Origin of the sequence: Desulfosarcina sp., from assembly GCF_046496365.1 — a bacterium.
Lineage (GTDB): Bacteria > Desulfobacterota > Desulfobacteria > Desulfobacterales > Desulfosarcinaceae > Desulfosarcina.
This window is the reverse complement of sequence record NZ_JAWOHB010000116.1, coordinates 1-57,349: the sequence shown is the minus strand read 5'-3', so window position 1 is coordinate 57,349 and position 57,349 is coordinate 1. Positions and strand designations below refer to the sequence as shown.

Below are 57,349 nucleotides of genomic sequence, written 5' to 3'. Positions count from 1 at the left end.
CATCACTTTTTTGACGTAGGCTTCCGTTTCCGGAATGGGGGGGATGCCCCGATGGCTGTCCACCGCCCGTGGACCGGCGTTGTATGCGGCCAGGGCCAGGGGCACCTGACCGTCAAACCGTTGAATCAAGGCCTTGAGATATCGGGCACCACCCATGATGTTCTGCCATGGATCGAATGGATCGTATACCCGGAACGCCTTGAGGTTCTCCGGCATGATCTGCATCAGCCCCAAGGCTCCTTTTTTGGACACGGCCTGGGGATCAAAGGCCGATTCGGCGCGAATCACGGCTTTCAGCAGGGGAAAATCCACACCGTGGAGGCTGGCGGCCTCGTCGATGTAGCGGTCGAAGCGGTTGGCGTCCATCCCTGCCCCCTGACGCCTGGGACGCTCCTTGATATATACCTGATAGTCGCTGGTCGTGGGAACATTGGTAAAGTGCATGACACCCTGGCTGTCGATATACATGTAGATGTCGGCGTCAGCCGGCAGGGTCAGCAATAGAATCAAGCCGGCGGCAAGCCACATGCCGCGCTGCCAGATCAGATATCTACGAACCGATGGGTGCATGATTGTTTGGCCATTATGGTAAGACAGCTTTTTCACCACTTTCACCTTCAGGTGATGTCGGCACAACCGGTGGATTTGTAAAGTTTTTTCTTTTTATTGGCAAGAAAAAACGCAGGATCGGCCCGTCGGCGCAAGAACTCCGTCAAAATCAGAGCAGAACAGCTGACGGCGTCATCGCAAACGAAAGCCCGTTGGCAGTGTCACCGCAAAGGCATCGATGCGACCCACTCGCAAAGTGCGTGCTTGGGCCTTGATGTGTCCCTGCCATGGGCCCCCCGGTGCTTGACACCTTTCGGGTTTGCGCATATAGACCCGGTTCAACTCACTCATCTACCCCAAGGTTTCCCAAATTCTCAAAGGAGGTGTTATGTCAGCGCAGAAGTCTGCCACCGATTACGTGTTCAGCCCCAAAGACAGTCTGGTGGGCGCCCAGATGCTGTTCGTCGCTTTCGGCGCCCTGGTCCTGGTCCCCCTGCTCACCGGGTTAAACCCTAATGTCGCCCTGTTCACCGCCGGTGCAGGCACCCTGATTTTCCAGTTCATCACCAAGCGTATGGTCCCCATTTTCCTGGCATCTTCCTTCGCGTTCATTGCACCGATTATCTATGGGGTGAGTACTTGGGGTATCCCCGGCACCATGTGCGGACTTGTGGCCGCCGGTCTGCTTTACGTGGTGTTGAGCCTGTGCATCAAAACGTTTGGTGCCGGTTTTTTAAAGAAGCTGCTGCCCCCGGTGGTGGTCGGTCCGGTGATCATGGTCATCGGGTTGGTGCTGGCCCCGGTGGCCGTTCACATGGCCCTGGGCCGCACCGGCGACGGATCCGCATGGCTGGTGCCCCAGAGCATGGCCATGAGCGTGGCGGGGATCGCCTTGATCGTCACCATCCTCACCTCCCTGCTGGGCAGCGGGTGGATGCGCCTGATCCCCATTCTCATCGGCGTGGGCGCCGGTTATCTGGCAGCCCTGATTCTCGATCTGGCCGGCGTATCCAGCTCCATCCAGGCAGGCTTCGATCCCGGCACATTGAAAAACTTTACCGGGCCCGCCCTGGTGAACTTTAAACCGCTTTTCGACGCGCCCTGGTTCGCCGTGCCCGATTTTGTATTCCCCGAGTGGAACCTTCAGGCCATCTTTTTCATCGTTCCCGTCGCCATTGCGCCGGCTATCGAACATTTTGGCGACATCCTGGCCATCGGCAATGTCACCGGCAAGGATTTCGTCAAGTCCCCGGGTATTCACCGAACCATGATGGGCGACGGAATTGCCACCTCCTTCGCATCCTTTCTGGGAGGCCCCCCCAACACCACCTACAGTGAGGTGACCGGCGCGGTCACCCTCACACGTATGTTCAATCCCGGCATCATGACCTGGGCCGCCATTTTTGCCATTGCCCTGGCCTTTATCGGCAAGATGGGCGCACTGCTGCAGACCATCCCGGTACCGGTGATGGGCGGAATCATGCTGCTCCTGTTCGGTGCCATTACCGTTGTGGGCCTCAACACGCTGGTGAAGGCCGGGGATGATCTCACCGAACCGCGCAATCTGGCCATTGTGGCCCTTATCCTGGTCTGTGGTATCGGCGGAATGGTGCTTCCTTTTGGTAAATTCACCCTGGGCGGCATCGGTCTTTCCGGAATTCTCGGCGTCATTCTCAACCTGATCCTTCCGAACAACCAGAAAGGCTGATCCGCAGGCAAGTCCGGTGATGACTGCCACCGCCCTTTTCCAACTGACCCGGAAGGGGCGGTGGCATCTGTTGGCGAGGCCTCGACAGGCGACCGGTATCCGTCGGATACCCATTCGATGGATGTCCCTAAAACCACCTCGGCGGAACGGCGCCAGACGAATCGGGCCGACCCCCAGGGTCTGGTCGATTGCCTGGATTCCGAAGATCCTGAAAAGACGGGTGGAAGGTTGCCCTGCGCACTTTTCTCTCATGTTTCATACGGAGCGTTCCGATAACCTTGCATGACAGCCAAACCATCCAAGGGATTCGATGTTTTTGTTAGCCGCTGCAACGAGCTGCGGGAAGCCGCCAGCACCAGAAAAGGAGAACGCATCGCATGGGTGATCGATACACCGTCATCTTCGAAGGCAGAATCATGCCCGGGAAAAACGCGGGAAGGGTCAAGGAACGCTTAAAATCGGACCTGAAAACCGACGATCAGGGGCTCGCCAAATTATTCACCGGAAATCCCGTAGCCATCCGCAAGAACACAGACCTGGCCACAGCCGAAAAATACAAGCAGCTGTTCGCCGCTGCCGGTGCATTCTGCGAAATTCGCAAGGATGGTGAACCCCAAGCCCAGTCACCGCCGCCCCCATCCGGCACGGCGGCAGATGTCGCCGACGATTGCGGCGCAGCGCTATCGTCCGCCGCACCGCCTCAACCACCTGTTTTGCCAGTTAAGCACCACCGCATCACGACGCCGGATGGAGGAAAAATGATCGTCACGAACATCGAAACGGTTCCGGGGAAAAACGTCCTGGAGCATTTCGGCCTGGTTTCCGGCAGCACCATCCGGGCCAAGCATATCGGCCGCGACATAATGGCCAGCCTCAAGAACCTGGTGGGTGGTGAACTCAAAGGCTACACCCAGCTGCTCCAGGAATCCCGGCAGCAGGCCATGTCAAGAATGATAGAAGAGGCCCGCCTGATGGGTGCCAATGCCATTGTCAACGTTCGATTTTCGACATCTTCCGTAGCTCAGGGCGCGGCGGAGTTATACGCATACGGAACAGCTGTACGGGTGGAACAGGAGGTTGTCGATGATTGACCTGATCGTCTTTTTGTCACTGCTGGCGCTGGGATACGGTGCAGGAACCTGGGCCGAAAAACGACACTATCGGTCTATCCTTGAAAGGGAGCAGCAAACGATCAATCTGCCAGCCGTCACCTTGAAATCAGTCGGGGTGCCGGAACACAAAATCCGGTCGGTTCAGCTGGTTTACGGCAGCGCGGTGATTTCCGTGGACTATTTTAAAAGGATGTTGGCCGGTCTGCGAAATATTTTCGGCGGAAAGATAAAATCCTACGAAAGCCTCCTGGACCGTGCACGACGGGAGGCGCTGCTGCGCATGAAAGATATGGCCGGGGACGCCACGGTCATTGTCAACGTGCGCATCGAGACGTCAGCCATCGGCAAGCAGTCCAACCGCAGCAACATCGGCTGTCTGGAAGCCATGGCCTACGGTACGGCGCTGACCCTGGAGAAATAGTGAAATTTACGGCCAACCATCCCGGAATCAATGTCAATGTCACCCCCACGCATCCCCTGAAAGAGTTCGCCCTGCTTGCCGTCGGCCTCCTGGCCATCGTGGCCGCTGTTTACCTGGCCCTTGGCTTGGCGGTCGACCTGATCGTTCCCCGGCTCTCCATGAACCTGGAAAAAAAGCTGGCCGGCGCATTCACCGGAAGGCTGGCCCAAACGGATGCAACGACCGACAGCTCACGGTCGCTTCAGGCCCTGGTGGATCGCCTCCAGGATCGCTGCGCCCCGCTGCCCTATTCAATCACCATTCACATCCACCAGTCCGATGCCGTCAATGCGGCGGCACTGCCCGGTGGGCACGTGGTTGTGTTTTCCGGCCTGCTGGCGGAAATGACCTCGGAAAACGAGCTGGCCTTTGTCCTGGCCCACGAGTTGGGTCACTATGCGCATCGGGACCATCTTCGGGGATTGGGGCGGGCACTGGTGCTGATGGCCGCATCCACGCTGTTGTTCGGAGCGGACAACAGCATCAGCAGCATGATCGGCCAGGGGATGACGCTCTCGGAACTGAGCTTTTCGCGCAAACAGGAAAGCCAGGCCGATGCGTTTGCCCTGGAAACACTTGCCTGCCACTACGGACACGTCGCCGGAGCAACCGCCTTTTTCAAAAAAATTCACAGGGCCGGTGACCCGGGCCGGTTCGGCCACTATTTTTCCTCCCACCCGGAAAACCAACGCCGAATCGACCACCTGGAGAAACTGGCCGGTAGACGCGGATACCCCAGCAAAAACCTGCTGCCCCTGCCGGATGATCTGATCGTCCTTAAGAATCCGTCCTGACCGCTTAAAAAAAGTACCCCCATAAACACCATATCACTGGCGCCGGTCGTCTTGAGGCAACACGGCAACGGCATGAGCTCTTGATTGCGGTTTTAAATTGCCTTGTGAGTGGCGGTTGAACATGATAACGGGTCCAGCCGATTGGTCAACTGATTATAAAGGCGCCACTCCCATTGATTCAAGAGGATCCGAGATGACAACAATTGTATTGATGTACACCCTGGTAGGGGCGGTTGCCGGAGTTCTGGCCGGTCTGCTGGGCATCGGCGGCGGGTTGGTCATCGTTCCCATGCTGGTATTCTGTTTTGTCCGCCAGGGAATACCCGATGCTGTGATCATGCACCTGGCGCTGGGCACGTCCCTGGCCAGTATCATGTTTACCGCTGTATCCAGCTTCCGGGCACATCACAAACGCGGCGCCGTGCATTGGCGTGTCGTACGTAAAATTCTCATCGGTATTTTTACCGGTACGTTTCTCGGCAGTTGCATCGCCGCCCAGCTCTCCACCCGCTTTCTCAAGGGTTTTTTTGTCATTTTTCTTTACTACGTGGCCATTCAGATGTTGACCAACAAGAAACCCGAACCCTCCCGCCAGATACCCGGGCGTGCGGCCATGTTCGGCGTCGGCAACGTGATCGGCATCGTCTCCAGTCTGGTGGGCATCGGTGGCGGAACACTATCCGTACCCTTCATGATCTGGTGTAACATGTCCGTTCACCACGCCATCGGAACCTCTGCAGCCATCGGTTTCCCCATCGCCATTGCCGGCACCATCGGCTACCTTGTCAACGGGCTCAGCGTTCAAAATTTACCCGATTTTTCAATTGGGTACATCTATCTTCCAGCCCTTTTAGGCATCGTGGTCACCAGTGTCCTGACGGCTCCGCTGGGGGTGCGCCTGGCGCACAGCCTGCCGGTAGACCGGCTCAAACGCATCTTTGCCGTCCTGCTGCTGGTGGTGGCCACCCGTATGCTGATCGGAATTTTGTGAATGGCCTGGGCATATGCCCGACATCAGGATAACCGGTCATTTATCTTCAATGATCGGACGCAAGGTCCCGAAATATTCTTGACAAAAAAACCGTTCCCGAATAATTAGTACAACTTGGTATTTTAAGTCCCTCCAGGCTATACATCTGTGTATACAGATTGCGAAAATCACATCATCGAAAGGAGAAGGAACACATGTCCAATCTTATTCCCCCCCATGGCGGCAAAGGCCTCACTGTCTGTCTGCTTGAAGGCGCTGAGAAGGAAGCCGAGCTGAAGAAAGCCGCAGGACTCAAGCAGATCGAAATTTCCCCCCGCGTCAAAGGCGACCTGATCATGATCGGTATCGGCGGGTTCAGCCCCCTGACCGGATTCATGACCAAAGCGGACTGGAAAGGTGTTTGTGAAAACTTTCTGACCGCGGACGGCACTTTCTGGCCCGTGCCGGTGTGCCTGGACGTTGCCAAGGCCGAAGCCGATGCCATCTCCATCGGCAGCGAAGTGGCGCTGTATGATCCCGAGGGAAAAGAGATCATGGCCACCATGAAGGTCACCGAAAAGTACGAACTGACCGAGGCTGACAAGAAATGGGAGTGCGAGAAGGTTTTCATGGGTGAAGGCACCCCGACGGCCGCGGACTTCTGGAAGATTGCCAAAGAGGACCATCCCGGCGTCCAGATGGTTATGAATCAGAAGGCCTTCAACCTGGCCGGCCCGGTCAAGGTGCTCAGCGAAGCTGAATATCCCAAGAAATACGCCGGCGTCTATCACCGCCCGGCCGAATCCCGCAAAATCTTCGACGAACGCGGCTGGAGCGATGTGGCTGCCCTGCAGCTCAGAAACCCCATGCACCGCTCCCACGAATACCTGTGCAAGATCGCCGTGGAAGTGTGCGACGGCGTCTACATCCACTCCTTGGTGGGCAACCTGAAACCGGGCGACATCCCCGCCAACGTGCGTGTGAAATGCATCGACGCCCTGGTGAAGAACTACTTCGTGGAAAAGAACGTGGTCCAGGGTGGCTACCCGCTGGACATGCGCTACGCCGGTCCCCGTGAAGGCCTCCTGCACGCCGCTTTCCGCCAGAACTATGGCTGCTCCAAGATGATCATCGGCCGCGACCACGCCGGCGTGGGCGACTTTTACGGCATGTTCGAAGCCCAGACCATCTTCGACAAGATCCCCACCCCCGCGGGAGGCAAAGGCCTGCTCTGCCAGCCGTTGAAAATCGACTGGACCTTCTACTGCCACAAGTGCGACGGTATGGCCTCCCTGAGAACCTGCCCCCACGGCAAGGAAGACCGCGTGCTGCTCTCCGGCACCATGCTGCGCAAGATGCTCTCCGAAGGCGGCACGCTGCCCGATCACTTCGGTCGTGAGGAAGTTGTCGTTATCCTGCGCGAATATTACCAGGGCCTCACCGAAAAGGTAGAGATCAAGACGCACAAGGCAGCCACCGGCAACTAACCGACAGGATCTGCCTGTAATAAGGATTAAAAAACGGGACACAGCATGTGCAAGCTGCGTCCCGTTTTTTTTATTCTGCATGCAGGCCCTGAATTCACCAACAGGCAGGCATACGGCATCAACCCAAGAGGCTGTGCCGTGATAAACATTCTATCCGTCCATTTTAGCGCTGCCAGCTGTTTGATGATTTTCAGGAAACCCTAATTAACCTCAAAATAGAGTCGTCGCAGTATGTCTCCGTTGGAAGTGGCTATGTCGACGCGCCATTCGCCCCGATCAAGGCGGTTGGCAATCGTCTTGGAACTCCAGGTCCGCCAGTGGGCGGACCGGACATCCAGGGACACGTCTCTGATTTTTTTCCCGCCAAAGTAATAGATATGGTGGATCGTCGCTGGAACCTGCTTTGCCTCAATCTGGGTCCACACATAAATCTTTCCATCCGAGGTGGTAAAAGATCGATCGACACCGGCAGGCATTCGATTTTCAATGGCGCGGCAGATGGTTGCTTGTAAAATCGTCAGGGATGCATCGACGATGCTCGGCTTGGGCGATGGATCGCTTTTACTCGGTTGTCGGTCGGTCGGACCCATGCTTTCCACGTCGGCGTTATTGCCAAGCAAGGCGACGGGTTGTGTCGTTGAAGCGCTGTCGGAAGACGGCGCGCCGATCTGTGTGGCAGGTCCGGACATCCCTGCCGAAATATCGGCTTCTGGTTTAGGACCAGAGAATGCTGCGTTGGATTTGGCAGGCTCGGAAAGAAACAAATGATCAAACCCAACTCCCGCAAGGAACAAGATGAAGGCGCCGCATAGTGCAATACAAGCATACATCCAGATCCCTCGATCGGTCGACCAGCGACGTATGGTCACGCTGAAACCGGACTGCTGGACAAGCCCAAAACGGTGCCGGAAGGGCTTTCTATTATTGGCTTTGACTGCATCGCTGATGGCGATCTTTTTTTCGGCCGCTTTGTTTAAAACGCTTTTGGCCGCCACTAAGGATTCAAGGGTATGGCACCATGACCTGAGATTGCCCAACCGGAGACCGCTCGGTTGGTTGCGTCCTTTCGTCTGGGACTGGTCGGCCGAATGTTTCCCGCCATCAATCGAAGCGGTTACGGGCTGAATGGCTTCAGCCTGGATCCGCTTGCTGTTTGCTGACTCGTACAAATTGATGATTGTATCGACATCACATCCGATGGCCCTGGAGTAAGAGGAAAGATATCCCTTTATATAAGGTCCTTGTGGAATTTTATCGAATTCGTTTTTTTCGATATTCTCCAGATAAGTCGCCGTAATCTTTGTTATTTGAGCGACTTCCCGCAAACTGATATTATTGGCTTCTCTTTCCTTTTTAAGGTAAATTCCAACCGTTTCCATCGTTCAGTCCGAAATGTAGGCTATTGTTTGAAAAACAATACGTATTATGGCTCAGAGATGGCCCAGACAAGGTGAGTTTGAAATGGTATCAATCGTTGGAGGATATCTGAATATGTCGATCTGTTCAAGGCATTTTGTGATTAACGTTGTCAAATGTAGCCAACGCATTGGCCCGCCCATTCGTGAAAATTCATGTGGCACAATGAAAAAAGGGCCTACGGTGAAGACCGTAAACCCTTGAATTTGCTGGTAGGCACGATTGGATTTGAACCAACGACCTCTTCCGTGTCAGGGAAGCGCTCTCCCCCTGAGCTACGTGCCTACATGAGGTGAACCTGATACCACCTGATCATGAAGCTGTCAAGGGAAATGCAGCGCATTTTGGCATCGGGATCACTGCTGCAACAGGCGGATGCTTACCGCCGTTGATGTTACTTCATAGATATCGATACCGAAGCCAGTGAAGGTTTTCAGCAGCAGCGCATCAGCCAGGGAACGGGAACTGCCCTGGTAATTGACGGCCATGGCTGCCCGGTCTGACGACATCTCTTTCATCTTCAGTTCCTTGACACCCGACAGGGAAGAGATGGCCGTGCGCAGGCGGACGAAGCTGGCAATACGGCCGCCGGTGCCTTCTACCACCACATCGATAAAAGTGCTGCGCTCCTGTTCCTGCCGCCATGCAGCCATTACCTGGCGGGCCAATTCGTCACCGGCCAGTGCTCCCGCTCCGGACAGGGCTTCGCGCCCCCCCTTGACCACATCCTTGCTTGATGCCGCAGCTTTCTGACGTGTTCGGCCGATCAGCTTGCCGCTCCGAACATCAAAGGCCTGGACCTCGACAACCGCTTCATAATCATTCACCTCCCCCACCGTGGTATGGGTATTGGGTACGGCCGCAACAGTGCCATATCCGAAAACCAGCACATCGGCGCCCACTCGTCCCCCCAATGCCATCATATCCGCCTCTGGTGCATTCACGGGCAATCCCAAGGGGATACTCAAGTCCGGCGGTGCAATGATCTCGAATCCGGTGGCCTGAAGGGTGGCAGCCATTGCGCCTTCACAGATGGTCTGCTGGGGCAGTGGACGCTCCCCCCACCAGTAGGTAAAACCCGCATCCGTCAGATTTCTTTCGGCCACCATGAAAAGAATTCTCGGATACACCGCGCCGGTCAGGGCCAAACCCAGTCGGGAAAGATCGCGACTGACCCGGTCCGCCGCAACGTCCACCTGTACCATCACTCTGACGGAGTTGCCGGACACGGATTCGGTGAGCACCCGGTAGTTTTGAACATAATTGTCCCGTTCAGCCAGGATGCTGTCGTTGATCTGCTGGAACCGCCGGACCACCGTCTCTACGGTAAGCATCTGCATGACCACCCGGCCCACTGCGGCAACCAAGGCGTCGTTGACCGCATTCTGCCTGCCATCGGCCAGGTTGTTGTCGTGAATAACGGCTGTCCCCAGAACTTTCAGCTGTTTGACCGCGCGAGTCTCGTCTGCTTGACTGCTGGTGCCGGCAAGCACCAGGCAAACAAGCAGGCAGATTGGCCGGATCCATTTTTTAATCGTGTCAGATTCTGACATGGGTTCCTCCCGCCCGGGCCATTGGGATACCGAGGCAATAAGGCCGGCCAGGTAAATGTGAACGACGTTTTCTGGACGGGTGTGCATCTTTTTTCTCCTATGCTTTCCGGACCAGCGCATAATCGGCAATATCCATTAAAATGTCCCGCGTCGGACTGTCGCTGAACACTTGCAGCTTCTGCTTGGCCATTCGGATATGAACCGCCGCCTGGGCTTGGGTATAGGCGATGCCGCCATGGCGCACCAGCATCTCAGTCAAGGCGACGAATTCGGCGCAAGTAAAGTCCGGTTTTCCAAGCAAGGCGGACATACGGCTTCGATCGGTTGGGGTTGCCCGGGACAAGGCATGAATCATCGGCAGCGTCAGCTTTCCCTCCCTCAGGTCGGCACCGGCGTGTTTGCCCAGCGACGCGAGGTCCTGGGTGTAATCCAACAAGTCGTCGGCCATTTGAAACGCCAACCCCAGGTGGTTTCCGTAGTCGGTCAGGGACTGAACCTTGGCGATGCCGGCACCGGCCAGGAGGGCGCCGGTTCGGCAGGCCCCTTGGAACAGTATGGCTGTTTTGCAGCGGATCAGGTCTAAATACTCATCCTCGGTGAGCGTGGTATCCCCTCTTTTCTCCAACTGACGGATTTCACCCTGGGACATATTTTCGGTAATCTGGGCGATGGTCTGGATCACCGCGCACAAACCCGTGTCCGCAGCGATGGAAAGCCCCCGGGCCAGCAGGAAATCGCCGGTAAGCACCGCCGTGGAATTGTCCCATACCCGGTTGGCCACCTGCCGGCCCCGCCGCATGACAGCACCGTCCACCAGATCGTCGTGCAGCAGGGTGGCGGCGTGCAGGTATTCGAAGATGGTGGAGAAACGGGCCGCATGATTGCCGGCATAGCCGCAGAGCCGGGCACCCAGAACCATCAGCAGCGGCCGCAACCGTTTTCCTCCGGCAAAGAGGATATGTCCAGCCACTTGAGCAACCAGATCGAAATAGGGATTCAGGTTCTCGGCCAGTGCTTTTTCGATGGCCTTGAGGTCGTCATCCACGGCAGCCAGGATTTTCTGTTTCAGGTCGATCATATGGCGTTCCCGATGAGATCGTATTCCAGGGCCTCGGTAATCCTGACCGACGCAAACTGTCCAATGGCTGCCAAAGGGCCCTCAGGCAGCGTTTTTACAAAAGTCATGCCGTCCACCTCGGGCGCTTGAAGGATCGATCGACCCTCATAGAGATGGGGCTCGGGTGAAGCTTCAATCAGAACGGACATCGTCTTGCCGATCATGGATGCCAGGTTGGTCGAAGAGATTCCCATCTGCCGCACCATGAGGGCGTCGCGTCGTCCTTGGGCCACGCTTTTGGATACATGGCCGGGCAATCCATGCGCGGGCAGATCCTCTGCATCGGAATAGGTGAACACACCAAGATGATCGAAACGGACCTGCTCAACAAAATCAACCAGCTGTTGAAAGTCAGCATCGGTTTCTCCGGGGAAGCCGACAATCAGGGTGGTTCTGATGGCAGCCCCGGGAACCGTTGATCGAATCCGCCCGAACAGGTCCAACAAATGCTCGCGATCATATTGACGTCCCATTTTTTTTAAAATGTCTGGGGCAACGTGCTGAACCGGCAGATCGAAATAGGGGCACAGGTTGCGGTGGGCGGCAATGGTCGTGATCACACCCGTGGTGATGCTCTCCGGGTGACCGTATAAAAATCGAACCCAGACGTCACCGGCCAGTTCGGTTAGATGCGCCAGCAAGGTGTCGAATCCAACCGGTTCAGGAAGGTCGTGCCCATAAAAGGTGGTATCCTGGGATACCAGGTTCAACTCTTTGACCCCACCGGTAATCAGCCGGCGGGCTTCATCCAGGATTTGATCCATGGGCCGGCTTTTTTGGCGGCCCCGCAATTGAGGGATGATGCAATATGTACAGTGGCGGCTGCACCCCTCGGCGATTTTCAGATAGGCGCTGTGGGCAAGCGTCCGCTCCCGGGCAGCGCTGGAGTCGATGGGAATCAGGTCAGGATCCGGCAGCAGACAGGTCCCTCCGGCCAGCTCGCCGGCGACGGCATCGACGATGCGTGCAAAGGCACCGGTTCCCAGAAACTGGTCCACCTCGGGCAGGGCATCGGCAATGGCTTCGCGGAACCGTTCCGGCAGACACCCGGCCACCACCAGCCGCTTGCAGCTGCCCTCCTTTTTAAAGCGGGCCAGCTCGAGTATGGTGTCGATGGATTCGTTGACGGCCGATTCCACGAAGCTGCATGTATTGACCACGATAACGGTCGCTTTAGATGGATCCCGGGTCAGCGACCACCCGGCCAGGCGCAGCTGCCCGGCCATGGTTTCACTGTCCACCTGATTGCGGGCACAGCCCAGGCTTTCAAGGTAAAGATGCATGGGTATCGGCATGATTTGTGGTGAACGTGTCGGGTTGAAACACCATCAGGGTCCTTTTTCCTCGATGCGCGCAAGGCACCGGATTTCTCTACCAGCAACCATATGAAAAGTCAAAAGGCCGACCGGAAATTAACCGGTGGCCTTTTGACATAGTGGGACAAATCCGACTAAACATTCGGCAGTCGGCGTTTCAGCCTTTCAGTTTTTCAATTTCAGCAGTAACTGCAGGGACGATGTCGAATAGATCGCCCACGATGCCGAAATCGCATTTGGAGAAAATCGGCGCTTCAGGATCCTTGTTGATGGCCACAACAATGCGCGAAGAAGCCATTCCGGCCAGATGCTGAATGGCCCCGGAAACACCACAGGCAATGTACAGATTAGGCGCCACGACTTTGCCGGTCTGGCCGACCTGGTCTGAGACCGGACGCCAACCCTCGTCCACAGCACTGCGGGAGGCGCCCACAGCACCGTCCAGTGCTTTGGCCAGGGCTTCCACAAGGCTGAAATCCTCCCCACCCATACCCCGGCCGCCGGAGACCACCACATCGGCTTCAGTCAGTTCGATTTTGCCGGTTTCCATGTGCTTTTCAACGAGGTTCAGGTTGGTACCTTCCAAATTGATGTCTACCATTTCAATCTCACCGGCCCCTGGAGCCGCCGCCGGTTCCATGGCCCGGGGACGGATCGCGACGATGGCGGGTGAGCCGGAGAGGCTCACGTCCGCAAGGACCTTTCCACCATACATGGGACGCGTAGCCACCACATGGTCGCCCTCAAGACGAACGCCGACACAATCCATGGCCAAAGGGGCGTTCAGGCGTGCAGAAAGCCGGGCCGCGATGTCCTTGCCCAGTGATGTCGCACCGATCACCACCACGGCAGGATCGGTTTTGGCCACCAATTGGGCTGCGGCCTGGATATAGGCATCGGCAAGACCGTCCTTCAAACCCGCGTGGTCGGCAACCAGGATCCGGTCCGCACCATATGCAGCAGCCTGTCGGGCAATGCCTTCGATATCAGTTCCCATGACCGCCGCTATAAGCAGTTGGCCCGATTTTTCGCCAAGCATTCTTCCGGCTGAAATGGCTTCAAATGAAACATTTTTAAAAGAACCGTCGAGTTGTTCGGTGATGACCAGTATTGGCTGTGACATGATTGTTCTCCCTGTATGGTGACGCCCGATCGTGCGTCGGCATCTGCGACGGGCGGTGTCTGCATTAAAATCGCCAGCCGGTGTTGTCCAATCAGAGCACTTTGGCCTCTTCCCGAAGGGCCTTGACCAACGCCGCCGCCTTGGCGGCCGCACTGTCGCCTTCGATAATCCGGCCGCCCTTTCGCTGAGGCGGCACCCGCATGGCAATGGTCCTGACCATGGGTTCTCCCGGATCGGTGCCGGTTTCCGACAGGGTGCGCGTATCAATGGGTTTTTTCTTGGCTTTCATGATTCCCGGCAGGCTGGCATAGCGGGGCTCGTTGAGGCCGCGTTGGGTCGTGATCAGGGCTGGCAGACCGGTCTCCAGCACCAGCGTGCCGCCGTCAATGGTCCGGGTGCAGCGGATACGGCCCTCTTTCAGTTCCTGGTGAGTTACCATTGATATGTGGGGAATGCCCATGAGCTCCGCAACCGCCGGGCCGACCTGGAAATTATCATCATCCACGGCACGATGACCGGCAATGATCAGATCGAAGGCGCCCTTCTTCAACTCTCCGGCAAGCACTTTGGCCGTGGCCAGCCCGTCCAGCTGTTCTCCTTGCGGGTCGATGCGTACAGCCGTGTCCGCCCCCATGGCCAGCGCCGTGCGCAGGGCTTCGACGGCCTTTTCCGGTCCCAGGGTAAAAACGGTCACTGTCCCACCGCCGGCAGAACGGATCTGAAGGGCCTCCTCTACGGCTAATTCGTCGTAAGGATTCATCACCCAGTTGATGCCTTCGTTTTTAATGGCGATTCCGTCGTCGGCGATCTCAATCAGAGACTCGGTGGCCGGAACCTGTTTGAGCAGTACGGCAATTTCCACGGTTCACCTTCCTTTGAGTTGCCGGGCCAAGAGCAACAGCAGGGAAAGCCCTTGACTGCACTGCTTGACCCCGGATTTCGGGTAATTACCTAACCCATCAATATCATGGATATTGCTATTAAGCTACAATTTAGCTATAAAATAACTATTTAGTTCCCTGGGATTTGTCAAGCAAAAAACCCATGGTAAACAGGTGCGCACGCGGGAGTTTTTCAAGTCGGGTCACTGCGACACGAAAGGCGGCTCGCACACATACTGAGCCCCCGGTGAAGCCGTCAATTGATCACGAATCCACGGGATGGGTGGTCCGTAAGGGTGCCGTCTGGCTGCCGAACCACGATGAGGCACGCCACAGATGTCAAACGGTCAACCAGCGCCACCCCTTTTTCAGGCCCCATCACCATCAGGGCGGTGGCCAGACCGTCAGCCACCGTACAGTTGGCCGCCACCACCGTGGCGCTAACGACCCCATTGGTCACCGGCCGCCCGGTGCGCGGATCGAGTATGTGCGAATAGAATTGATCGCCGATCTGGAAAAAAATACGGTAGTCACCACTGGTGGCCATGGCCTGGTCCATAAGCGGCATCGCTTTGTAAACATCGTCGATGGCCGCCTGCCGCACCGGTCGGTTGATGCCCACTCGCCAGGGTTTGCCGTCCTTACGGCGGCCGCGGGCGAAGACTTCGCCGCCGATCTCCACCAGGAAGTCAGAAAAACCCTGGCCCCCCAACAAGCGGGCGATCGCATCCACCCCATAGCCTTTGGCGATGGATCCCAAATCCAAGGTCAGGGCGGAATCCAGCTTGCTGATGGTACCCGCCGGGTTCAGCTGGATTCGGTCGAATCCGACACGGGAAAGGGCCTGCCGGATTTCACGGTCGTCCGGCACGCGGCCCGACGTCCCCTGGCGGCCAAAACCCCACAGGTTGACAAGCGGGTCCACGGTGCCGTCCCAGGCCCCGTCGGTAATTCTGTACAACTCGGCAGCCACCTGAAGGACATTCAGGAAATCATCGGAAGGGAAAAACGGCTCGGATGTTGATTCGAGGTCATTGAACCGACTGATCTCACTGCCGGGATCATAGGTGGACATGCTTTTGTTGATCGCAGCCAGACGGTTGTCGATCTGTTGCTGTAACTCGGCGCCGGACGTGAACAGGCCGGCCACCACCTTGATGTGATAGGTCGTACCCATGGTCCTTCCGGTCAGCAGCAGTTCCCTTTTCGGTTGGCAGGCGCTGCATAGGAGCGCGACCAGCACTCCCGCTGAAAGAACCGTCGCCCGAACAGGTCCGGGACGCTGCAAAAACATCAGCATATCCGCGGCAGTTGCTCGCCGGTGAGCATGTCAACGATGCGCTCGCCACCAATGCGGGTTTTTATAAAAACGCGCCCCGGATGATCATCGATCGTCTCACCGATGATGCAGGCATCCTTGCCATAGGGGGATTTTTTTATTACGTCGAGTACCTGGTGGGCATGCCCGGCCGGCACAAAAGCCAGCAACTTGCCCTCGTTGGCCACATAGAGGGGGTCGAAACCCAGCAGTTCGCAGATCCCGGATACCGCAGGTCTGACAGGCAGGCGCGCTTCGTGAATACGGATGCCCACTTGCGATTTTCCGGCAATCTCGTTGAGGGTCGTACCGACCCCGCCGCGGGTGGGATCACGCAGGACGTGGATATCGCATCCACAGCGAAGTATATCGACCACCATACGATTCAGTGGCGCGGAATCGCTTTTCAAGTCCGATTCGAAAGCCAACCCCTGCCGCTGGGTGAGAATGGTCATGCCATGGTCAGCCATGGTGCCGCTGAGGATGATCACATCCCCTGCGCGGGCATTGGCACCGGAGACATTGACATGCTCAGCGACGATGCCGATACCGGATGTGTTTATGAAGATCTTGTCCGCCGCCCCTTTGGGCACCACCTTGGTGTCGCCGGTGACCACGGTGACGCCGGCCAGTCTGGCAGCACGCCCCATATCCGCCACCACCCGCTCAAGGTCAGCCATGGGAAAACCCTCTTCGATAATCATCCCCACACTCAGGAAAAGGGGTGTGGCACCGCACATGGCCACATCGTTCACCGTACCGTTGATGGCCAGATCACCGATGCTGCCGCCGGGAAAAAAGATGGGGTCCACCACATAGGTGTCCGTGGAAAAGGCGATGCGGCCGCCGTGAACATTCAGTGTGGCGCCGTCATCGAGCATGGCCAGGGCCGGGTTGTCGAATGCGGGCAGCAGCAGGTCAGCCGTCAACCCGTGGGAAATTTTCCCACCGCTGCCGTGGTCCAGAAGGATCTTGTCCGGTTTCATGAGATAGCGATGCTTCCTGTTTGAAAATACGCGTTATCCGTCGCCGTGGTAACGGTAATAGGCCGCGCAAGTGCCTTCACTGGAGACCATGCATGGCCCCACCGGCGCCATCGGGTTGCACGCCGTTTTGTACAGCGGGCACTGGGGTGGAATTTTCACGCCGGTAAGAATTTCACCACAGGCACATCCCTTGGGCTCCGGAGCAGGTTTCAGCCGAATGTCGAAAACCCTGACGGCGTCGAAAGCGGCATACTTTTCACGGATGGCCAAACCGCTGCCAGGAATGGAGCCGATACCCCGCCAGTCGGCATCGCAAACCGCAAAGACCTCACCCATGACCGCCATTGCTTTGGGGTTTCCGGTTGGTGAGACCGCCCGGGGGTAAGCATTCTCCAGGGCCGGCTGGCCGGATTCCACCTGATCCACCAGCATGGCGATACTCTGGAGCAGGTCGGCCGGTTCGAAGCCGGCCACCACGCACGGCACCCGATGGGCCTCAAAAAAAGGCCGGTAGGCATCCATGCCGATAATCACGGACACGTGGCCGGGCAGCAGGAATCCGTCGATGTTGATCTGACCGTCAGCCAAGGCCTCCAGGGCCGGGGGTACGGTCTTGTGGGCCGACACCACGGAAAAATTGTCGAGCCTTTGATGGTGAGCAGCCAAAATGGCGGCAGCCACGGTCGGGGCAGTCGTTTCAAACCCCACCCCCAGAAACACCACCCGCTTGTCCGGGTTCTCACGAGCCAGCGTCACGGCGTCGAAGGTGGAATAAACTATGCGCACGTCGGCACCGTCGGCCCTTTCCCGTTGCAGGGATGAGCCGCTGCCCGGCACCCGGATCAGATCGCCGAAAGTGGCCACGATGGTTTCCGGTTCCCGGGCCAGGGCGATGAAGGCATCGATCTCCTTTTGGGCGGTGACACACACCGGGCATCCCGGTCCCGAGAGCAGGGCAATGGTCTCCGGCAGCAGCGAACGGATTCCGCTTCTGAAAATGGCGACGGTATGCGTTCCACACACTTCCATTAACCGGACCGATTTCCGGCTGGTGTGGGTGATGCGCGCGGCCAGATGCCTGGCGATTTGGGGATCGTGAAAGTCGCGGCTGTGTTTCAGGGTCATACTGGATCGTGCCTCATTGTTTTTTAAATCTGGCTGCCGCCACCACGGCCTGGCCCAGGGAAAGGCCGCCGTCGTTTGCCGGCACCAGCCGATGGGTAAGCAGGTCGAAACCGCTTTTTTCCAAAGCGGCGGTCAACCCGGCCAGCAACCGGTGATTTTGAAACACGCCGCCACTCAGCGCCACCCGGTCGATGCCGGTGGCGGTGCGCAGGTGACGACACAGCTGGTCGAACAGGATGATCAGTGTGCGGTGAAACCGGGCACTGATGGCTGCCGCCGAAAGACCCGCGTTCACATCACGAACCACACCACGAATGATGGGGGCATTTGGAATGAGAATCGGATCGTCGCCGCGGTCTTCCCATGAAAAATCATAGTGGCCGGATTCGGTGTCGTCGGCGATCATCTCCAGTTCCATGGCGGCCTGACCTTCGAAAGCCACCTTGCCTCGCAGTCCGATGATCGCGGCCACGGCATCAAAAAGCCGGCCCAGACTGGAAGTGAGCGGACTGTTGATCTGTTTATCCATCATCGCCATGATGACATTTATCTGCTGTTTGTCGACCCATTGGAACAGGGGGAACGCGGGAAACCCCACATCTTCACCGAATGTTCCCTTCAGATGACTGAGGGCCATGCGCCAGGGCTCCTTGATGGCAGCGGCACTGCCGGGCATGGGCACCGTCGCCAAATGGGCCGCCCGGGTAAAGGTGTGGTAATCGGCCACCAGCACCTCGCCTCCCCAGATGGTGCCGTCCGTCCCCAGTCCCGTACCGTCGAAGGAGAGCCCGATCACCGGCCCGTCGGCCTTGTTTTCAGCCATGCAGGCGGCAACGTGGGCGTGGTGATGCTGGACCGCGATGCAGGGGCCGCTGCCGCCCCATTTCTTTGCATAGCGGGTACTCAGGTAGTCCGGATGCAGGTCGCAGGCCACGATCTGCGGATCGATGTCCAGAATGCGTTTGAGATGGTCAATCGTGAGCCGGAAGAAATCGTCGGTGGCCCGGTTTTCCAGGTCGCCGATATGCTGGCTGACAAAGGCCTGGTTGCCCCGGGTGAGACAGACGGTGTTCTTCAGTTCGGCCCCGCAGGCCAGCACCGCAGGGATGTCCTCCTTTAAAAAAACGGGGACGGGCACATAGCCCCGCGAACGTCGGATGGCACGCATGTGGCCGGCGCTGTGACGGACGATGGAGTCGTCGCTGCGCAGGTAAATCTCCCGGTCGTGGACGAGAAAGTCATCGGCGATCCTGCCCAAACGGGCAAATGCTTCAGCGTTGTCGATGGCAATGGGCTCTTCACTCAAGTTGGCACTGGTCATCACCAGGGCGGTAAAGCCGGCGTCCATCAGCAGATGATGCAAGGGCGTATAGGGCAGCATGATGCCAAAATAGCGGTTGCCAGGGGAAACCGATTCGGCAATCGGCGTATTCTCCCGCCTTTCCAGCAAAACGATGGGACGCTGGATGGAGGTCAGCAGCCGTTCTTCCGCTGCCCCCACGAGAGCGATCGCCCGGATGCGCTCCATGTCGCCACACATGAGGGCCAAAGGCTTTTCCTCCCGGTGCTTGCGCCGCCGGAGGCGCGCTACGGCGGCGGCATGGGTGGCATCTACGGCCAGGTGAAAACCACCCAGTCCCTTGACAGCCACGATGCGCCCGTCCCTGATACGGCTGGCCGCGTCGGCGACGGGATCATCCGTGTCGACAGTCTTTCCGCTGACATCGCACAGGGTCACCCGGGGACCGCAGAGCGGGCAGGCGTTGGGCTGGGCATGAAAGCGCCGGTTGTCGGGGTCGGCGTATTCGGCCTGACACTGCTCGCACATGGTAAAGTGGCGCATACTGGTCTTGGGCCGGTCGTAAGGAACATCGTCGATGATGGTGTAGCGGGGGCCACAGTTGGTGCAGTTGATGAATGGATAGCCGAAGCGGCGGTCCAACGGATCACGCATTTCAGCAAGGCAGTCGTCACAGACCATCACATCCGGTGAAATGAGGGTGGCGCGACTGGCGCTGCTCTGGCTTTTGACGATGGAAAACCCTTTAAATCCTTTGAATGTTTCAGATGTTTCCTCGACCGCGACGATGTGGGCCAGGGGCGGTTTTCGAACGGGGAGATCGTCGATGAACTGCCGAAGCTCGTTTTCCGGTCCCTCTATGGTCAGGGAAACACCGGTGGCAGTATTGGCCACTTCTCCCTTCAATCCATGCTGAATCGCCAGCTGGTAGATGAATGGGCGAAAACCCACCCCTTGCACGATGCCGTTGATCTCCAGGCGTTTTGCGGTAAATGCATCTGTCATGGCCCGCGGTTCGACGCTATCCTTTGCCGGCTTCCAGATCGTCTACAAAGGCGGCGGCCTCCCTTAAGAGTCGGATGGTTTCCATGGCGGATTCTTCGTCCAGCTTTTTGATGGCAAAACCGGCATGCACGATGACATAGTCACCCACTGCTGAATCCTCCAGCAGCATCAGGCTGGCCGATCGTTTTACGCCGTCCACATCAATGGTGGCCATTTCGTTTTCGATACGGGTAATTTTAGACGGGATTGCAAGACACATGCTCGTCTGCTCCTTTATCATGCCAGGCGACACCCAGCCGCGCGAGTTCACCCAGGACCATCTGGATGATATCTTCCATCCGGTTTTTGGTTTTTTCGGTCAGCTCCGTGCTCAGGGTGTTGATATCTTCGGGCTCCACGCCGAGGATGACGGCTTCGGGCACCTTTTCCATGGCCTGGCAAAGCGTCAGGGCTTCAAGGAAATCAATCTGATGCAGGGAGTTTTTGGCCCGGATCCGCTCGGGAATGGCATCTCCCGCCAGGCGATAGAGGTCGCCGGGCACCCCCTTGTTGCGAATCACGTCGACCACGATCAACTGGTCCGCATCGGACATGACACCCAGCAGGCTCACCCCGAGGACACCGCCGTCGACAATGGAAACGTTTTCGGGGAAGGTATAACGGCGCGCCAGTTCCTCTACGACCCTGACGCCGAAGCCTTCATCGGAGAATAAAAGATTGCCCACACCCAGGATCATTACATGGTCGATAGCCATTGCTTCCGTTCTTTCCGTTTTTTCAATGCCGGGTATTCATTAACCGGAGGCAGTATGCATCCGAATCGAATGACCGGTCATCCGGAATACAGCGAAAGGATGTGGTAGCATGGATTGCAGAACGGTTCAAGCCATGATCACCGGACCGGATCGGAAACCGCCGGCATCAGGAGAAGCCGCTTTTCACGCCCCGGATCAACGCCGACGATTCTTGGGCAGAATCAGATTCTCCTCGTCGAGGGTCACCACACTGATCCGCCCTGGGACCACCATCACCGGTTCCTGCCAGGCCACCTTGTATCCGTCAATCAATGCTGGAAATTTCACCAGCACAAAGTGGGTTCCGGGGGGCACGTCAAGAAAGGCAAAATTACCGGTTGCCGAGGTCGCGGTCTGGGCGATGAGGTAACCGGATTTCTGATGTTTTTGCTGAAAGCGTTTGTAAAAATCGAGGTGGCAGTTGTTGATGCAGTCCACTTTCCGCTGATGGTTGGTTTCCCCGAGGCATTGGTTTGCCGAAACCGGATTTTTCTCGGCCACCAAAAACACCGACAGATACGCTCCATACTCAATTTGGTCGGTATCGTTTCGGATGGAAATGGATCCCACGATCCAATTACCGGCGAGGGCATGGCCAACACCTGCAGAACCGGCGGCGGACAGCATCACGATCAAGATGGCGATCACGTTCTTAAACATCCCGGACCTCCTTCATTTTTTTCAGGCAATCAATATTGAAATTATACTCATAACATGAAATAGTAAAGCCGTTCTTTTTCCGCATCCTGAATAATTATCCGGTTCGATCCTCATGGATTAGGGAGCCCGATGAACCATGCTTACATGGGAAAGGTGCTTTGGGTTGACCTGACCACCGGCCGCATCACCACCGAAGCCATCCCAGATGACATATACCGTCGGTTTTTATCCGGCACGGGTCTGGCCGCATGGCTGCTCTATCGGCGGATTCCGGCCGGGGCGGACCCCCTGGGGCCCGACAATATCCTGGGATTCGTATCCGGTGTATTGACTTCGAGCGGTTCCCTGTTCACCGGCCGGTGGATGGCGGTTGGCAAAAGCCCGCTCACCGGTACCTGGGGCGATGCCAACTGTGGGGGCAATCTGGGTCCCGCCATCAAGGCATGCGGGGTCGACGGAATTTTTTTCACGGGCCAGAGTAGCCGGCCGGTCTACTTGTATGCCGATACCAAAGGTGCACAGTTGCGCGATGCGACCCATCTGTGGGGCCAGGATGCCGTTGAAACGGAGCGCCTGCTGGTGAATGAACACGGCAGCAAAAAGCGGGTCCGGGTCGCCTGCATCGGCATGGCCGGTGAACACCGTTCTCTGATCGCCGGCATCGTAAACCATGGCGGCCGCCTGGCCGCCCGCAGCGGGCTGGGCGCAGTCATGGGGGCTAAAAGGCTCAAAGCCGTGGCCCTTTGCGGTTCCCATCGCGTCCAGGCAACCGATCCCAAGGCGATGAAAGCCTTAAGCCTGGCATGCAACGATCATGTGGCCTTTCAGCCCCCGTTTCTAAACGGCACCATGACCGCCTACCTGGGCGCACTCATGCGCATGCTACCCGCCCAGGTAGAACTCGACGGCATGCTTTACAAAATCATGCTGAGCAAGTGGGGCACCGTCAACCAGAACCAGATGGCCATCGAGATAGGCGATGCCCCGGTAATGAACTGGAAGGGCTCCAACCGGGATTTCGGATTGGACAAATCCAAGCTTATCGATCCCGACGAATTCACCCGCCCGGTGGTGGCCAAATACTTTTGCTACTCATGCCCCCTGGGCTGCGGCGGCATCAGCCTGGCGCCGGACGGTAAGACCGAGGTACACCGGCCCGAATACGAATCCACCATCGCTCTTGGCGGGCTGTGCCTGAACGAAGATGCCGACAGCATCTACTACCTCAACGAACTGCTAAACCGAGCCGGCCTGGACACCATCTCCGTGGGCGGCACCGTGGCTTTCGCCATCGAATGTTTTGAAAAGGGCCTATTGACGCTGACGGACACGGACGGACTGAAGTTGACCTGGGGAAACACCCAGGCCATCGTTCGCCTGGTGGAAAAAATGGTCAGGCGGGAGGGCATCGGCAACCTTTTGGCCGACGGCGCCAAACATGCGGCCCAAGAAATCGGCCGGGGCGCCGAAACGATCGCCATCCATGCAGGCGGACAGGAACTGGGCATGCATGACGGCCGCTACGATCCCGGTTTTGCCCTGCACAACGTGGTCGAACCCACACCCGGTCGCCATACCATCGGGTCGTATATGTATTACGAAATGTTCCAACTCTGGCGGGTGATACCAGATCTGCCAGACCCCTCCCTGTTTTATCTCAAGCGCAGCAAGTACCGTGCACACCGGGAAAAGGCTGCCATGGGAGCAGCCTGCAGCCAGTACATGAACGTGGTCAACGGTGCCGGCGGCTGCCTCTTCGGCGCCTTCATGGGTGCCCACCGAATTCCGGTCTTTGATTGGCTCAATGCCGCCACCGGCTGGGAGCACTCACCGAAAGCCTATCTGGTTATCGGCCATCGGATTCAGACCGTCAGGCAACTGTTCAACATCAAGCAGGGTGTCATCCCCAAAGATATCCGCATCAGCAAACGGGTATTGGGTGACCCGCCGCAGCAGGAAGGGGCCAATACTGGAGTGACAGTTCCTTTGGAGAAACTGCGGCGATACTACTGGTCGGCCATGGGCTGCGACCCGGAGACGGGGGTACCGACCCCGGAAAGTTTGGCCCTTCTGGACTTGAAAATATGATCCCTTCGCCCGTCCGCATGGGCGTGGCCCACACGTCGAGGACAATACCCCATGGCCTATACCATCACCCATGAATGTGTCGGGTGCAGCGTATGCATGCGTGTCTGCCCGGTAGATGCCATCGTCGGCAAACCCAAGGAGCGCCATCGCATCGTACCGGAAATCTGCATTGACTGTGGCGCCTGCGGGCGGATTTGCCCCTACACCAGTGTAAAAAACCCGGAGGGTCGGGTGTGCGAACGGATCCGCATCCGCTCACGCTGGCCCAAGCCGGTGTTTGACTATCAGCGCTGTATGGGGTGCACCATCTGCGTGGATACCTGTCCCACGGCTTGCATTGATTTGAAAGCGGACCGGGGCACCCGGGAAACCCTGCGCTATCCGGTTTTAAAAACAGTGCGCAACTGTATCGGATGCGCCTTTTGTATGCTGGAATGTCCCGTGGATGCAGTGAAAATGGATCAACTGGCGGGGTGACCGAGATCGAAAAGCCCCTCCCCGGGTCTTTCGGACCCGGGGAGGGGCTGGATTAAAATTAGATCACCTTGAATTTGTAGACCTGGTTGGAATCCGGATCGATCACATGGACGCCGCAGGCCACGCACGGATCGAAGGAGTGGACGGTGCGCAGAACTTCCAGGGGCTGCTTGGCATCGGCCACCGGGGTGCCGATGAGCGCCTCTTCCACCGGGCCCATTTTGCCCTTGTCGTCACGGGGACCGAAGTTCCAGGTTGACGGCACCACGTACTGGTAGTTTTTGATCTTGCCGCCTTCGATGTTAATCCAGTGTCCCAGCGAGCCGCGGGGCACGTCGTTGAGACCCAGGCCCATGGCTTCATCGGGCATTTCCCAGGGAGTGTAGGTCTTGGTGTCGCCGCTCTTGATATTTTCCAGCAGTTCCATGATCCAGCCGGGCATAGCCTGGCCGATGGCGATGGTCTCCAAACCTCTGGCGGCAGTCCGGCCGAGGGTAGAGAAAAGGGCGGCAGGGGGGATGCCGAGTTTCTGGAGCGTGGCGTCCACCAGCGGTTTGATTTCCTTGTGGCCTTTGCCGTAGGCTACCAGCACACGCGCCAGGGGGCCCACTTCACAGGGTTCGCTTTCGTATCTGGGCGCCTTGAACCAGGAGTACTTGCCACCGTCGGGCCGGTATTTGGGATCTTCCTGAAGGGGCTTGGTTTCACCCTTGTACGGGTGCAGATCGGGTCCGTCCTCATACCAGGCGCGGGTCACATTTTCGGCCACCTTTTCCTGAACGGCCATGGGAATATTGGCCAAGTCCCGCTTGCTGATCAAGCCGCGTGGCATAAACAGGCTGTCCGGCTCATTGTCGCCTTCGGGAAATTCACCCCAGGCCAGAAAATTGGTGGTCCCACCGATAGCGCCCCAGTCCTTGTAGAAGGACGCAACGGCCACCAGGTCAGGAATGTAGACATTTTCGATGAACTCCTGCGTCTCCTTCTGCAGGTAGAGGAACTCGGCGATGCGGTCAGGCTTCAGATCAGCCACGCTGGTAATGCCGCCCACCACCAGGAACTGCGGGTGGGGGTTCTTGCCGCCGAAGACGGCATGCATGCGGGCGGATCGCGCCTGAAGCCGAAGGGCTTCAATATAGTGGGCCGAAGCCATCAGGTTGGCTTCCGGCGGCAGCTTGTAGGCCAGGTGACCCCAGTAGGCATTGGAAAACGGGCCCAATTGGCCGCTATCCACAAATGTCTGGATGCGCTGCTGGACCTGCTTGTAGTAGGCCGAGCCACCCACTTTGGCGTTGCTGACGTTGTCCGCCAGATCGGCGGTTTTCTTGGGATCGGCCTTCAGGGCGCTGACGATATCCACCCAATCCAGCGCATGCAAATGATAAAAGTGAACCAAGTGGTCGTGCTGGAACTGGGCGGCATGCATCATGTTCCGGATCAGTCTGGCGTTTTTGGGGATTTTGACTCCAACTGCGGCTTCGACTGCCCTCACCGAGGACAGAGCATGGGTGTACGTTCAAACGCCACAGGATCGGGCGACAAAATGATGCGCATCACGCGGGTCGCGCCCTTGAAGAATCAGCTCGATGCCGCGGAACATCTGGCCCGAGCTCCACGCATTGACGACTTTGCCCCCGGCCACTTCCACTTCGATGCGAAGGTGACCTTCGATTCTGGTGATTGGATCCACTACGACTCGATTACCCATATTTACGACCTCCCTTTATTCGTCAAAGGACTGTTTCAAATTGGAATGATTAAACTCACATCTCTTCATAGAACGGGGTCATGGTGTCCCAGAAATTGGGCTGGCTGCAACCGATGCAGGGATGGCCTGCCTCCACCGGCCAGCTGGTGCCGTCATTGAACTTGGCCGTGGGGCAGTTGTTGTAGGTCTCCGGACCGCGGCAGCCCAATTTGTAGAGGCAGTAGCCCAAAGCGGCCTCTTCGCTGCCGAACTCCTCCACGAACTCCTCATTTTCGAAATGGGAGCGCCGGGGGCATTTATCGTGGATGGTGCTGCCGAAGGCAAACAACGGCCGACCCATATCATCCAGTTCGGGCAGTTTGCCCAGCAGCAGATAGTTGACCACGGTACCCACCAGGTTGATCGGGTTGGGTGGGCATCCGGGAATTTGAAGCGGTTTGATGCCGATGGCCTCTCCGACGCCCATGTAGCCGCCCGGATTGGGGGCTGCGGCCTGAATACCGCCGAAGGTCGCGCAGGTGCCGTAAGCGATGACGGCAGCAGCCTTGGGACAAACATCCTTGGCAATTTCGAGGAATGAACGGCCTCCCACTTTCCCGTAGCCGCCGTTGTATTTCGTACCCACGCCGCCTTCAACGATGCAGATGAACTTACCTTCGTATTTTTTTATCGTATTGTGAAGCTGCTCTTCGGCCTGCTGACCAGCGGCGGCCATGATGGTCTCATGGTATTCCACCGAAAGCACCTCGAGGACCAATTCGTCAATGTAGGGGTATTGTGAACGCAGCAGGGACTCGGAACACCCCGTGCACTCGGCGAAATGCAGCCAGACCACCGGCGGACGCTGTGCTGGTGCGGCAAACACCTCGGCCACCTTGGGGACAAAGGATGATGACAGCCCCATGGTTGCCGTCAGCGCCGTGCAGTACTTCATGAAATCTCTTCGCGAGACGCCTTTTTCCTTCAACCTTTCATAAAATGATCTTTCCTTTTCCATGGGCACCTCCTGATGCTGATTGTGGATGGTTGTGGAGCAAAAAAAAGAACCTGTCGCCTATAAAAAAATGCCGTTTGCACGGCGATGCAAACGGCGTCTTCGTGGGCACACCGGTGCCACTTTCTTAATGGTTTTGGAACGACTTGTCGTGGCAGCTCTCAATGGATCTTACAGACCAAACTATTACCAGGCCCAGTATTCGCTGATCGCTTAACAACTCACGGTTCGCATCTCCACCGGAAGGGCAGCTGCGCGGTGTTTGTCATGTGACGGTGCTGAATCGAAGACCGGTTAATATGCCTGCTGAAAAAATGAACGACATTCAGGGCTTTTAGTGTAAGTCACCAACCAAGTCAAGACAAAAATCGTCTTTCGAATCGTGTTCAACCCGGTTGGGGTCCCAGGCGGGAGGCGGGTTGGCCGCCAACTGCGGATCACTGAAGGGAGAAAACGCCCGCGTGTCAAAACGGGCGTTTTTTCATGCCATCAACCGGTGTCAGGCGTCGTCGATGCTGGGGTCCTCATCGGAGATTTGAATGGATTTTTTCAAATCCTTGATAGTTCCCTTGTCTTCGAAATCATCGTCGATGTCATCGTCAAGCAGGTCGTCCACATCCAGTCCTGCATCTTCATCGTCATCATCTTCGACCTCTTCCACCTCTTCCACATCCACAGGGCTGAACATTTCCCGCTCTTCGAAGAAGAGTTCGGCGGATGTATTGGCACCAGGCTTGAACATTTCGATAATGGCATCGGCGATCCGTTCCGTGTAGATTCCCGGCGGATACATGTTGTGGGTGCGAAGAGCCTGGATCAGGGCGTTACGATCCTTCTCCATGGCGGCCTTGATCCTTGAGGCGTCATAAGTCTCTTCACATAACAGGGAGAGCATTTCCTTGTCCAATTCGGCATATTCCTGAATGGACAGATTGCCGGTCTCGTTATCCAGTAGCACCACGTATTTTTGTTTCATCTACATCTTCCTCCAGGGGCGATATTTCGCTGTTTTTTTGGTGCACGGAGGAACATCACAAAACATCTTCGATGTCAACCATCATTTAACGTGAGCGATGGTTATCGTTTCCAGCGATACGGATGCTCCGGCTTGCCGGCTTCCACCGTTGACATTATACCCTGTCGATGCGGGGAATCCGTTGTGCAGGCAGGGTTGTGGTGGCCGGGACCATTCTGACACAACCCGGGGTTGGCGGGGATAAAAGGATTGACGCTGATGGATCGAAATGGTATTGGGCCGAATTGATTCCGTGGAGGGATGGCCGAGTGGTTTAAGGCGGCGGTCTTGAAAACCGTTGAGCGAAAGCTCCGTGGGTTCGAATCCTACTCCCTCCGCCATAAAATTGGGATATGCCACCATAAAAGCTTGGGAGAGATGGCCGAGTCGGCTGAAGGCGCTCGCCTGCTAAGCGAGTGTAGGGTCAAAAGCCTTACCGAGGGTTCGAATCCCTCTCTCTCCGCCAGTTTATGCCAGCATTCGACAGCCCGCAAAATCTGCGGGCTGTCGTTTTTTAGGGCCGCTGGAAAGGACGCATCGGTTCGTTTTCCTGCTGCTGCCCCAGCTAACCGTTCCAGGCGCGAAATGCCCCGGTGTCCACATGTACAAAATCAGACCGGGAATAATAGCCGACGCCGCCGAGTTTTAAATCGAGGCAGGTTTGCCGCAACTGATGGGTATCGTAGCCGGGCAGCCGGATATCAATGGCTCGGCCCAGCATATGGTAGCTGAACTTGGCCACGCCTGTGCTTTGCCTGCGGAGCCGTGCATTGGTTCGCGGGGAACGGTAACCGGAGATGATATGAAAGGGGGTGCCGGATCCCAGCCGCTGGTTGACGCTGTAGAGCAGGTCCAACAGCCGGGAATCAATGGCTTGGATGTCACCGGTGCGGTGGTCCCTTAAGATGTGGTTTATCTGCCCCAAGGCGCCAGGGCAATAGGCGCCGTTCTTAAAATAGCAGACGCCAAGCCGTTCCCCGGTATGCGTGTTATAAAGGGACAAGGAACGGCGGGTGTTGTCCGGCAACAGTGCGGACCATCCCGTCGCCGGCACCAGACAGGATGCCAGAAAACCTGTGCCGATTCTCAAAAAATCTCGTCGACTGCAACTTGCCATGATTCTCTCCGCACATGAGCACACTGGACCTCATTGGACCATCAAGTCAAACCGCTGGAGATAAAAGCAAAAATCATACCTTAGCGCTGCAAATAAGCAAAAAATTATTGGGGGGTAGATAAATGACGTGGTAAGTTTTTAATTTTATTTTCTATTTTAATAATTAAGGGTTTGTTTCCGGTTACCGCCTGAAAAAGGCCTGCGCCAGTCACCATCCTGGTGAACACTTTTTGTCAATTGATTGACAAAAACGCAATCAACAGATCCGCTGGAACTGCTTTTCCAGGTCCTTGAGGGCCCATTGAATCCAGACCGGTCTGCCGTGGGGGCAGTGCGACGGATTGTCACAGGCATCCAACTGCTTGAGCATGGCCTTGATTTGCTCACCGGCAAGTTGGTGGTGGGCACGAATCGCGTGGTGGCAGGCCATGACCATCAGGCATCCATCCATGATCGTTTTCATCTCGGCGTTCACACCGATTTCAGCCGTTTTTTCGATCAGCTGGGTAACCAGCGCGGCAACGCCACCACTGTGCACCAATGTCGGCACGGACTTGACCACGAAGGTGTTGCCACCGAAAGGCTCAATCTCAAGCCCAAAACGGTCCAACTGCGGGACCAGTTTTTCCAAGATCTGGGCTTCACGAAATCCCAGGTCGATGGTTTCGGGAAGCAGCAGACGCTGGACGGTCGGTCGTCGTTCATCGGATTGGCGCTTGAGTTGCTCGAAGACGATTCGCTCATGGGCCGCATGCTGATCGATGAGCATCAGGCCGTCGCTGGATTCACAGATGATATACGTGCCCCGGTATTGACCGATGACGACCAGGTCGGCAAAAAACCGCCGCTTCCACAATGGCGCCTGCCGGATGGTATCCCCGCTGCGGTCCACTGGGTTGATGGGTGACGTCACGGCATGGATGGCATCGGTAGCCGACGAAATCCTCGGCTGGTTGTCCGCCGCAACGGCAGAGGCCGTCGACCGTGCTGTCCGGTCCTGCCTGTCAATCTGCCGGGCGTCATGGGGGTTAATTTCAGGTGCAGGACGCCTTGTGAACCCGGAATGAGGCTCGGACACGCTGGAAGGCCCCTGATCCAGTTGGGCGCTCGCCGATTCAGGCACTTTCCAGCGGGTTGGATCGGATTGTCGCAGGACATCGGCCACCGTGTCCTTCAAGACATCGTGAACGAATTTTTGGCGGATGAAACGGATTTCGTGTTTGGTGGGGTGTACGTTGACGTCCACCTGGTCGAAGGGCACATCGATAAACAGCACGGCGACCGGATACAGGCCCTTCATCAACCGGCCGGCATAACCGGCAAACAGGGCGTGCTGAATGACCCGATCCCTGACCCAGCGACCATTGACGAACAGATGGATTCCCCGGGCAGTGGACCGGTTCATACGCGGCGAGGTGATCCAACCCCGGATTTCGATATCCCCGCTGACCCGGTCAACCGGAAGCAGTTCCTTTTTAATGGCTGTTCCAAGCACATCGGCGACCCGATCAGTGGGGTCTGCAGCCGGAGCCCAGTTTCTCACGATCCGGCTATTGTGCGACAGCCGGAATTGAACGGCCGGCCGGCACAGCGCCATGCTGGCAATGGTGTCGGCAATATGGCCCATCTCCGTGTCGATGCTTTTCAAAAACTTCCGCCGGGCAGGCGTGTTATAAAAAAGACTGCCCACACTGATCAAGGTACCGCAGGGCGCACCCACGTCGCAAAGGCTATTGATCCGCCCCCCGGCAACCTCGATCTGAGTGCCCACATCGGTGCTCGTTGCCCGGGTCACCAGGGTAAAACGCGAGACCGAGGCGATGCTGGGCAGCGCCTCCCCCCGAAAACCCAGGGTACGGATGGCAAACAGATCCGGATCTTTGGCAATCTTGCTGGTGGCGTATCGCTCCAGGCTCAGCAGCGCATCGTCACGGCCCATTCCCTCCCCGTTGTCCGACACCCGGATAAGTCTTCGTCCGCCCTGTTCGATTTCCACGATGATCCGGGTGCTGCCGGCATCGATGGAATTTTCGACCAGCTCTTTGACCACTGAAGCCGGGCGCGCCACAACCTCACCGGCAGCTATTTTATTGGACAGAATTTCAGGCAGAATTCTGATTTTGGACATTATTAGTAAATTTCCAACGTCACAAAAAAAACCACCCGGCTCCGATTCCGTCAGTTGACGCCCTTTTTAACCATGCGGGTGAGGTACTCCGCCTCCATGGGGGTCAGGTTGAATTTCAGGCAGGCTGCCTCCAGAAGCTGCTGTCGACTTTTGGGTGATCCGGCCTTTTTTTCTGCGGATATCCACTGGACTGCTTTTCTTATGTTTTCGCCTTCAGGCTGTACGCTCATACAAACCTTTCTTTAACCTTTTGGTTAAACGAATCATTTTTCGTTTGTGCCTCAATCATAAAGACGGCTTTTTATTCGTAAGGGTGGCTGCCTGTTCGAACTGCCGGGCAATTTTGAAAAGCATCGGTTCGTTGAAATGACGGGCCATGATCTGCAGACCAATGGGCAGCCCATCGTCGGAGAAACCGCAGGGAACCGAGATGCCCGGAATGCCTGCCAGATTGGCTGACAGCGTGAAAACATCTGACAGATACATGGCCAGCGGATCGTCAAGGGTCTCGCCGATGGGATAGGCTGGTGTCGGCGCCACCGGAGATAAAATGGCGTCACAAGTGGCGAAGACCTTTTTAAAATCGTTTTGGATCAGGGTTCGAATCTGGGAGGCCTTGCCGTAATAGGCATCGTAATAGCCGGCCGATAGGGCGTAGGTACCTAAAATGATTCGGCGCTGCACCTCCGCGCCGAACCCTTTCGACCGGGTGCTGCGGTACATCTGCAGCAGGTCGGTCTGTGTCTTGTCCCGAAAGCCGTATTTGACCCCATCGTAGCGAGCCAGATTGGAACTGGCTTCACTGGGGGCGATAACGTAGTAAGCGGCCACGGCATGGTCGGTGTGGGGCAGAGCGACCTCGACGCATCTGGCGCCCAGCGATCCGATGGTTTTTATCGCCCGTTCAACAGCCGCGCCCACCTGCGGGTCAAGACCCTTTGCAGCGCTGTAGGCTTTCGGGATACCCACCACCACGTCGGTCAGACCGTCGGTGGCAATGTGTGCAAATGTCGGCACCGGTTCGGGAATTGAGGTGGCGTCTTGGGGGTCGTGGCCGGCGATGCCGTCAAGCATCATGGCACAATCGACCACGCTTTTGCCCAATGGGCCGATCTGGTCAAGGGAGGAGGCAAATGCCACCAAACCGTAACGGGATACCCGGCCGTAGGTGGGTTTGACCCCCACGACCCCGCAGTGGGAGGCGGGCTGCCGAATGGAACCGCCGGTATCCGAACCCAGGGCTCCCAGGCACATGTCCGCGGCTACCGCTGCAGCCGACCCGCCGCTTGAGCCGCCGGGAATACGGTCCAGGTTCCAGGGATTGCGGGTAACCTGAAAGCCGGAGTGCTCGGTAGTGGAACCCATTGCAAACTCGTCCATGTTCAACTTGCCCACGATCACCACACCCGCTTTTTTCAGCCGGGCAACCACGGTAGCATCGTAGGGTGGGATAAAATTCTCAAGGATTTTGGATGCGCAGGTTGTGCGCAGCCCGTGGGTGCAGATCAGGTCCTTGATGCCCAGGGGTATGCCGGTCAGGGGCGTGGATTCACCGTCGGCAAGGCGAAGGTCCGCTGCCTGCGCCTGAGCCAGGGCACCCTCAGCATCGACAGTCAGGTAGGCGCCCACTTGTCCGTCCACCGCGTCAATCCGCGCAAGGATGGCCCGGGTCAGTTCCATGGAAGAAATTTCCCTATTTTTCAAAAGGATGCCGGCCTGCTCAATGGTCAGTTCATGCAGTTTCATGGTATCCGTTCCTTGCAGAGCTTCCGCCAGGTTCAGCAACGGTTAGGGCGTTTGGTGCCGTCAGATTACCCTGGGCACCACAAAGGACCCGTTGTCCTTCTCCGGGGCGTTGGCCAGAGAAGCTTGCGGGTCAAGGTGTTCCCGCACCTCATCTTCCCGGAATGCGTTGGTCAGGGTGATGGCATGGGAGGTGGCCGGCACACCGGTGGTTTCCACCTGTTTCAGGGTGTCGACATAGTCGAGGATGGTGCCGATCTGGTCTGAAAACCGGTCGACGTCTGCATCGTTGATATCAAGCCGGGCCAGGTGGGCGACGTGCAGGACCTCCGCCTTGGAAATTTTCATTGTCTTCGACCCTTTTTATTTTTTTACCAGAATGGCTGTACCCTGGTCTCGTGTCAATCGATCCATGTCCGCAGCTGCCTGTGCATGGTCCTTGTAGCTGCCCACACAAACACGGAACCAGAGGCCTTTGTCGGGAATAATGATTCTCGACAGGTAGGCAGGATACCCTTCCTTTTTCAGATTTGCAACGATTCGCTCGGCAGCGGCCGCATCTTTCATGGACGCCACCTGAATGGTCAGATTGCCCGCTGTCACTTCTGCAGTCGTGGTTGTTGCCGGTGTTTTTTCAACCTTGGCTTCAACCGGAACAGTGGTTTTCTTAACCATGACTGCAGCGCGCGACTTGTGGGCCGGCTTCAACGCTGGGACGCTCTCCACACGGGAGGTCGATTCGGCCGCTGATGCCGTGGACATCGGAATCTGCACGCCAGCATCCGGCCCGTCTTTTTTCAGGGCTTCATAAAATTCCAAAGGTGTTTTTTCATCTTCTCCCCGAATGGCTTTTTCCAACGCTTCACGCTCTTTTTTAAGCATGGCGTCACGCAGGGCGGCCAACTCCTTTTGCAGCGCCTGGGTGTCGAAATGTACGGGTGCCGTTCCCCGGCCCACCATCAAACCAAGGACGAACATCCAGACCGCAACGAAAAAGACCAGCAGGTATCGCTCCCAGGCGATCCGACGTTTTGGCTCGGTGGCCGTACCCTCTGTCACAGATTTTTTTCCTCTGTTCGGAAATGGAACCCGCTGGGTGGGATCTACATGCTATCCGGAGACGACACACCCAGCAGGGCCAGTCCGTTGCGGATCACCTTCTGAACAGCTGTGATCAGGCAGAGCCTGGCACGGGTCAGCCGCAAATCGTCTTCGCACAGCACCCGGTGCCGATTATAGTAGGTGTGAAACGCAGCCGCCAGGGTCATCAGGTAATAGGTGATGCGATGCGGCTGCATGGAGGCGCCAGCCGTTTCGACAGCCTCGGGATAGCGGGCCAACGCCTTAATCAAAGCCACATCCTCGGGTGTCTCCAGCGCGGACAAATCCGACGTCACAAAACCGTCCACATCCATGCCTTCGGCCGCGGCCTTGCGGTGGATGCTGGAGATGCGCGCGTGAACATACTGGACATAGTACACGGGGTTGTCGTTGGTCTTTTGCTTGGCCAGGTCGAGGTCGAAATCCAGGGGGCTGTCGTAATGGCGGGTCAGAAAGATAAACCGGGCCGCATCCCGGCCGACCTCCTTGACCACATCGGCCAGGGTGACGAACTCGCCGGCCCGCGTGGACATGGCCACGGGCTGGCCGGCCCGCAGCAGATTGACCAGCTGTACCAGCAGGACATCGAACTGGTCGCGGTTGTAACCCGACGCCTCGACGGCGGCCTTCATGCGCGGAATGTAGCCGTGGTGGTCGGCCCCCCAGACGTCGACGACCTTGTTGAACCCTCGCTCAAACTTGTCCTTGTGATAGGTGATATCCGAAGCGAAATAGGTTGTCTGCCCGTTCTGGCGAACCACCACACGGTCCTTGGCGTCACCGTAATCGCTGGTTTTAAACCACAGGGCACCCTCTTTCTCGTAGATCAGCCCCTTCTCCTGGAAAAAACGGATATCCGCTTCTACCTTGCCCGAATCATAAAGGCTTTGCTCCGAAAACCATTGGTCGAAGGTCACGCCGAAATCCACCAGGTCCGCCCGCATGCCCGCGGTAATCTTTTTCGCCGCATAACGGGCGCAGGGCATAATGGCTGCGGCCGCTTCGGACTCAAAAATTTCCCGTCCGTCCCGTTCGAGCAACTCCCCGGCCAGGTCACGGATGTATTCACCCTGGTAGCAGGTGTCAGGAAAATCCACCTGTTCGCCAAGCAGTTCTTTTCCCCGCAGGTAGACCGACATGCCCAGGGTCTGGATCTGGCGCCCGGAATCGTTGATGTAATACTCTTTTTGCACGTCGTAGCCGCAAAAGGAGAGAATATTGGCCGTGCTGTCACCCACGGCGCCGCCTCGGCCGTGGCCCACGTGAAGGGGGCCGGTGGGGTTGGAGCTGACGAATTCGATCTGGATGCGCCTCCCCTTGCCCAGGTCGCAGCGGCCGTATTGGTCGTCCTGTTCGTGAATGGCGGCCAGCACCGGATACCACGCCGAATAACGAATGAAGAAATTGATGAACCCCGGTCCGGCAATTTCTGTGCGGTCGATAATGCCGTTGATGTCATTCAGGTGGTCGACAAGGGTTGCAGCGATTTTACGCGGCGACATGCGCTGGGTCTTGGCCATCTGCATGGCCACGTTGGTAGAAAGGTCTCCGTGGCTGCCTGCTTTGGGCGCTTCCAAATCCACATCGCCGAAGTCAGGCGAGGGGAAGATGCCTTTATCGTAAGCGGTGGTTGCTGCCGCCAGAATCATTTCCTTGAGCACATTCTTCATGAATTTTTGCCTGCCTTTTTCAGTAAAGCCCAGTTCATAAAGAGTTTTCAGATCCAAGTCAAGAAGGTTCCCCCTGACCTGCAGGGTCCTGTCAATGTGCCATGGCAAACCGTATAACCCCCTTGTAAAAATGCCTTTACGGGGGCACGAAGACTTGTTTTCGGCTTGTCGTAACCCCGTAAAGCTTTCGGGCCCGGACGTTGAGCGGCCCATGGCGGAATTGGCCTTTTCCCTTGCATATCCACAATTTCCAACGTATTTTAATCGATTGCTGGACGCTGCGACCAATCGTTTAAATTCTGGATCTGCCTAAAAGGCTTGTAATCATTATGAATGTGAGTATCTGCAAACTGCGGCGGAAGCTTGCCGTTGATGTTGATGCGGTTTGCCGTCTGATCACCGCCACCCAGCTGCCCTCCGGAGAAATCCCCTGGTCCACGGGAGAAAAGACGGATCCCTGGGATCATGTGGAAGCAGCCATGGGACTGACGGTGGGTGGATATCTGGAACAGGCCCGTCTGGCCTTTTATTGGCTGAAAACCATGCAGCTTGCCGACGGCAGCTGGTTTTCCGCCTATCGCAGAGGCATTCCCGCAGACCGGACCCGTGAAACCAACATGAGCGCATATGTCGCCGTGGGCGTGTTGCACTACTGGTTGATTACCGGGGACCGCCGCTTTCTGGAATCCATGTGGGAGACGGTTCGGCGGGCCATCGACTTCGCGGTGCAACATCAAAGCGCCAACGGTGAAATCTGCTGGGCAATCAGCCCCCAGGGCAAGGTGGACCCCATGGCGCTGCTTACCGGGTGCAGTTCAATTTATATGAGTCTGAAATGTGCCCTGGCCATTGCCGCCGAATTGGATATAACCATCCTGGCCTGGGCCGATGCATGCAACCGTCTCGGTGACGCCATCCGCAGACGTCCGTACCTGTTCAACATGACCAAGTCCCGCTTTTCCATGGACTGGTTCTACCCGGTGTTGTGCGGCGCCGTGACCGGAGAAGCTGCCGGACGGCGCATCGAACGGCAGTGGAAAAAATATGTGGTGGAGGGATTGGGGGTTCGCTGTGTATCCGACCAGCCCTGGGTAACGGTCGCTGAAAGCGCGGAGCTGGTTATGGCTTTGGCCGCCCTGGGAGACACGGAAAAGGCCCACATCGTCTTTACCTGGCTGTCGGAGCACGTTTTTGATGACGGTTCTTTCTGGTGTGGTTTCACTTTTCCGGACATGACCCTGTGGCCCGAAGAAAAAATCACCTGGACCAACGCGGTGGTACTTTTGGCCGCCGACGCCCTGTTCAACCTCACCCCGGGAGGGCGGCTGTTCAGCCACGCCTGGTGGGCTGAAAACGGTCATGATTAAAGATCATCGCCCCTACATCGTCAAGAAAGCATACCTCAAATTTCAGAAATTCTACGCCCTCCACTTTTTGCGCCCCCAGCTGGAGCACCTGGGATCGGGGTTTACCTTCATGCGCCCCTGGCATGTGGAACTGTTCGGCGCGCCCATTTCCGTCGGAAGGTTTGCCACGATAATCGCCACCCCGGACAAAAAAATCAGGCTGTCGGTTTGGCCGGACCAGGCGGGCAAGGGCCATATCACCATCGGCAGCTACTGTCTGATCAGCCCCGGCGTCAGGATCAGCAGTGCCGCCGGCATCCGTATCGCCGACAACTGCATGATCGCCAACGGCGCCTACATAACCGATTCGGACTGGCACGGGATTTACAACCGCATCTCGTTCGGAAAGGCGCTGCCGGTGGTCATCGAAAAAAACGCCTGGATCGGGGACAGTGCCATCGTCTGCAAGGGGGTGACCATCGGCGAGAACAGTATCGTGGGGGCCGGGGCAATCGTGGTGGATTCGGTTCCCGCCAACTGCGTGGCCGCCGGCAACCCGGCCCGCGTGGTCAAACGGCTGGATCCCGCAGAGGCCTTCACCACCCGGGCTGAATTTTTCTCCGACCCGGCCAAACTATCCCGGGACTTTGTGGCCTGGGAGCAGGCCATGCTGCACGGCAACACCCTGTTTGGCTGGTTGCGCCACCTGCTGTTTCCCGCCAGAGGGGACTGAAACGGCAGACCGCCGCTTTGATCTACCCCGCTCAGGAGGGTCCCTTGGGAACCCCGGCGATGCGCGATCCCAATCCCGGGCCGGTCATGAAACCCTCCTGGCTGGTTTGCACCTGAATATCCCACGCCTTGCACCGGGGGCAGACAGGCGGGGTATCATCACCCTTGAAGGTCAGATGCGCAAATGTATGGCTGCATGCGTTGCACCGGCACGCGGCTGTTGGCATGGTGATGGGTCCTTTCCATGATGTCGGCAACCCTATCTATTCCCACCATCAGGGAAATTGCCGAAGGTGCTCATGCTGCTGCTGTTGGCGTTGCCGGGGGTGAGGCCCAATGATGATACCCTGCAAATAACACGCCCCCGGCAACCGCCACAACGGCGCTGAACAGAAATAACGGCGCGGTATGGCCGGATTCATACAAGGCACCACTGACGAAAAAACCCACGCTGAGCCCGAGGCCATAGGTAGCGGCATTGTTCAGCGCCTGGCCCAGGGTTTTTTCCGCAGCCGGGGCCAGCTGATCCATATAAAGGATGCCGGCCATATGAAAGGCACCGTAGGTGACCGCGTGGAGCAGCTGGCTGGCCATAATCACCAGGGCCGACGATGCGGCAAACAAAATGCCCCACCGCATCACCGCCGCCGCAAACGATACGGCCAGCACGCGCTTGAAGGAAAATCGGGCAAACAAGCGGGCGGAGTTGATCATCACCACCACTTCCGCTGCAGATGCCAGGGCCCAACAAATGCCGATAAAGCTGCCCCCATACCCCAATTGCGCCAGGTGAATGGAGAAAAAGCCATAGTACGCCCCATGGCTCACCAGCATGAGAAATGCGCACACAAGAAATACCATCGTGTGAACTGAAAAAAGTCGCACCGCATCATGGGCTTGCGTGTGCCGCTGCGCGTCGATCCGGGGCATAACCGTTGACGCAGTGGCCTGGGCCAAGGAGATGATCAGCACCAAAACGATGACAATGCCCACGTCATAACGGTCGATCATCCGCCCCAAAAGAATCACCACGGCAATGAACGAGACAGACCCCCACGCCCGGGTGCGGCCATAGCGGTTTTTGGTCTTGCCCAGGACGTCCATGGCGAAGGCTTCGAGAAAGGAGATGATCGGAGCAAATAAGGCGCCGTAAACAAGGGTAATGACCAGCATGAACCGAAAATCAGTGGTGAAAAGAAACAGCGCCCACAGGGCCGTGCTAGCAAAACTGCACAGAACATAAATGGGTCGCCGGATATCCTTGCGATCGGCAAGCAGGCCCCACAGGATGGAAAAGATGATCAACACCGCGGCGCGCAGGGCAGACAGGCTTCCGATCTGAAGGCCGGTAAAGCCGATATGGAGGCAGTAAAGGTTAAAGTAGGGCAGGTAGATGCCCATGGCCCCGAAATAGAAAAAATATTGAATCTTTATGGCTGTTTTATCGGCTATCATCCGTGCATGCCCGGTGGCGGCGACAGAACCTTAACTGGCAACTCGAATCAGGAAAACCACAAACTGGAAATAGAAAGCGATGCCGACGGCGCCGATCACTGTGGCGATAAATGGGCAGGCGGCCATCACCGGAACCAGTATGGTTTATTTGAGCAGCAATAACATCGGGGCGCCGGCAAAAGTAGCCCGACTCTATTGCACCGGTTGGGAAATTGCAAGCGCAATTGCATTGATTCGCCCGTTGCGTTTGGTTATGAATTGACGAAAAGTATTGTTTTCCGATAGGTTGGATCAGTCGGCGCTCGCTATCGCTGTTCAACCGCGTGATTGTTACCGAGGTTCTCGATCCATCCGGGGAACTTCATCAGTGAGATCCACCAATTTGGAAAATGGGAGGCAAAAAATGAAGACCCATGGACGGACAACCCTTTGGGCAGCCATGTTGATTGTTGGGGCTGCCATAACCGGGTGCGCTCAATCGCAGATCGCCGGATCGGCGCTGGCTGCCGCACAGAACGAAGCCATGCTGGCAAACCCGGTGGAACTGGTCAACCAGCTCAGCAACGCGATTTCCGAAGCGCGCATGGCCCAGCTGAATGTTCTGGCCCCCGAATGGTTCAAAAAGGCGGAAAATTCTTTTATCAGCGCCCAGATGGATCTTGAAAAAGGAAATGAAATCATAGATATCCGCCAATCAGTGCTGGAATCACACGCGCACCTGGAGAAGGCGGAAGAGATCGCCATGGTTTCACGCACCACCCTTGCCGACACCCTCAAGGCCCGTGAAATGGCCCGCAGCGCCGGCGCGACAAAGTTTGAAGATGAATACCGGCGGGTGGAAAGTGAATTTCTGGACCTGACCCGGGCCATTGAAAGGGATAATCTGAGCTATGCTCAGAACACCCGCAGCAGGGTGAGCGAACGCTACCGGGAACTGGAGGTTCGTGCCATCAAGGAAGAGACCATCGGCGAGGTGCGTGCGCTCATCGCCAGGGCCGAAGCCCTCGATGCCCGCAAGATCGCGCCCCTCGCCTACGATCAGGCCGTGGAGCAGCTCAACACCACCGATGCGTTCATTTCTGCCAATCCATACGCCAAGGAGGAGATGCACGCCATGGCTCGGGATGCCCTGTTTCAGGCCAACCGCCTGGTGGTGATCACCGAGGAGAGCAACCGCATCAAACCCATGCAGCCGGAAGCGGTGGCCCTGTTGATCGAAAAACACCTGCACACGATCTCAACGACGCTCGGTGCCCCGGACATGCGCAGTCAGGCATACTCGACCCAACTGGACAATATCGTCGGTTCGGTGAATGCATTGAAAAGCGACCGAACCTTCATGTCCCAAAAAAATCAGGCATTGCAGGCGGAAATGGAGCAGTTGAAAGCCGAATACCAGGCCCGGATCGATGCCCTCAACGTAAGGGTGGCCACCCTGGAGGGCAAAACCCGCCAAGACCAGATGGCCAAGGAGCTCCTGGCCAGGGAGCGCATGGCGGCCGAACAGCGCCTGGCGGCCGAAAGAAAATTTAACCAGTTGTTCGTAGCGGTCCAGAATTATTTTGAAGCCGAGGAAGCCGAGGTCTACAAGCAGGAAAACCAGCTGGTTATCCGGCTCAAGGCCATGCGCTTCCCAGTGGGAAAAAGCATCATCATGCCGGATAACTACGCCCTGCTCAGCAAGGTGCAAAAGGCCATCCGAACCTTCGATGATCCACGCGTGATCGTAGAGGGTCATACGGACACCACGGGTTCCAACGAAGTCAACATGCTGCTTTCCCAACAGCGGGCCGAGGCCGTGCGCGCGTACATGATCGCCAATCAAACGCTGCTGCCGGACAGTATTTCCGCCGTGGGTTATGGCTCCGAACGCCCCCTGGCCTCCAATGCAACGCCTGCGGGCAGGGCCATCAATCGCCGCATCGACATCCTGATCATCCCTCAGGAAAAACCCATATAGGATGAGGTGCCCTCAACCCCATCAAGGAAGCATCAACCCGAAGCGGTTCCATGAAAAGTATCGGTCGCCCCTTTCAACCGAACAGCCAAAACCGACTCCATCGCAGCGGGATGCGGGCCCGTGAGAATTATGGCAACGCACCGGACGAAGATCCGGTTGTAAGACTAAAGCAAGTGTTTGGTGGCCTTGTAGATAGCGGGACTGGTGCAGACTTCGTAGTATTTGCGATGGGTGAATTGAACTTGGCGAAGGTTTTGGGGGTTGACCGCCGGCACGTCGTCCTCACGCACTACCAGGCGCTGGTAGCGGCCCGATTTGGTAGGAAACTTACCGGTATATAAACGGACCTTTTCCAGCTGAAGGTCGGGGATGCTGCCATGAAACGGCTTGAGATCGATCTCCTGGGCCAACTTGCGGAACCCGGCCTCGTTCAACTCGATGCCGTTGACGTTGTAGCGCAGCAACAGATCTTCGGCCGTCTTCTGCAGTTCAGTATCAGAGGCCCCCTGAAAAACAAACAGATTGAAAGGGCTGATGTTTTTACGCAGGATGCGCCGCACCGATTTGTGACATCCGGAAAGGCGGTCCGCCAGGTTGATGGCCGGCGATATCATGATGCGGTTGTCACCGTCGAAAAGAAAGGTGGGGGCATCCGCCCGGTGACAAATGCCGATGCCCAACTCCAGGATCGGCAGTTGGTACTCCTGGCTCTTCTTGTTGTAGCGGTTGATAATCATCAGCATGTTGATGGCCATACCGCAGGCCCGGGCCACACTGTACCAGCCACTGGGCGTATCCTCGCGCTCGAAGATGGACAGGATGATGGCATCGCCTTCGATGAAGACCTTGTGGGCGTCGTACTCGGCCAGGATCTCGGTAATGGGATCAAAGAAGTTGAGGCTGAAATAGGAGGCCGGGTTCAGCCCGCGTTCATTCATCTGGTGGGTGATATCCGTCGACCCGCGCAGATCGGCCTTGATGATGGTGTGGTTCAGGATGGGTTTTTCACCCATCTCCTGTTCATGGGGCAACAGAAATTCATACAAGGTGCGGTTGGCCTTGGACAGAGCCAGAATCTTTTTATCGGTGACCAGATTGATCCGCTCCGCCGCATCACGATAAATATTGAAACAGCAGAAATCACGGTGATACCGGCAAAAGGCCCGCAGGAACCGGATCAGATATTGCTTTTTTCGACGGGTGCCCATGCGCTCCATCTGGACAACCTTGCGGTTGAGCGGCCACATGCGGAACGTTTTACCGTAAAGTTTTGTCAGACGCTTGAGTCGATTTCTCACCAGCTTTCGACTCTTGGGGTGAATCAAATACTGCAGAACCTGCTGGGGGATCAGCGGGGGGCAATAGTCACGATATAGCGACTGCATCTCGTAGGAAGCCGTAATCCGTTCCATGAGGCCGGTTCGGGAAAACTGCCGGTAAAAATAGGCCATCAGCAGCCGCTGATGTTTCATTCGCAGCCGCAGGGAACGCAGGCTCTCCTTATCCGCCTTTTCTCGTTTCAGAGACCGGTACTGCTGCTTGGCCAGATCCCGATTCAGCAGCAGGTCTATGTTTTCCGGACGTTTGATCCACTGATCCAGGCGCTGCAGCTGAAACTTTTTGGTTTCGTTATCGCCCGGCAATTCGGCCGCCGAAATCTCCCGGCGACGTCGATCGTGCGACCAGCTGATCGCAGCTGTTTCTTCCATCTCGAGAAAACCGAAGATGCTGCGCATAAGGCTGAGCATCATGTCGTACCGGTCCGGGTCGTCCACCCGGCGCCCCAGGCAGATATCATACGCTTCGATCATGAAGTGGTCGTTAAATGGATTGTCCATGTGAACGATGGGGTTGGTAAGAAGATCAAAGAGAAAGGGCAGGTCCTGTCCGAACACCGCTTCGCGTATCTCACGAATATCAGTGTCCCTTATCTCCCTGAAGTAACCGCAGATTTCCAACCCCACCTTCTGCTGCACCCCATCCCGGCTCTGAAGAACTTGGGCCAGGCTTTCCTTGAGTTTGAGTGCTTCCTTGTGATCGTCGTGGCCGGACAAATCCGACCGGCGAATACCGGTTTTGCAATGGCCGATCAAAATATCATACTGTCTACGAATTTCGTCGTGAACCATGCTGAGAATCGCGATCTGTGCAAGAAAATCAACCTGCATCTCTTTGGCGGCCCTGGCCTTGTTGACCGCATCACCCATGACCTCCCCGTAGAGCTGGCGATAGTTCTCCTGCTCCCTGGCCAAAACAGTCTGGCGATTTTTTTCAGCGCTTGTCCAGATTCCGGTGTCACGTTCAATGAGAAGGCCGGCCAGTTTAGCCGTGGCGTTGCAAAATGCAGGGCTCAATCGGACATCGCAGCGGATGTTGTCCACCCCGAGAACCAGGCGGTCCAACGAAAAATCGGTGGAATAAGACTCCATGGGGAAGTCCTTGAGCCCGGGTAATCTGGGTTGGTATTTAAAAAAATCGAACATCCCTGCGCGTTCCGTCCGCTGTTGAAGCATGGAAAAAATCTGGATCAACCCTTGGTTACCCTTACCATTTGGTGCGTGCAGTGTCCATAGATTTAACCCGCCGCAGATGCCCACAAATGGTTGCCAGGCTTATATCTGGCAGGTTCACGCAAGACCGAGGCTTGACCAGTCGGATTCGATCCGCACAGGGAAATCGCTACCGCCTGCAGAGTCGGGTCTGGACAAGCCGACGGCCACCCGTTAAGGTGGGTTACAATCAGCCCGCCAACCTTTGGCCCCTGTCCACTGAATCCGGGAGCAAGCCATGACAACCACACGAATTGTAAATGCATTGACGGTAAATGAAGGGACGACCTCACATCAGGATCTGTTGATCCGCAACGGACGCATTGCCGCCGTTGGCGGCCGCCTTTCAGGCAGCGCATCGGATCGAGTCATCGATGCTAACGGGATGGCCCTGTTTCCGGGGATGATCGATGACCAGGTCCATTTCCGCGAACCGGGTCTGACCCACAAAGGAGACATTGGATCGGAGTCCCGGGCAGCCGTCGCCGGCGGAATCACCAGCTACATGGAAATGCCCAATACGCTGCCCCCCACCACCACCATCGAGCGGCTGGAGCATAAGCATCGCATTGCCCGGAATTCATCCTTTGCCAATTACAGTTTCTATTTAGGGGGTGCCAATGACAACATCGAAGCCATCAAAATGCTCGATCCTAATCAGGCCTGCGGCGTAAAGGTGTTCATGGGTGCCTCCACCGGCAACATGCTGGTGGACGACCCCATGACATTGGAACAGATCTTCACTCACAGCCCCATCATCGTGGCCACCCATTGTGAGGACAGTCCCACCATCGCGGAAAACACCCGGCGGTTTGAGATCATTTACGGTGAGGACATTCCCATCACACTCCACCCGGCCATCCGCAGCGAAGCGGCCTGCTACCAGTCCACTGCGCTGGCCTTAGACCTTGCCCGTCGGTGCGACACCCGGCTGCACATTCTGCACGTGAGCACAGCCAAGGAACTGGCACTCCTTTCTTCAAAGCCCCTGGTAGAAAAGCGGATCACGGCAGAGGTGTGTGTCCATCACCTGCATTTCCGCGGAAGCGATTATCGTGAAAAAGGCAATCTGATCAAATGCAATCCGGCCATAAAAACCGAGACCGATCGCCAACAGCTGATAATGGCACTTCAGGAGGGCAGGATCGACGTAGTGGGAACGGATCACGCCCCCCACTCCCTGGCTGAAAAGCAGCAAACCTATCTGAGGGCGCCGTCAGGCCTGCCGCTGGTGCAGCATGCCTTTGTCAGCCTGCTTGAGCACGTCCATGACGGGGCGCTTACCCTGGCGCAGGTGGCCGAGAAGACCGCCCATAACCCGGCAAAGCTTTTCGAGGTAAAGGATCGGGGCTATCTTCGGGAGGGCTATTGGGCGGATCTGGTACTGGTGGACCTGAACCGGTCTGGTGTCGTGGATGACCAGCCGATTCATTACCGCTGCGGGTGGACCCCTTTTGCCGGCCGCACCTTCAGGTCCACCGTCACGGCGACCTTCGTTTGCGGCCACCTTGCCTATATTGACGGAAAAATCAATCCGGAACCCAGGGGTATGCGGCTGGAATTCAAACGTTAAAAAAGAGCGGCCAGCGCACCGTGTTCCCTCAGGATGTTCAGGCCAATGGCCAGAAGTACGACCCCTCCTGTCGTTTCCGCCCAGCGGCTTAACTGTCCCATGTTGCCGATCACTTTTCCCAGGTGCATGCCGGCAGTGGTGAATGTGCCGGCCACCAATCCAATGATCAGCGCCGGCGTCCAGATGGAGATGTCGATCATGGAAAGACTCAGACCGACTGCCAGGGCGTCAATGCTGGTCGCCACAGAAAGCATCACCATGGTCATGCCTTTGGTGGGGTCCTTGGCATCCGCCACCTGCTCTCCCTTGAAAGCGGAACGGAGCATCCCCTGGGCCACGAAAACCAGCAAAGCGAAGGCGATCCAATGGTCGTAGGCCTGAATCCGACTTCTGACCGTCAAGCCGGCACTCCAACCAATGACGGGCATCATGGCCTGAAAAAGACCGAAATGCCATGCCAGTCGGAAGGTCTGTCGGGCGCTGACAGTCCGCAGGGCCACCCCCGAGGCAATCGAGACCGCAAACGCATCCATGGCCAGGGCCACGGCAAGCGCCAGTGTGTTGATCAATTCCAAGGATCGTTATCCTGGTGTCGACATTTGGGTCTTTGAAGGTCCCAGCCCTGCCTGACCAATGGAAAAAGGGCCCGGCAGATGCATGCGGGGCCCCATGGGCATCAAACCTGTTCGGCATTGTGCACCGCTGAAAACCGGGCGCCTCGCCAACAGTCGTCAGTGGCGGAAACTACCGCTGGGCAGAACGGGGGGCCTTGCCTGCCAGTGGGTTGTAAAGCTTCATGATGGCAAACTTCATGACGTCCAGGGTTTTCGTTTCAGCGATAATGTCCAGCAGCTTGGTTTCAGCCTCGGCAGGAAGCGTACAGGCCTTGGACGCATCAAAGCTGAGATCGGAAAAGCCTTTGGCAAGTTTTTTCTGTTCTTTGGCGGTCATCTCCACCTGAACGGCCTCTTTCCCGTCGATGTTGACGATCTTGTCCGCCAGGCCGGCCCCACTGATCTTGGCCTTCTTTGCATCATCCAGAATCACATTAATGAAATAGTCTGCCATCTTGTCGCCTCTCCTTGTTGAAATGATAATGGTAAGAGAACACACACATCCAGTTGGGGCTTTTTACAAAATAACACCAAGGCGGTCAAGAATGGATTTACCGTTTCGACGGGAACCCCCTTGCCGGCCCCAGGGATCCTTTCGCCCTGGGCGCCGCCTTCATGGCGATCCCATGGGAATCAGCACTGTGGGTGCTTGAAGGCGACCTTGACTCACCAGCACTTTTCAGCTTTGGGGTAACTCCCCAACAGCTTGACGAAAAGGGCGTGCAGGGTCAGTTCACCGATGGCCGCCTTGACTTCGTTGGCGTCAATGCCCGCTTCGAATGCCGCGTAAAAAACGTATTCCCACGGATTTTCCGGGATGGGCCGCGACTCCAGCTTCGTCAGGTTCAGGCGGTATTTCTGGAAAATCTTCAGGCAGTCCACCAGGGCGCCGGGATAGTGGCGGGTCTTGAATGCCACGGTGGTTTTGCCGGTCTTGTGGCCCTCAGGCACGTTCTCTTTTTTTGCGATGACGAAAAAACGGGTGGTGTTGGAGCTGTTGGACTGAATATCCCGCTCCAGGATGTCCATATCGTAGATCTCGGCACACAGCTCCGAAGCAATGGCGGCGCAATCCATGCGTTCGCCGGCTGCCACGGCCTGGGCGGCTCCTGCAGTGTCGTAGGTGGGCACCATCCGAATATTTTTCGACTTCAGGTAGGCCTTGCACTGTTTGAGCGCGTGGGGGTGGGAAAGGGCCTCTTTGACCGCTTCAGGCTGGGTGCCTTTTTTGGCCAGCAGCGTATGCCGGATGGGCAGGTACACCTCGGCGATGACGAATACATCATTGGCAAAGAGAAGATCATAGTTCTCCACAACAGTGCCGGCGATCGTATTCTCCACGGGGATGAATCCGTGGGTCGCCTCGCCGCTGTTCACCAGATCGAACACATCGTCGAATGCGTCGCAGCCGACCGTCTCGACCCCTCTGCCGAAATGGTCGTGGAGCGCCATCTCGCTGTATGCGCCTCGTATTCCCTGAAATGCAACTCTCATCGGTCGAGCCTTTCGTGTATGCCGAGCATGGCGTCGATAAACGCCTGGCGTTTTTGTTTGGCGTATGGGTTATAGGTGTGCATGTCCTCGAAAAGCTGCCAGGTATCGTGGCTGACCACCCCCAGGATATGCATGAGCCGCTTGTAGCCCTCGGTGTCGATGTCCATGTCCCGGGCGCCGAAGGCCGAAAGGGACCGGCCGATGAAATGGGTCAAAGAGAGGCTCACGGCAATCTTCTCATCATGCTCCTGTGCCGTGGACTTGATCACCACCAGGCCCTGACCCTCCAGCCAGATCCTTATTTTCTCATATTTACCGCTGCCGATTCGTTCGGGACAGAGTACGATTTTTCGGTCTTTGAGTGAATGGGCGGCACTGTCCGGACCGAACATGGGATGGGTGGGCAGAATCGACACCGTCGTGGGAAGCAGTTCCCGCATCCACTGTACCGGGTAAACTTTCACCGAGCACACATCCACCACCAGGGTGTCCTCTCTCAGCAGCGGCGCCGCCTGCCTCAGGATTTCTCGCATGGCAGAAATGGGCATGCACAGGATCACGATCTCTTGCCGGCACACAGTTTCAAAGCATACCGCTCGGGCGCCGCACGCCTGGATGGCTTGCTCCCTGTCGCTGCGGGTGAACACGGCGACGGAAAAATCTTTGGACAGGTAGCGGGCGGCAAGCTCACCGAAGCGCCCGAAACCAATGATCCCGATACTGCTCATAGCACCTCACGAATTCGCTTGAATGCCTCCCGCAATTGATCGTCGGGTGCGGCAAAACAGATACGCACATGACCGTCCATGCCGAAATCATCACCGGGTACGATGGCAACTCCGGTCTTTTCCAGGATCCGGCCGGCAAAATCCGCGGATGTCTCTCCCCGATGCAGGTGGGCGGAAATGTCCGGGAAGAGGTAAAAGGCACCTTGAGGACGGATGCAGGGAAACATGGCCGCAACCAGGTCAAATGCCAGGTCACGCTTTTGCTGCAGTTCCTCCCGGCGACGGGCCAGCAGTCTTTCATCCATCCCAATGGCAGCCACGGCACCGTGCTGGGCGAAGGTGCAGACATTGCCGGTCAGATGGCTCTGGAACCGCACCATGGCAGCAGCCACTGCCGGCGGAGCAACCGCGTAGCCTACGCGGAAACCGGTCATGGAATAGTGTTTGGAGAAACTGCGGGTGATGATAAGTCGGTCCCGCAGGACTTCCAGGCTATATAGAGAGAAATACGGCAGCTTGTCGTACACGAAAAAATCATACGCCTCGTCCGCAATCACAACCAGGTCATGGTCGACAGCCAACCGGGCGACCCGTTCGAGATCCTGCCGCGGATAGACGGCACCGGTTGGGTTGTTGGGAGAATTGATCAGGATGGCCTTTGTTTTTGCGGTGACGGCAGCCTCAATCCCCTTGAGGTCCAACTGATGGTCCTCGGTGTTAACGAAAACCGGTTCGCCGCCGGCCAGTTTCACCTGTTCGGCAAAACTCACCCAGCAGGGTACGGGAATGATCACCTGGTCCCCGGGATTGCAGAGGCTCTGAAAGATGGTGTAAAGCGCCTGCTTGGAGCCGTTGCAAACAACGATGTTTTCTGGCCCGCAGCCATCGAACCGGGCCGCTAAAGCGATTCTCAACGCCATCAACCCGGCCATGTCACCGTAGCGGGTCTCCTGCCGGTCCAACGCCTGTTTGGTGGCATCGATCACCGGCACCGGCGTATCGAAGACCGGTTCACCGATGGCCAGGCTGATCACCGGCAGCCCCTGACGCTTCAATGTTTCCAGCAGTGGGATGAACCGGGCCGTTTTGGAGCCTTCGACAGTTTGAATGCGGCTGGATAGTTTCGATTTCACAATCCGGACTCTCCCAATCCCTCAATCCCTTGAATTCCTCGGTGCCATGATCGCCTTCTGGCGCAGCGCAAAATCTCCCAACACCAACGCGGCCATGGCCTCCACAATAGGCACGGCCCGGGGCACCACACAGGGGTCGTGGCGGCCCTTGGCCTCCAGGGTCACCGGTTGGCCGTGGAAATCCACCGTCTGCTGCGCAAGACCAATCGTTGCCGGCGGTTTGAAAGCCACCCGGAAAACGATCGGCTCACCGTTGGCGATACCACCCTGAACGCCCCCGCTGTTGTTGGTGGTCGTACCCAGATGCCCGTCGACAGCCACGAAGGGATCGTTGTGAACCGAACCCTTGAGGCGTGTACCGGCAAAGCCCGAGCCGATCTCGAACCCTTTGGTGGCCGGAATGGACAGCATGGCCTGGGCCAGCTTGGCCTCCATTTTGTCGAATACGGGCTCGCCCCAGCCGGCCGGCACATGGCGGCACACGCAGGTGACAACACCGCCGACGCTGTCCTTGTCCGCCTTGACCCGGGTTACCAGGGTCTCCATCCGGGCAGCAGCGCCGGAGTCAGGACAGCGGATCGGGTTTTCGTCAACGGTCTGCCGGGTGATGGCCTGCACATCGACATCCATGCATGCAATATCGCTGACGGCACTGACCCAGGCGACGATCTCAACCCCATAGGCTTCCCTGAGCATTTTTTCCGCCACCGCACCGGCAGCCACCCTGCCGATGGTCTCCCTGGCACTGGACCTGCCGCCCCCGGACGATGCACGCACACCATATTTGATCTGGTAAGTGAAATCCGCATGGGAGGGTCGGGGAACCCGACTCATCTGGCGGTAGTCACCGGGCCGCTGATCCTTGTTGGGCACGAACAGACCGATGGGTGTTCCCAGGGTGACGCCATTTTCCACACCGGAGAATATGGTCACCCGGTCAGCCTCCTGGCGGTCTGTGGTCAGCTGGCTCTGGCCCGGCCGGCGACGATCCAGTTGCGGCTGGATGTCAGCCTCGCAAAGTTGCATGCCGGGCGGACATCCATCCAGGACAGCGCCCACCCCCTTGCAGTGGGATTCACCGAAAGTGGAGACTCTTAAAAGCGTTCCAAAGGTACTGGACATGATGCATCGTCCTGTCTATAGGGTTGACTGCATTCCAGGCCGATAAGCGGCGGCGCTTCCATCGGTCATGGGATCCTTGACTGGGAACCACCCAACCCCGACCGTCGTCTCAGCGCCGCGATGACCTGCTCACAGATTGAGGCAACCGTTTTTCGGTCCGTATCGATAACCTGATCAGCCGCCTTTTCGTACAGCGGCCTTCTTTTAGCCAGCACCGACGCAATCTCGGCACTCAAGCCCTGATCGGTCAGGGACGGCCGGCTCCCGGCAGTGGCTGCATCCTCAAGCAGTCGGGCCAGAATTATCTTTTGGCTGGCCGTGAGCCAGACGACCCTGCCGGATTTCCGCATGGTGTCGATATTGCGTTCATCGAGAACAATGCCCCCACCGGTGGCCACCACCTGGCGGTCACCGGTGGACACGGAAGCCAGCGCCAGCCGTTCCTGTTGCCGGAAAACCGGCCATCCGTGGTCTGCCACCATCCGGGCGATGCTGACTCCGGCAGTCTCGGCAACCATCCGGTCGGTATCAACGAAAGACCAGTCCATCTGCCGCGCCAGGGCTTCTCCCACGGTTGTTTTGCCTGTGCAGCGATATCCGATGAGAAACAGATTCATGACGAGGGTCAGCCAGCGTATAGGGTTTCCCACACCTGCCAGAAGTTGGGAAAAGATTTCTCCACGCAGTGCGGTTCTAGGATACACACGCCTGGGGTCACCAGACCCGCCATGGCAAAACTCATGGCAATGCGGTGGTCATCGTAGGTTTCGATGGAAGCGCCGCGGGGGCACCCCCCCGTGACCAGGAGCCGATCCGTATCAGCAGTGGCGGCAATGCCCATCTTCTTCAGTTCGGCACAGGTGGAAGCCAGCCGGTCGCTCTCCTTGGCCTTGAGATGAGAAACGTTTTCAATAACCGTCGTACCGTCGGCGAATGCCGCGACGACTGCCAGCGTCGGCACCACATCGGGCATGTCAGCCATGTCCACCCTAACGGCCTTAAGCCTGCCGCCGGTCACCGTAATGCCGTCGGATCCATGGCTTACCCGGCAGCCCATCTGTTCAAAAACCTTGGCCAGACCCATATCCCCCTGCCTGGAATCGAAAGACACCCCGTTGACGGTGACACTGCCCCCGGTGATCGCGGCCGCACCCCAGAAATACCCGGCCTGGGAAGCATCCGCCTCGACCGCATAATCACCGGCACGATAGGTTTGATCGCCATTGACTTCAAAACGGGAGTATCCGTCGCGCTCGACCCGGATGCCGAACCGTTTTAGAATATCTAAAGTCATATCCACATATGGCCGGGATACCGGACCGTGGGAGACGGTGATGGACATTCCCTTTGGGGTGCACGGCGCCATGAGCAGCAGGGATGAGAGGAACTGGCTGCTCACGCTGCAGTTGATGGCCACCGAACCGCCCGTTGCCTGTCCGCCCTGGATCGCCACCGGCGGACAGCCGTCGCCGTTCGTCGACCAGGCATCGACACCCAGCTGGTTCAACCCCGCCAAAAGGTGGGTAATCGGGCGATGGTACATGCGCGGAGTTCCGGTGAAGGTGTAGATCCCCTCTCCCAGGGCCGCCACACCGGCCAGCAGTCGCATGGAGGTACCGGAATTGGCCAGGTAGAGCGGCTCTTGGCAGGCCTTGGGCCGTCCATTCAGGCCGCGGATAAAGAGCGTCTGTTGACGGTCGGCAACCACCACCCCCATCTTTTCCAGCGCAGCCAGGGTCAGCAGGGTGTCCTGACTGCGCAGCGCGTTGCGAACACTGCAGGAACCGTCTGAAAGGGCCGCAGCAATCAGCGTCCGATGGGTGTAACTCTTTGATCCCGGCACACGAATCCGACAGCGGCCAATGCGATGGGGTTTGATCTCAATCATGGCGGTCGTTTTCCTTCTCAAGTGCTTTTTTTCCCCAAGGCATCCAGAACCGTTTTTTTCATCAGCTGAACCGGGGCCTTTTTACCGGTCCAGCGCTCGAACTGGATCGCGCCCTGGTGCACGAACATGGCAACCCCGTCCACCACCGTGCAGCCGGCTTCCCGTGACGCCTTTAGCAGCTGGGTTTCCAGCGGATTATAGACAATATCCATGACCGTCATGCCCGGCCGGAGGCAGGCATGGGCAACGGGCATCCGATCCGTGTGGGGACGCATGCCCACGGAGGTGGTGTTGATCAAAATATCGCACCCCAGACCCGAAAAGTCGTCCAGGGGACAGAAATCGCATTCCAGTTGGCCGGCCAGCCGACGCCCATTTTCCAGGCTGCGATTGACGATGGTCAACCGCCCGCCATTTAGTTTTACTCCATGGGCCAGGGCCCGGGCTGCACCGCCGGCGCCGATCACCGCCACCTTCCTGTGGGCAATTGGGGTTTTTTCCAGCAAGGCGGCCATGGCACCGGGGCTATCCGAATTGAAACCGCCAAGCCGGCCGGCTTGGTTGACGATGGTATTGACGGCGCCGATCTGACGCGCCATGGGATCCACATGGTCCAAAAGTTCCATGACCGCGACCTTGTGGGGCAGAGTCACGCTGCAGCCGCCGATATTCAAGGCCTGGATCGCGGCAACGGCTCCAGGCAGGTCCGTGACCTCAAAGGCCACGTACACCCCGTTGTGGCCGGTCTGACGAAAAGCCGCATTGTGCATGACCGGGCTTAAGCTGTGGCTGACCGGGCTCCCCAGGACCGCGTACAACCGGGTATTCGAATCGATGTGCGGCATACCGGTTTCCAGGACCATGGTCTACACCCCCACCCCGACCATGGGATAGGAACCCAGGTTTTTCAGATAAAGGGCGTGCGGCCGAATCAGCTCGATGGCCTTTTGGATGCTGTCGTCTTCGAGGTGACCCTCCAGGTCAACGAAAAAGAAATGGCTCCAGCTCTCGTGCCGCGTAGGACGGGACTCGATCTTGACCAGGTTGATGCCAGCCTCGGTGATGGGCGCCAGGGCGCCCGCCAGAGCACCGGGTACATGGGCCAGAGCGAACATCAGTGAGGTCTTGTCCTTGCCCGACGGCCGAACCTTCTCCTTGCCGATCACAAGGAACCGTGTGGGCGGGCGGGAAAAATCTTCGATCTTGGAGGCCGCCGTTTCCAAACCGAAGATGGCCGCCGCACCGCCGCCGGCAATTGCCGCCGCCCCCTTTTCAGCAGCGGCCTGTCCCACGGCGAAGGCACTTGAACTGCACTCTTTCAATTCCGCTCCGGGAAGGTACTGGTTCAGCCAGGTGCGGCATTGGTTCAGGGCCTGGGAGTGGGCGTAGACCATCTTAACCACACCCAAGCTAATCTCCTGGGCCAACAGATCGTAGGAAACCTGGTGGTAACGCTCGGCGCAGATGCACAGGTCCGATTCGAAAAAGAGATCCAGGGTGTGGCGCACCGATCCCTCCACGGAGTTTTCCACCGGCACCACCCCGTAGTCACAGGCACCCTTTTCCACTTCGCCGAAGATATCCCGGATACTGGGCTCGGGAACGTAGGTGACCGAAAAACCGAAATGGCTCGTGGCCGCCAGATGGGTGAAGGTGGCCTCGGGGCCGAGATAGGCCACCCGCTGGGAGGCCTGAACGGCCCGCGCAGCGGCGATGATGTCAATGAAAATGTGGCGCAGCACGTTGGGGTTCAGCGGCCCCTTGTTCAGGGCGGTCAGGCGCCTGAGGATCTCGCTTTCCCGGGTGCTGTCCACCACCCGGTTGCCGCTGCCCTTTTTCAATGCCCCGATACGCTTGGCCAGGTTGAGCCGCCGGTTGATCAGTTCCAGTATGGTGGCGTCGATACCGTCGATCTGGTTACGGATATCACAGATGTCGGCGGCCAGCGTGCAGTTCGGTGTTTTCTGGCTCTCTTCCATGGCGGTCGCGGTTGCTCTGTTGGATCATCGTTGAAAAAACATCCGGTCCCTAAAACGAAGGGCCGGGGAGAGGGTTCTCCACGGCCTTAAAAAAAAGAAACCGCGGGGTTGGTCGGTCTGCCCACGGCTTGGTTTGTCTTTTTGGGTTCTCAGGACATTCAGCGCGCGCCGGGCAGGCCCCTGCTAAAAAAATAATCAAAGCAAAAATATCTGCCGGTATCAAAGCGGAGCATCGGGTCCATTCTCCTCAAGTGAAAAAGTTAAGCAAAAGTACAGGGTTGACATCCGCCTGTCAAGCTTTTTCCAGTCTGGTTCCGCTCTTCGCCCTCACGGGACAGGACGAGGAGGAACGCCCGACCCGCGTGACGGCAGAAAAAGACCGAAAACCAGGCAAACCGCCGCAGCGATCAGCGCCAGCTGGAAGACATCGATGACACAGTTGCCGATGGCTTGGTGCAGCATGCGTTGTGCGTGAGGCAACAACTGCTGTTGAACGTCCGGACGAAAGAAATTCTCGAAATTCTGTCGGATCTGGTCCATTACCTGGGGCGGTATTTCCCCGGGCAGGGCCGTTGCACGCAGGGTGTCCGCCACCCGGGCGAAGCGGGCGGTGACCAGGCTGCCGCAGATGCCGATGCCCACGGTTCCTCCAAGGGTGCGGCTGAACTGATGGGACGACGTGGCCACACCGAGATCCTTATTTTCAACGCTGTTCTGGACGATCAGCAAGGTGGCTATCGAGGTAAACCCCATGCCCACACCGGCCAGCCCCATGGCCGCGGCACAGGTCCACAGGCTGGTGGCCGACGAAAAACGCGCGGCCGTCACACACGCGGCGATCAGGATGGCGCCGCCGGCCAGTGAAAATGATTTTTCGCCCCAGCGGTTGGACTGTCGCCCGCAAACCAGGGCGCCGGCCGACCAGCCGAAACTAAGGAACATCATCACGATGCCAAGCTGGAAGGGCGACTGGCCCAAAGCACCCTGGATGAACAGCGGACTGAAGGCCGAAAGCGAAAAAATAGCCCCACTGCTGAAAAAAACCAGGCCGTTGCCGGTGGAGAACCCCCGCAGCCGAAACAATTCGAAGTTGATAATGGGTTCATTGCTGCGTTTCTCGGCAGCGTAAAAACCGACGCTGGAAAAAACAAACAGGGCGAACAGTCCCAGAATCGGCGGAGATGTCCACCCGTAATCCCGCCCGCCCAGCAAAAAAATGGTGAGGAAGGAGAGGATGGCCACGATCAGGGTGGCAATGCCGGCATAATCGATCTCGATGACCTCGTGCTTGTCCCGGGTTTCGGTCAAAAAAAACCAGATGCCGGCCAGCGACACCAGGCCGATGGGAATGTTGATGTAAAAAATCCATCTCCAGGAGACCCAGCCGACGATAAATCCGCCCAAAGAGGGTCCCAGCACACTGGCCAGTCCCCATACAAAACTGGCATAGGACATCATCCTGCCCCGCTTTTGCGGTTCGGACAGGTCCGCCAGGACAATGTATACCAGCGCGAAGTTGCCGCCGGCGCCGATCCCCTGGATGGCTCGGAACACGGTCAGGGCTGACATGCTGCGGGCCATGCCCGCCAGCAGGGAGCCAATCAGGAAAATGAGAATGGCCGCCAGGTATAGGGTGCGGTTGGGCAGCAGGTCGGCCAGTTTGCCGAATACCGGCAAGGCCACGGCCCGGCTGAGCAGGTAAGTGGAAAAGACCCAGCTGTATAGGTGCAGCCCGCCCAGGTCAGCCACGATGGTGGGCATGGCCGCACTCATGATCAGCGTATCCAGGGCGGCCAGAAACAAGGCCAGCAGCGTGGCCAGAATCAAGAGCAGTCGGCGTTGGGGCGAACGAGAGCTCGGCAGCATCGGATCCTTTCATCAAATCCCCGGGGAAAATGAACATCGGGAAGGCAAGATCCGTTAAACGTCATTTGAACACGGTCAGATTCCAAAAGAGGCGCCATGCGCGTTGACCGCACAAGATGGCTCATGTTGATGGTGGTCCTGTGCATGAAGGCCACATGGGCGATGGCCTACGAAGAGATCGAGGATCTGGTGGACATCTATGCCACCGACGGCCAGTTTATCGCCCTGGTGGATGGAAGACGCCATTTTTCCGAAGCCATCCATTCCGGTGAAGCGATTGTCTGGCAGGGGGCTAAAGGGGAAATCGGAGCCTTTCTCACCAATGAACGCCTGTTGGCCGTTTCCCTCAGATCGGGACAGTGGAATACCCGCTATTTAAAAATCAATGAAAAAAAAGAGACGCCCGAAATGCTCATCGCGGCCCACCTCCTGATCATGCTGACCGGCGAACGGATCGTCGGCTTCGGCACCCATACCGGCGGCTTCATCCAGACGCGCATACCCCTTGGCGAGTCGATCGTCGCTAAAGATTCGGAAGGCCGGGTGGCCGCCGTGGTCACCGCCTCCCGGGCATTCGGCTTCTCCGCGAACCGCAGAGGCGTTGCCGAGTACCGTTTCCGGCTGAATGAAACCCTGGTATCCTTGAAAACCACCTACAACAAAATCACCCTGCGAACGTCTCAACGGCTGATTACCCTGGATGCGGAGGAGGCCGTGTGGCGAAGTTTTTATCTGTAGTGACGGATGATGGCCCGGATTCCATAATCGGGGTATGTTTGGACCATCGCAGCGCCCTTAAAAATCCATCACCGTATCCAGCCCGCGCCGCAGTCCCTTGAGCGCACCCACCCTGCGGATGGCCAGAAGGGTTCCATCCACATAAGGTTGTGCACGCGTGCCGGCATCGTGACGCAGGCTGAGCTGCATGTCCGGCAGACCGAAGATCGCCTCCACCGAAGCAACATAGCCGGGCAGTCTTACCGAATGAACCTGACAACCGCCCAGGCGCCAGGACCAACGCCAGGGTCGAGAGAACCAACGCGGGATACTTCATGTCGTACTCCTTGCGGAAGCCCGCGCAAGCGTTGCATGGGCTTTGTGGTTCATAACTCTTCTTCTTCCGCCGCCACCTCGACGACGGCCTCCCCAGGCAGCGAGATGCCCAGGACGGTCAGGGCGTCGCGTTCCACCATGG

Annotated in this window: 52 protein-coding genes and 3 tRNA genes (1 of these 55 cut by a window edge); 15 read left to right on the top strand and 40 right to left on the bottom strand. The window is 57.4% G+C overall.

The genetic code is table 11. The annotated features are described in order from the left end of the window. Window positions 1-606, bottom strand: the 5' portion of a protein-coding gene (locus R6V78_RS10090; protein ID WP_410289228.1) for a transglycosylase SLT domain-containing protein. 30 nt of this gene lie to the left of the window's left edge; only the first 606 of its 636 coding nucleotides appear in the window; the start codon lies at window positions 604-606; the stop codon falls past the left edge of the window. Between the two features lie 331 nt (window positions 607-937). On the opposite strand from R6V78_RS10090, the gene R6V78_RS10085 reads away from it, so the two are divergent. The 6 genes from R6V78_RS10085 to sat all read left to right on the top strand — a co-directional run bounded on the left by R6V78_RS10085 (window position 938) and on the right by sat (window position 7,080). Further along, window positions 938-2,257, top strand: coding sequence for a uracil-xanthine permease family protein (locus R6V78_RS10085; protein WP_410289227.1), 1,320 nt, complete (start codon window positions 938-940; stop codon window positions 2,255-2,257). A gap of 377 nt (window positions 2,258-2,634) precedes the next feature. Beyond that, window positions 2,635-3,348, top strand: a complete 714-nt coding sequence (locus R6V78_RS10080; RefSeq protein WP_410289226.1) for a YbjQ family protein — start codon at window positions 2,635-2,637, stop codon at window positions 3,346-3,348. After that, complete coding sequence (locus tag R6V78_RS10075; RefSeq protein ID WP_410289225.1) at window positions 3,341-3,790, top strand: YbjQ family protein; 450 nt, start codon at window positions 3,341-3,343, stop codon at window positions 3,788-3,790. The genes R6V78_RS10080 and R6V78_RS10075 overlap by 8 nt, the downstream gene beginning before the upstream one ends. After that, a complete protein-coding gene (locus R6V78_RS10070; protein ID WP_410289224.1) occupies window positions 3,790-4,623 on the top strand; it encodes a M48 family metallopeptidase in 834 nt (277 codons plus the stop codon). Before R6V78_RS10075 ends, R6V78_RS10070 begins: the two co-directional genes overlap by 1 nt. Window positions 4,624-4,816: 193 nt before the next feature. Beyond that, the gene (locus tag R6V78_RS10065) at window positions 4,817-5,614 is read left to right on the top strand and encodes a sulfite exporter TauE/SafE family protein (protein WP_410289223.1); all 798 of its coding nucleotides are present in this window, start codon (window positions 4,817-4,819) and stop codon (window positions 5,612-5,614) included. A gap of 194 nt (window positions 5,615-5,808) precedes the next feature. Beyond that, window positions 5,809-7,080 (top strand): sulfate adenylyltransferase, encoded by a 1,272-nt coding sequence (gene sat / locus R6V78_RS10060; RefSeq protein ID WP_410289222.1) that lies wholly within the window; start codon window positions 5,809-5,811, stop codon window positions 7,078-7,080. A 200-nt stretch (window positions 7,081-7,280) separates the two neighbouring features. Here sat and R6V78_RS10055 read toward each other — a convergent pair whose 3' ends face one another. The 14 genes from R6V78_RS10055 to R6V78_RS09990 all read right to left on the bottom strand — a co-directional run bounded on the left by R6V78_RS10055 (window position 7,281) and on the right by R6V78_RS09990 (window position 21,674). Next, window positions 7,281-8,459, bottom strand: coding sequence for a DUF2914 domain-containing protein (locus R6V78_RS10055; RefSeq protein WP_410289221.1), 1,179 nt, complete (start codon window positions 8,457-8,459; stop codon window positions 7,281-7,283). A 247-nt stretch (window positions 8,460-8,706) separates the two neighbouring features. Beyond that, window positions 8,707-8,781: transfer RNA gene (locus tag R6V78_RS10050), tRNA-Val, on the bottom strand. 71 nt (window positions 8,782-8,852) lie between these two features. Further along, window positions 8,853-10,136 carry a hypothetical protein gene (locus R6V78_RS10045; RefSeq protein ID WP_410289220.1) on the bottom strand — a complete coding sequence of 428 codons (1,284 nt, stop codon included), beginning with the start codon at window positions 10,134-10,136 and terminating at the stop codon, window positions 8,853-8,855. 10 nt (window positions 10,137-10,146) lie between these two features. Then, window positions 10,147-11,127 carry a polyprenyl synthetase family protein gene (locus tag R6V78_RS10040; protein ID WP_410289219.1) on the bottom strand — a complete coding sequence of 327 codons (981 nt, stop codon included), beginning with the start codon at window positions 11,125-11,127 and terminating at the stop codon, window positions 10,147-10,149. Further along, window positions 11,124-12,449 carry a 30S ribosomal protein S12 methylthiotransferase RimO gene (gene rimO / locus R6V78_RS10035; protein ID WP_410289218.1) on the bottom strand — a complete coding sequence of 442 codons (1,326 nt, stop codon included), beginning with the start codon at window positions 12,447-12,449 and terminating at the stop codon, window positions 11,124-11,126. Before rimO ends, R6V78_RS10040 begins: the two co-directional genes overlap by 4 nt. Before the next feature lie 190 nt (window positions 12,450-12,639). Beyond that, the gene (locus R6V78_RS10030) at window positions 12,640-13,605 is read right to left on the bottom strand and encodes an electron transfer flavoprotein subunit alpha/FixB family protein (RefSeq protein ID WP_410289217.1); all 966 of its coding nucleotides are present in this window, start codon (window positions 13,603-13,605) and stop codon (window positions 12,640-12,642) included. Between the two features lie 91 nt (window positions 13,606-13,696). Next, complete coding sequence (locus R6V78_RS10025) at window positions 13,697-14,467, bottom strand: electron transfer flavoprotein subunit beta/FixA family protein (RefSeq protein WP_410289216.1); 771 nt, start codon at window positions 14,465-14,467, stop codon at window positions 13,697-13,699. A 275-nt stretch (window positions 14,468-14,742) separates the two neighbouring features. Continuing rightward, entirely contained in the window at window positions 14,743-15,663 is a 921-nt protein-coding gene (locus R6V78_RS10020; protein ID WP_410289215.1) for an FAD:protein FMN transferase, read from the bottom strand. Window positions 15,664-15,779: 116 nt separating this feature from the next. After that, window positions 15,780-16,790 carry a hydrogenase expression/formation protein HypE gene (gene hypE / locus R6V78_RS10015; protein ID WP_410289214.1) on the bottom strand — a complete coding sequence of 337 codons (1,011 nt, stop codon included), beginning with the start codon at window positions 16,788-16,790 and terminating at the stop codon, window positions 15,780-15,782. A gap of 33 nt (window positions 16,791-16,823) precedes the next feature. Continuing rightward, entirely contained in the window at window positions 16,824-17,915 is a 1,092-nt protein-coding gene (hypD, locus tag R6V78_RS10010) for a hydrogenase formation protein HypD (RefSeq protein WP_410289213.1), read from the bottom strand. Window positions 17,916-17,928: 13 nt separating this feature from the next. After that, complete coding sequence (gene hypF, locus R6V78_RS10005; protein WP_410289212.1) at window positions 17,929-20,220, bottom strand: carbamoyltransferase HypF; 2,292 nt, start codon at window positions 20,218-20,220, stop codon at window positions 17,929-17,931. Between the two features lie 16 nt (window positions 20,221-20,236). Further along, window positions 20,237-20,479, bottom strand: coding sequence for a HypC/HybG/HupF family hydrogenase formation chaperone (locus R6V78_RS10000; protein WP_410289211.1), 243 nt, complete (start codon window positions 20,477-20,479; stop codon window positions 20,237-20,239). Further along, window positions 20,457-20,975 (bottom strand): HyaD/HybD family hydrogenase maturation endopeptidase, encoded by a 519-nt coding sequence (locus tag R6V78_RS09995; RefSeq protein ID WP_410289210.1) that lies wholly within the window; start codon window positions 20,973-20,975, stop codon window positions 20,457-20,459. The genes R6V78_RS10000 and R6V78_RS09995 overlap by 23 nt, the downstream gene beginning before the upstream one ends. Window positions 20,976-21,170: 195 nt before the next feature. Beyond that, window positions 21,171-21,674, bottom strand: coding sequence for a carboxypeptidase-like regulatory domain-containing protein (locus R6V78_RS09990; protein WP_410289209.1), 504 nt, complete (start codon window positions 21,672-21,674; stop codon window positions 21,171-21,173). Between the two features lie 129 nt (window positions 21,675-21,803). On the opposite strand from R6V78_RS09990, the gene R6V78_RS09985 reads away from it, so the two are divergent. Both R6V78_RS09985 and R6V78_RS09980 read left to right on the top strand, forming a co-directional pair. Next, on the top strand, window positions 21,804-23,762 hold the full coding sequence (locus tag R6V78_RS09985) for an aldehyde ferredoxin oxidoreductase family protein (protein ID WP_410289208.1): 1,959 nt from the start codon (window positions 21,804-21,806) through the stop codon (window positions 23,760-23,762). A 51-nt stretch (window positions 23,763-23,813) separates the two neighbouring features. Further along, on the top strand, window positions 23,814-24,239 hold the full coding sequence (locus R6V78_RS09980) for a 4Fe-4S binding protein (protein WP_410289207.1): 426 nt from the start codon (window positions 23,814-23,816) through the stop codon (window positions 24,237-24,239). A 58-nt stretch (window positions 24,240-24,297) separates the two neighbouring features. On the opposite strand, the gene R6V78_RS09975 is transcribed toward R6V78_RS09980, so the two are convergent. The 3 genes from R6V78_RS09975 to R6V78_RS09965 form a co-directional block, all read right to left on the bottom strand. Continuing rightward, window positions 24,298-25,947 (bottom strand): nickel-dependent hydrogenase large subunit, encoded by a 1,650-nt coding sequence (locus R6V78_RS09975; RefSeq protein WP_410289206.1) that lies wholly within the window; start codon window positions 25,945-25,947, stop codon window positions 24,298-24,300. Between the two features lie 55 nt (window positions 25,948-26,002). Further along, window positions 26,003-26,944: a hydrogenase small subunit gene (locus R6V78_RS09970; RefSeq protein ID WP_410289205.1), complete on the bottom strand. Its 942-nt coding sequence runs from the start codon at window positions 26,942-26,944 to the stop codon at window positions 26,003-26,005. A gap of 496 nt (window positions 26,945-27,440) precedes the next feature. Then, window positions 27,441-27,917, bottom strand: coding sequence for a hypothetical protein (locus R6V78_RS09965; protein WP_410289204.1), 477 nt, complete (start codon window positions 27,915-27,917; stop codon window positions 27,441-27,443). Window positions 27,918-28,211: 294 nt separating this feature from the next. Between R6V78_RS09965 and R6V78_RS09960 the strand changes: the two genes are divergently transcribed. Then, a tRNA-Ser gene (locus R6V78_RS09960) sits at window positions 28,212-28,297 on the top strand. 31 nt (window positions 28,298-28,328) lie between these two features. Continuing rightward, window positions 28,329-28,422 (top strand) — tRNA-Ser (locus tag R6V78_RS09955). 99 nt (window positions 28,423-28,521) lie between these two features. Here R6V78_RS09955 and R6V78_RS09950 read toward each other — a convergent pair. The 7 genes from R6V78_RS09950 to argS all read right to left on the bottom strand — a co-directional run bounded on the left by R6V78_RS09950 (window position 28,522) and on the right by argS (window position 35,715). Continuing rightward, a complete protein-coding gene (locus R6V78_RS09950) occupies window positions 28,522-29,073 on the bottom strand; it encodes a DUF882 domain-containing protein (protein ID WP_410289203.1) in 552 nt (183 codons plus the stop codon). A 256-nt stretch (window positions 29,074-29,329) separates the two neighbouring features. Beyond that, on the bottom strand, window positions 29,330-31,201 hold the full coding sequence (gene mutL / locus R6V78_RS09945) for a DNA mismatch repair endonuclease MutL (protein ID WP_410289202.1): 1,872 nt from the start codon (window positions 31,199-31,201) through the stop codon (window positions 29,330-29,332). 50 nt (window positions 31,202-31,251) lie between these two features. Continuing rightward, window positions 31,252-31,431, bottom strand: coding sequence for a hypothetical protein (locus R6V78_RS09940; protein ID WP_410289201.1), 180 nt, complete (start codon window positions 31,429-31,431; stop codon window positions 31,252-31,254). 55 nt (window positions 31,432-31,486) lie between these two features. Then, on the bottom strand, window positions 31,487-32,947 hold the full coding sequence (gene gatA / locus R6V78_RS09935; protein WP_410289200.1) for an Asp-tRNA(Asn)/Glu-tRNA(Gln) amidotransferase subunit GatA: 1,461 nt from the start codon (window positions 32,945-32,947) through the stop codon (window positions 31,487-31,489). 60 nt (window positions 32,948-33,007) lie between these two features. Beyond that, window positions 33,008-33,292 (bottom strand): Asp-tRNA(Asn)/Glu-tRNA(Gln) amidotransferase subunit GatC, encoded by a 285-nt coding sequence (gatC, locus tag R6V78_RS09930; RefSeq protein ID WP_410289199.1) that lies wholly within the window; start codon window positions 33,290-33,292, stop codon window positions 33,008-33,010. Between the two features lie 15 nt (window positions 33,293-33,307). Further along, entirely contained in the window at window positions 33,308-34,003 is a 696-nt protein-coding gene (locus R6V78_RS09925; RefSeq protein ID WP_410289198.1) for an SPOR domain-containing protein, read from the bottom strand. Between the two features lie 44 nt (window positions 34,004-34,047). Then, the gene (argS, locus tag R6V78_RS09920; protein ID WP_410289320.1) at window positions 34,048-35,715 is read right to left on the bottom strand and encodes an arginine--tRNA ligase; all 1,668 of its coding nucleotides are present in this window, start codon (window positions 35,713-35,715) and stop codon (window positions 34,048-34,050) included. 329 nt (window positions 35,716-36,044) lie between these two features. On the opposite strand from argS, the gene R6V78_RS09915 reads away from it, so the two are divergent. Further along, window positions 36,045-37,082, top strand: coding sequence for a phenyltransferase domain-containing protein (locus R6V78_RS09915; RefSeq protein ID WP_410289197.1), 1,038 nt, complete (start codon window positions 36,045-36,047; stop codon window positions 37,080-37,082). Next, complete coding sequence (locus tag R6V78_RS09910) at window positions 37,075-37,794, top strand: acyltransferase (protein ID WP_410289196.1); 720 nt, start codon at window positions 37,075-37,077, stop codon at window positions 37,792-37,794. Before R6V78_RS09915 ends, R6V78_RS09910 begins: the two co-directional genes overlap by 8 nt. 31 nt (window positions 37,795-37,825) lie before the next feature. Here R6V78_RS09910 and R6V78_RS09905 read toward each other — a convergent pair whose 3' ends face one another. Together R6V78_RS09905 and R6V78_RS09900 are read right to left on the bottom strand one after the other, a co-directional pair. Beyond that, entirely contained in the window at window positions 37,826-38,020 is a 195-nt protein-coding gene (locus tag R6V78_RS09905) for a zinc ribbon domain-containing protein (RefSeq protein ID WP_410289195.1), read from the bottom strand. Window positions 38,021-38,090: 70 nt separating this feature from the next. Next, window positions 38,091-39,248, bottom strand: coding sequence for an MFS transporter (locus R6V78_RS09900; RefSeq protein WP_410289194.1), 1,158 nt, complete (start codon window positions 39,246-39,248; stop codon window positions 38,091-38,093). A gap of 403 nt (window positions 39,249-39,651) precedes the next feature. On the opposite strand from R6V78_RS09900, the gene R6V78_RS09895 reads away from it, so the two are divergent. After that, complete coding sequence (locus tag R6V78_RS09895; protein WP_410289193.1) at window positions 39,652-41,208, top strand: OmpA family protein; 1,557 nt, start codon at window positions 39,652-39,654, stop codon at window positions 41,206-41,208. A 164-nt stretch (window positions 41,209-41,372) separates the two neighbouring features. Here the strand turns inward: R6V78_RS09895 and R6V78_RS09890 are convergent, their stop codons facing one another. After that, window positions 41,373-43,691: a hypothetical protein gene (locus R6V78_RS09890; protein ID WP_410289192.1), complete on the bottom strand. Its 2,319-nt coding sequence runs from the start codon at window positions 43,689-43,691 to the stop codon at window positions 41,373-41,375. A gap of 304 nt (window positions 43,692-43,995) precedes the next feature. Between R6V78_RS09890 and R6V78_RS09885 the strand changes: the two genes are divergently transcribed. Then, window positions 43,996-45,330, top strand: coding sequence for a dihydroorotase (locus R6V78_RS09885; RefSeq protein WP_410289191.1), 1,335 nt, complete (start codon window positions 43,996-43,998; stop codon window positions 45,328-45,330). Here the strand turns inward: R6V78_RS09885 and R6V78_RS09880 are convergent. The 11 genes from R6V78_RS09880 to R6V78_RS09830 form a co-directional block, all read right to left on the bottom strand. Then, window positions 45,327-45,905, bottom strand: coding sequence for a manganese efflux pump MntP family protein (locus R6V78_RS09880; RefSeq protein ID WP_410289190.1), 579 nt, complete (start codon window positions 45,903-45,905; stop codon window positions 45,327-45,329). The two genes, R6V78_RS09885 and R6V78_RS09880, sit on opposite strands and share 4 nt — an antisense overlap. Window positions 45,906-46,074: 169 nt before the next feature. Further along, window positions 46,075-46,398, bottom strand: coding sequence for a DUF6955 family protein (locus tag R6V78_RS09875; RefSeq protein WP_410289189.1), 324 nt, complete (start codon window positions 46,396-46,398; stop codon window positions 46,075-46,077). Window positions 46,399-46,610: 212 nt separating this feature from the next. Continuing rightward, the gene (gene pheA / locus R6V78_RS09870) at window positions 46,611-47,438 is read right to left on the bottom strand and encodes a prephenate dehydratase (RefSeq protein ID WP_410289188.1); all 828 of its coding nucleotides are present in this window, start codon (window positions 47,436-47,438) and stop codon (window positions 46,611-46,613) included. After that, window positions 47,435-48,166 (bottom strand): prephenate dehydrogenase/arogenate dehydrogenase family protein, encoded by a 732-nt coding sequence (locus R6V78_RS09865; protein ID WP_410289187.1) that lies wholly within the window; start codon window positions 48,164-48,166, stop codon window positions 47,435-47,437. The genes pheA (R6V78_RS09870) and R6V78_RS09865 overlap by 4 nt, the downstream gene beginning before the upstream one ends. After that, window positions 48,163-49,299 carry a pyridoxal phosphate-dependent aminotransferase gene (locus tag R6V78_RS09860; protein WP_410289186.1) on the bottom strand — a complete coding sequence of 379 codons (1,137 nt, stop codon included), beginning with the start codon at window positions 49,297-49,299 and terminating at the stop codon, window positions 48,163-48,165. Before R6V78_RS09860 ends, R6V78_RS09865 begins: the two co-directional genes overlap by 4 nt. 21 nt (window positions 49,300-49,320) lie before the next feature. Beyond that, window positions 49,321-50,421, bottom strand: coding sequence for a chorismate synthase (gene aroC / locus R6V78_RS09855; RefSeq protein ID WP_410289185.1), 1,101 nt, complete (start codon window positions 50,419-50,421; stop codon window positions 49,321-49,323). A 65-nt stretch (window positions 50,422-50,486) separates the two neighbouring features. Further along, window positions 50,487-51,038, bottom strand: a complete 552-nt coding sequence (aroL, locus tag R6V78_RS09850) for a shikimate kinase AroL (protein WP_410289184.1) — start codon at window positions 51,036-51,038, stop codon at window positions 50,487-50,489. Between the two features lie 8 nt (window positions 51,039-51,046). Continuing rightward, entirely contained in the window at window positions 51,047-52,309 is a 1,263-nt protein-coding gene (gene aroA / locus R6V78_RS09845; RefSeq protein WP_410289183.1) for a 3-phosphoshikimate 1-carboxyvinyltransferase, read from the bottom strand. Between the two features lie 17 nt (window positions 52,310-52,326). Beyond that, window positions 52,327-53,154: a shikimate dehydrogenase gene (locus tag R6V78_RS09840; RefSeq protein ID WP_410289182.1), complete on the bottom strand. Its 828-nt coding sequence runs from the start codon at window positions 53,152-53,154 to the stop codon at window positions 52,327-52,329. Window positions 53,155-53,175: 21 nt separating this feature from the next. Continuing rightward, on the bottom strand, window positions 53,176-54,288 hold the full coding sequence (pheA, locus tag R6V78_RS09835; protein WP_410289181.1) for a prephenate dehydratase: 1,113 nt from the start codon (window positions 54,286-54,288) through the stop codon (window positions 53,176-53,178). 327 nt (window positions 54,289-54,615) lie between these two features. Next, window positions 54,616-56,154, bottom strand: coding sequence for an MDR family MFS transporter (locus R6V78_RS09830; RefSeq protein ID WP_410289180.1), 1,539 nt, complete (start codon window positions 56,152-56,154; stop codon window positions 54,616-54,618). A gap of 96 nt (window positions 56,155-56,250) precedes the next feature. Between R6V78_RS09830 and R6V78_RS09825 the strand changes: the two genes are divergently transcribed. Further along, on the top strand, window positions 56,251-56,892 hold the full coding sequence (locus R6V78_RS09825; RefSeq protein WP_410289179.1) for a hypothetical protein: 642 nt from the start codon (window positions 56,251-56,253) through the stop codon (window positions 56,890-56,892). A 57-nt stretch (window positions 56,893-56,949) separates the two neighbouring features. Here the strand turns inward: R6V78_RS09825 and R6V78_RS09820 are convergent, their stop codons facing one another. Next, window positions 56,950-57,159 (bottom strand): dihydrodipicolinate reductase C-terminal domain-containing protein, encoded by a 210-nt coding sequence (locus R6V78_RS09820; RefSeq protein WP_410289319.1) that lies wholly within the window; start codon window positions 57,157-57,159, stop codon window positions 56,950-56,952. Between the last annotated feature and the right edge of the window lie 190 nt (window positions 57,160-57,349).

Bases quoted from the DNA above. Each gene is read 5' to 3' on its own strand.
- R6V78_RS10075 (WP_410289225.1), top strand. From the start codon at position 3,341: ATGATTGACCTGATCGTCTTTTTGTCACTGCTGGCGCTGGGATACGGT.
- pheA (WP_410289188.1), bottom strand. From the start codon at position 47,438: ATGAGAGTTGCATTTCAGGGAATACGAGGCGCATACAGCGAGATGGCG.
- R6V78_RS09965 (WP_410289204.1), bottom strand. From the start codon at position 27,917: ATGAAACAAAAATACGTGGTGCTACTGGATAACGAGACCGGCAATCTG.
- R6V78_RS10020 (WP_410289215.1), bottom strand. From the start codon at position 15,663: ATGGGTACGACCTATCACATCAAGGTGGTGGCCGGCCTGTTCACGTCC.
- hypE (WP_410289214.1), bottom strand. From the start codon at position 16,790: ATGAAACCGGACAAGATCCTTCTGGACCACGGCAGCGGTGGGAAAATT.
- R6V78_RS09840 (WP_410289182.1), bottom strand. From the start codon at position 53,154: ATGCCGCACATCGATTCGAATACCCGGTTGTACGCGGTCCTGGGGAGC.
- R6V78_RS09915 (WP_410289197.1), top strand. From the start codon at position 36,045: ATGAATGTGAGTATCTGCAAACTGCGGCGGAAGCTTGCCGTTGATGTT.
- R6V78_RS09970 (WP_410289205.1), bottom strand. From the start codon at position 26,944: ATGGAAAAGGAAAGATCATTTTATGAAAGGTTGAAGGAAAAAGGCGTC.
- R6V78_RS10040 (WP_410289219.1), bottom strand. From the start codon at position 11,127: ATGATCGACCTGAAACAGAAAATCCTGGCTGCCGTGGATGACGACCTC.
- R6V78_RS10080 (WP_410289226.1), top strand. From the start codon at position 2,635: ATGGGTGATCGATACACCGTCATCTTCGAAGGCAGAATCATGCCCGGG.
- hypD (WP_410289213.1), bottom strand. From the start codon at position 17,915: ATGACCCTGAAACACAGCCGCGACTTTCACGATCCCCAAATCGCCAGG.
- R6V78_RS10045 (WP_410289220.1), bottom strand. From the start codon at position 10,136: ATGCACACCCGTCCAGAAAACGTCGTTCACATTTACCTGGCCGGCCTT.
- aroL (WP_410289184.1), bottom strand. From the start codon at position 51,038: ATGAATCTGTTTCTCATCGGATATCGCTGCACAGGCAAAACAACCGTG.
- R6V78_RS10085 (WP_410289227.1), top strand. From the start codon at position 938: ATGTCAGCGCAGAAGTCTGCCACCGATTACGTGTTCAGCCCCAAAGAC.
- R6V78_RS09830 (WP_410289180.1), bottom strand. From the start codon at position 56,154: ATGCTGCCGAGCTCTCGTTCGCCCCAACGCCGACTGCTCTTGATTCTG.
- R6V78_RS09900 (WP_410289194.1), bottom strand. From the start codon at position 39,248: ATGATAGCCGATAAAACAGCCATAAAGATTCAATATTTTTTCTATTTC.
- R6V78_RS09995 (WP_410289210.1), bottom strand. From the start codon at position 20,975: ATGGCTATCGACCATGTAATGATCCTGGGTGTGGGCAATCTTTTATTC.
- R6V78_RS09895 (WP_410289193.1), top strand. From the start codon at position 39,652: ATGAAGACCCATGGACGGACAACCCTTTGGGCAGCCATGTTGATTGTT.
- mutL (WP_410289202.1), bottom strand. From the start codon at position 31,201: ATGTCCAAAATCAGAATTCTGCCTGAAATTCTGTCCAATAAAATAGCT.
- R6V78_RS09910 (WP_410289196.1), top strand. From the start codon at position 37,075: ATGATTAAAGATCATCGCCCCTACATCGTCAAGAAAGCATACCTCAAA.
- hypF (WP_410289212.1), bottom strand. From the start codon at position 20,220: ATGACAGATGCATTTACCGCAAAACGCCTGGAGATCAACGGCATCGTG.
- R6V78_RS10030 (WP_410289217.1), bottom strand. From the start codon at position 13,605: ATGTCACAGCCAATACTGGTCATCACCGAACAACTCGACGGTTCTTTT.
- R6V78_RS09980 (WP_410289207.1), top strand. From the start codon at position 23,814: ATGGCCTATACCATCACCCATGAATGTGTCGGGTGCAGCGTATGCATG.
- R6V78_RS09990 (WP_410289209.1), bottom strand. From the start codon at position 21,674: ATGTTTAAGAACGTGATCGCCATCTTGATCGTGATGCTGTCCGCCGCC.
- gatA (WP_410289200.1), bottom strand. From the start codon at position 32,947: ATGAAACTGCATGAACTGACCATTGAGCAGGCCGGCATCCTTTTGAAA.
- R6V78_RS09825 (WP_410289179.1), top strand. From the start codon at position 56,251: ATGCGCGTTGACCGCACAAGATGGCTCATGTTGATGGTGGTCCTGTGC.
- gatC (WP_410289199.1), bottom strand. From the start codon at position 33,292: ATGAAAATTTCCAAGGCGGAGGTCCTGCACGTCGCCCACCTGGCCCGG.
- aroC (WP_410289185.1), bottom strand. From the start codon at position 50,421: ATGTCCAGTACCTTTGGAACGCTTTTAAGAGTCTCCACTTTCGGTGAA.
- R6V78_RS09950 (WP_410289203.1), bottom strand. From the start codon at position 29,073: ATGGCAAGTTGCAGTCGACGAGATTTTTTGAGAATCGGCACAGGTTTT.
- rimO (WP_410289218.1), bottom strand. From the start codon at position 12,449: ATGCATCTTTACCTTGAAAGCCTGGGCTGTGCCCGCAATCAGGTGGAC.
- R6V78_RS09875 (WP_410289189.1), bottom strand. From the start codon at position 46,398: ATGGCAGACTATTTCATTAATGTGATTCTGGATGATGCAAAGAAGGCC.
- argS (WP_410289320.1), bottom strand. From the start codon at position 35,715: ATGAAGAATGTGCTCAAGGAAATGATTCTGGCGGCAGCAACCACCGCT.
- R6V78_RS09985 (WP_410289208.1), top strand. From the start codon at position 21,804: ATGAACCATGCTTACATGGGAAAGGTGCTTTGGGTTGACCTGACCACC.
- R6V78_RS10055 (WP_410289221.1), bottom strand. From the start codon at position 8,459: ATGGAAACGGTTGGAATTTACCTTAAAAAGGAAAGAGAAGCCAATAAT.
- R6V78_RS09865 (WP_410289187.1), bottom strand. From the start codon at position 48,166: ATGAGCAGTATCGGGATCATTGGTTTCGGGCGCTTCGGTGAGCTTGCC.
- pheA (WP_410289181.1), bottom strand. From the start codon at position 54,288: ATGGAAGAGAGCCAGAAAACACCGAACTGCACGCTGGCCGCCGACATC.
- R6V78_RS09885 (WP_410289191.1), top strand. From the start codon at position 43,996: ATGACAACCACACGAATTGTAAATGCATTGACGGTAAATGAAGGGACG.
- R6V78_RS10000 (WP_410289211.1), bottom strand. From the start codon at position 20,479: ATGTGTCTTGCAATCCCGTCTAAAATTACCCGTATCGAAAACGAAATG.
- R6V78_RS09905 (WP_410289195.1), bottom strand. From the start codon at position 38,020: ATGCCAACAGCCGCGTGCCGGTGCAACGCATGCAGCCATACATTTGCG.
- R6V78_RS10065 (WP_410289223.1), top strand. From the start codon at position 4,817: ATGACAACAATTGTATTGATGTACACCCTGGTAGGGGCGGTTGCCGGA.
- aroA (WP_410289183.1), bottom strand. From the start codon at position 52,309: ATGATTGAGATCAAACCCCATCGCATTGGCCGCTGTCGGATTCGTGTG.
- R6V78_RS09940 (WP_410289201.1), bottom strand. From the start codon at position 31,431: ATGAGCGTACAGCCTGAAGGCGAAAACATAAGAAAAGCAGTCCAGTGG.
- R6V78_RS09890 (WP_410289192.1), bottom strand. From the start codon at position 43,691: ATGTTCGATTTTTTTAAATACCAACCCAGATTACCCGGGCTCAAGGAC.
- sat (WP_410289222.1), top strand. From the start codon at position 5,809: ATGTCCAATCTTATTCCCCCCCATGGCGGCAAAGGCCTCACTGTCTGT.